The sequence below is a fragment of the Rhodovulum sp. YNF3179 genome (assembly GCF_050586465.1).
Taxonomy (GTDB): domain Bacteria; phylum Pseudomonadota; class Alphaproteobacteria; order Rhodobacterales; family Rhodobacteraceae; genus CAJXYS01.
Window position 1 is genome coordinate 1 of record NZ_JBOCEG010000005.1, and the last position, 53,437, is coordinate 53,437.

A 53,437-nucleotide genomic window follows, 5' to 3' on the forward strand; every position below is an offset into this window, starting at 1 on the left:
CCCCCCCCCCCCCCCCCCCCCCCCCCCCCCCCCCCCCCCCCCCCCCCCCCCCCCCCCCCCCCCCCCCCCCCCGCCCGGGCCTCAGGCCCGCACCAGCGTCTCGTAGCTCTCAGCGATGTCGCGGGTCAGCGCCCCGACCTCGAAAGCATAGTCCCCGATCTGGCCCACGGGCGTGACCTCGGCGGCCGTGCCGGTCAGCCAGCACTGCTCGAAGCCTTCCAGTTCCTCGGGCATGATGTGGCGCTCGTGGACGGCGACGCCGCGCTCGCGCAGCATGCCGATGACGGTCTGGCGGGTGATCCCGTTGAGGAAGCAGTCCGGCGTCGGCGTGTGCACCTCGCCATCCTTGACGAAGAAGATGTTGGCGCCGGTCGCCTCGGCCACGTAGCCGCGGTAGTCGAACATCATCGCGTCCGAGCAGCCCCTCGCCTCGGCGGCGTGCTTGGACATGGTGCAGATCATGTAGAGACCGGAGGCCTTGGCGTCGCTCGGGATGGTCTCGGGGCTCGGCCGCTTCCATTTCGAGATGTCGAGCTTGGCGCCCTTCATCTTGGCATCGCCGTAATAGGCGCCCCATTCCCAGACGGCGACGGCCAGGCGCACCGGGTTGCGGTGGCTGGCGACGCCCATGTCCTCGCCCGCGCCGCGCCAGGCGACCGCGCGCACATAGGCGTCCGACAGCCCGTTGGCCTGCATCGCCTCGGCCTTGGCGGCCTCGATCTGGTCGACGGTCCAGGGGATCGGCATGTCGAGCGCCGCGCCCGAGCGCAGCAGCCGCTCGGAGTGGTCGCGGCTCTTGAAGATCCGGCCGCCATAGGCGCGCTCGCCCTCGAAGACGGAAGAGGCGTAGTGCAGCGCGTGCGTCAGCACGTGCACGTTGGCCTCGCGCCACGGCACCAGCGTGCCGTCCATCCAGATGAACCCGTCGCGATCGTCGTAGGTTCCGGCCATGTTGCGTCCTCGTCTTGCTCGGCGGCCCGGCGGGCCACATCGTTTCCATTTATTGCGTCACTTAGGTCCGATCCGGACATAAAGTTTCGCCAAAGCGCAAATCCGCTAGCATTTGATTCTTGGAAAGTCAACAAGGCTGACTTAATATCCTTCGGCAATTCACATCGCGCGAAAGGATCGCCGGACCCATGCAGGACCAGCGCACATCGCCACACCCGGCCGGGGGCGAGAACCTCCTCTTCCTGACCGACGATCAGCTTCGCCGGGGCATCGAGGCGATGTTCTTCGCCTATCGCGGCTTCACCGCCGATCCGGACCGCATCCTCGAGAACTACGCCTATGGCCGGGCGCATCACCGGGCGATCCATTTCATCAATCGCAGTCCTGGCACCACCGTGTCGAACCTGCTGGACGTTCTCGGCGTGACCAAGCAGTCGCTCAACCGCGTGCTGCGAACCCTGATCGAGGACGGCCTCGTCGAAAGCCGCGTCGGCACCCGCGACAAGCGCGAGCGCCATCTCTACCTCACCGAGGAGGGCCGGGCGCTGGAACGCGACCTCTCGGAGGCGCAGCGGCGGCGGATGCGCGCCGCCTACCGCGCCGCCGGACCCGAGGCCGTGGCCGGCTTCCGGCTGGTGCTCGAGCAGATGATGGATCCCCAGATGCGCGCGTGGTTCAATGCCCTGAAGGACGGGGGAAGCTGATGCAGGACATCGCACCGGAGGCCCACCTGCTCATCGTCGACGACGACGAGCGGATCCGTGGGCTCCTGCAGAAATTCCTGATCCGCCACGGCTTCTGGGTCACCGCGGCCCGTGACGCGGCCCAGGCACGGCGCCTGCTGGCCGGGCTCGATTTCGACCTGATGGTGCTCGACGTGATGATGCCCGGCGAGGACGGGATCAGCCTGACCCGCGCCATCCGGGACACCCACACGACGCCGATCCTGCTGCTGACCGCCAAGGGCGATGCCGACGATCGCATCGCCGGGCTGGAAGCCGGTGCCGACGACTACCTGGCCAAGCCGTTCGAGCCGAAGGAACTCCTGCTGCGGATCAACGCGATCCTGCGCCGGGTGCCCGGCGCGGCCGACCAGGCGGCGGAGGTGCCGAAGATGCTGCACCTGGGCCCGGTGCGCTATGACATGGAACGCGGCGAACTCTGGCGCGGCACCGAGTCGGTGCGCCTGACCGCGACCGAGGCGCAGCTGATGCGGATCTTCGCGGCCTGCCCGGGCGAGCCGGTGAGCCGGGCAAAGCTGGTCGAGGACCTGGGCCGCGACCGCGGCCAGGCGCAGGAACGCGCCGTGGATGTCCAGATCACGCGCCTGCGCCGCAAGATCGAGGCCGACCCGAAACAGCCCCGCTACCTGCAAACCGTGCGCGGCGCGGGCTACATGCTGGCGCCGGACTGACGCGACGATGGCTTGCCGCCCTTGCGGGTGGCGCCTACCCTTGCCCGCATGACCACCGCGCTGTTCACCCATGATGACGGGCTCGCCCACGAGACGCCGCCCGGCCACCCCGAGCGGATCGACCGGCTGCACGCCGTCCGGCAGGCGCTGGGCGCCGAACGCTTCGCGCCGCTGCTTCGGGACGAGATGCCGCGCGCGACGGATGCGGATCTGCTGCTCTGCCACCCGCAGGCGCATCTCGACACGCTGGCCGCGGCCGCGCCCGAGACCGGCCTCGTGCCGCTGGACCCCGACACGTGGATGTCGCCGGGGACGCTGCACGCCGCCCGGCGCGCCGTCGGCGGCGCCTGCCGCGCGGTCGACGCGGTGCTGGCCGGCACCGCCGCCAATGCCTTCGTCGCGATGCGCCCGCCGGGCCATCACGCGGAACCCGCCCGCGCCATGGGCTTCTGCTATTTCGGCACCGCGGCCATCGCCGCCCGCCATGCGCTGGACCGTCACGGCCTCGCCCGCGTGGCGGTTCTGGACTTCGACGTCCATCACGGGAACGGCACGCAGGCGATCCTCTGGGACGAACCGCGCAGCTTCTACGGGTCGTCGCACCAGATGCCTCTGTTCCCGGGCACCGGCGCACCCGACGAGACCGGCGCGCACGACACCATCGTGAACGCACCGCTGCGGGCCGGCGCCGGCACCGGCGCCTTCCGGCGTGCCTGGGACGAGACGATCCTGCCGCGCCTCGACGCCTTCGCGCCGGACCTGATCATCGTCTCGGCCGGGTTCGACGCCCATCGCGCCGACCCGCTGGCGAGCCTCGAGCTTGGCATCGACGACTTCGCCTGGATCACCAGCCGGATCTGCGACCTGGCCGACGCGCATGCCGGCGGGCGGGTGGTCTCGACACTGGAGGGTGGTTATGATCTTTCTGCGCTGGCGGCCTCGGCCGCGGCGCATGTGGACGTTTTGATGGAGCGGGGCGAATGAGCGACGGCGACGAGAAACCGGTCGACAAGATGAGCTTCGAGGAAGCGATGCAGGAGCTTGAGCAGGTGGTCGGCCGGCTCGAGACCGGGCAGGTGCCGCTGGAGGACTCGATCAAGCTCTACGAGCGGGGCAATGCGCTGAAAGCCCATTGCGAGGCCAAGCTGAAGCAGGCCGAGGAAAAGGTCGCGCAGATCACGACCGATGCCGAGGGCAACGCCACCGGTACCACCCCGGTCGACGGATCCTGATGTTCGAGAATCGGCTGGCCGTCGCCGCCACCGAGATCCAGGCCGAACTCGACCGCGCCCTCGCGCCCCTCGGGCAGGACGCGCTTGGCGCGGCGATGCGCTATGCCGCGGGCGGCGGCAAGCGGCTTCGCGCCTTCCTCGTGATCGAAGGCGCACGGCTCCACGGCGTGCCGCGCGGCCAGGCGCTGCGCGCGGGCGCGGCGGTGGAATGCGTCCACGCCTATTCCCTCGTGCATGACGACCTGCCCTGCATGGATGACGACGATCTCCGCCGGGGCCAGCCCACCGTGCACGTGAAATGGGACGAGGCGATCGCCGTTCTCGCCGGCGACGCGCTGCAGACCCTGGCCTTCGAGATGCTCGGCGATCCGGCGACCGCGCCGGATCCGGCCCGCCGCATCGACCTGGTCGCCAGCCTTGCCCGGGCGGCCGGCGCCGCGGGCATGGTCGGCGGCCAGGCCAGGGACATCGCCGCCGAGAATGCGTCTGCCCCCCTGACGCTCGACCAGATCACCACGCTCCAGGCCGGCAAGACCGGCGCCCTCATCCGCTGGTCGGCCGAGGCCGGGCCGCGGCTTGCCGGGGCGGACCCGGCCGCGCTCGGCGCCTATGCCGAGGCGCTCGGGCTTGCCTTCCAGATCGCCGACGACATCCTGGACGTGGAGGGCGACGCCGAACGGACCGGCAAGCGCGTCGGAAAGGATGCCGCGGCAGGCAAGGCGACCTTCGTCTCGCTGCTCGGGCTCGACGGGGCAAGGGCCCGTGCCACGGAACTGGCGGAAACCGCATGCGCGGCGCTCGCCCCTTACGGGGCGGACGGCGAAACCTTGCGGCAGGCGGCGCGTTTCGTTATCTCCCGGCAGATGTAATCCGGGGTACAGTCACCGTGACAGATCAGGCCAGGCCCGATACGCCGCTTCTCGACACCATCTCGAGTCCCGCCGACATGAAACGGCTCGGCGACGGCGAGCTGCGCCGGCTGGCCGACGAACTGCGCGCCGAGACCATCTCGGCAGTCTCGGAGACCGGCGGCCACCTGGGCGCGGGGCTCGGCGTGGTGGAGCTGACCGTGGCGCTCCACGCCGTCTTCGACACGCCGCATGACCGGCTGATCTGGGACGTCAGTCACCAGACCTACCCCCACAAGATCCTGACCGGCCGGCGCGACCGCATCCGGACGCTTCGCCAGGGCGGCGGGCTCTCGGGATTCACCAAGCGCTCCGAAAGCCCCTATGACCCCTTCGGCGCGGCCCACAGCTCCACCTCGATCTCGGCCGCGCTGGGCTTCGCGGCCGCGCGCGATCTCGGCGGCGCCCCCGAACACGGCATCGGCGACTGCATCGCCGTGATCGGCGACGGCGCCATGAGCGCGGGCATGGCCTTCGAGGCGATGAACAATGCCGGGCACCTGAAAAAGCGCCTCTTCGTCGTCCTCAACGACAACGAGATGTCCATCGCGCCCCCGGTCGGCGCGATGTCGAACTATCTCTCGCGGCTCTATGCCGGGGCGCCGTTCCAGGAACTCAAGGCCGCCGCGAAGGGCGCGGTGAGCCTCCTGCCGCCGCCCTTCCAGCAGGGCGCCAAGCGCGCCCGGGACATGCTCAAGCACATGACCGTGGGCGGCACGCTTTTCGAAGAGCTGGGCTTTTCCTATGTCGGCCCGATCGACGGGCACGACATGGACCAGTTGCTGGCCGTGCTGCGCACGGTCCATGACAGGGCCGACGGACCGGTGCTGATCCACGCGATCACCCGCAAGGGCAAGGGCTACGCCCCGGCCGAGCAGGCCGCCGACCGCGGCCACGGCGTCGCGAAGTTCGACGTCGTCACCGGCGAGCAGAAGAAGAAACCGTCGAACGCGCCGAGCTATACCAAGGTCTTCGCCCGAACCCTGATCCAGGAAGCCGAGCGTGACCCGCGCATCGTCGCCGTGACCGCGGCCATGCCCGACGGCACCGGGCTCGACCTTTTCGGCGACCGGTTCCCGAACCGCGTCTTCGACGTCGGCATCGCCGAGCAACACGGCGTGACCTTCGCCGCCGGCCTCGCGGCGGGGGGGATGAAGCCCTTCGCGGCGATCTATTCGACCTTCCTGCAGCGTGGCTACGACCAGGTCGTGCACGACGTCGCGATCCAGCGCCTGCCGGTGCGATTCGCCATCGATCGCGCCGGGCTGGTCGGCGCCGACGGCCCGACCCATGCCGGCAGCTTCGACATCGCCTATCTCGCCAACCTGCCCGATTTCGTGGTCATGGCCGCGGCAGACGAGGCCGAACTGGTGCACATGGTCGCCACCGCCGCCGCCATCGACGATCGCCCCTCGGCCTTCCGCTATCCCCGCGGCGAGGGCGTCGGCGTCGAGATGCCGGAGCGCGGCGAGGTGCTGGAGATCGGCAAGGGCCGCATGATCCGCGAGGGCGGCCGGGTCGCCATCCTCTCCTTCGGGGCGCGCCTGGCCGCGGTGCTGGCCGCCTGCGAGAGGCTCGAGGCCCGCGGCATCAGCCCGACCGTGGCGGATGCCCGTTTCGCCAAGCCGCTCGACCGCGAGCTGATCCTGGATCTCGCCGCCGGTCACGAGGCGCTGATCACCATCGAGGAGGGCGCCATCGGCGGGTTCGGCAGCCATGTCGCGCAACTCCTGGCCGAGGCGGGCGTCTTCGACCACGGGCTCAAATACCGCTCGATGGTGCTGCCCGACACCTTCATCGACCAGGACGGCCCCGACGCGATGTACGCCGAAGCCAGGCTTAACGCTCCCGATATCGAGGCGAAGGTGCTCGAGACCCTCGGGATCGCGGAAATGTCCAGCCGACGGGCGTGATCTGCGCCAGGTGGGAACTGGCCTGCGGGTCGAGGATGCGCGACAGGCGTCACCCGTCCCTGGGGCGGCGGGCAATCCGCCCGGACGCGGCATCGTCCGGATCCCGCGCGGCCCGCGCCGGCGGCGGAAACGGGCCCCGCGGCCGCGCAGCGGGCGTGGGGTGACGAAGGGAATGGCGCCGCAGGCGCCGCCGCGCGGTCAGCGCTCGTCCCCGCGCTCCAGTTTCTTCTCGATGGCCTCGAGGCGGGCGAGCACCTGGTCGCGATAGGCGTCCGTGCGCTCGACGTCCTCGGCGTGGTGGGCGTCCTGCATCGAATTCACGATCAGGCCCACCAGCAGGTTCACCACGGCGAAGGTGGTGACCATGATGAAGGGCACGAAGAAGGCCCAGGCATATGGATAGGTCTCCATCACGGGCCGCACGATCCCCATCGACCAGCTTTCCAGCGTCATGATCTGGAAGAGCGAATAGGCCGACCGGCCCAGCGTTCCGAACCACTCGGGAAAGCTGTCGCCGAAGAGCTTGGTCGACATCACCGCGCCGATGTAGAAGATCAGCCCCATGAGCAGGAAGACCGAGCCCATGCCGGGCAGGGCCGTGATGAAACCCTCGACGACCCGGCGCAGCCGCGGCGCGACCGAGACGACGCGCAGCACCCGCAGGATGCGGAGCGCCCGCAGCACGGACATGCTCTGGCTGCCGGGCACCAGCGAGATGCCGACGATCACGAAGTCGAAGAAGCCCCAGCCGGTCTTCAGGTACCGGGGGCCGCGGGCGTAGAGCTTCGCGGCGATCTCGACCACGAAGACCGCGAGGCAGGCCCGGTCGAGCCCCACGATCAGCGGGCCGGCCATCGCCATCAGCGTGTCCGAGGTTTCCATGCCGAGCAGCACGGCGTTGAAGAGGATCACCGCGAAGATGGTGTTGGTCACCGCCGGGCGATCCAGCCAGTCGGCAAGCCTCTCGCGGGGGCTCGGGCGTTTGGGGCGCGTGTCACTCATTGCGGATCGATATGGGCGCGCGTGAACTGCGCTGCAAGCTCAACATGGGCCGACCAGCGGAACTGGTCCACCAGTTGCACCCAATCGAGGCGGAACCCCGCCTCGGTGAGGGTTTTCGCGTCGCGCGCGAAGGTGACGGGGTTGCAGGAGACCGCCGCGATCCGCGGCACGCCCGAGATCGCCAGCGCCTGCGTCTGGGCCGCCGCCCCGGCGCGCGGCGGGTCGATCACCGCCGCGCCGAAGCCGGCCAGCTCATCCGGCTGGAGCGGCCGGCGGAACAGGTCGCGGGTTTCCACCGTCACCGGTTTCAGCCCCTCGCCGTGACGCCAGCCGCGGTCGAGCGCGGCCGTCAGCGCCGCTGTGCCTTCCACGGCATGCACCTCCGCCCGCGCGGCGAGCGGCAGCGCGAAGGTGCCACAGCCCGCGAAGAGATCGACCACCCGCCCGGCGCCCGCCACGGCCTCGGCCACGGCCGAGACCAGCGCGGCCTCTCCCTCGGCGGTGGCCTGCAGGAAGGCGCCGGGTGGCGGTACCACGGCCACGCCCCCGAAACGCTGGATCGGCGGCCGGCGTTCGGCGATCTGCTCGCCGTTCCACGAGAGTCGCGCAAGATCGGCCCCTGCGCCCAGCGCCGCCAGCTCGGCGCGCAGCTCGAGATCGAGCGCCCTGGCCTCGCGCACCTCGAGATCGACGCCCGCCTCCGACCGGGTCATGGCGAAGGCAAGCGCGCCCTTGCGGCTGGCGCCGAGCCGGGTCAGCTTTTCGCAGAGGGGAACGATCGCCAGCAGATCCGGGTGCAGGACGCGGCAGTCCGGCACCGCGACGATGGTGTCCGAGGCGCGCGCGTGAAAGCCCACGATCGCCCCCTTCTTGGTGCGGCGCCCGGCCAGCGTCGCGCGCCGGCGCGCGCCCGGCGGCGACACGGCGGGGGGACGCATCGCGGTCTCCAGCCCCTGCGCGGCCAGCGCGGCCCGGATGACCTGCCGTTTCCAGTCCGTGACGAAATCTTCCGACGCGTGTTGCAGCGCGCAGGCCCCGCATGCGGCGTAATGCGGGCAGGGCGCGCGCACGCGGTCGGACGCGGGCGAGAGGATGCGCGGCGCGTCCATCCGGCCGGCCTCGACGGTGCCCTCGACGATCTCGCCCGGCAAGGCCCGCGGCACGTAAACCGGCCCCGGGGCGATCCCGTCGCCCAGGTGGCCCAGCCGCTCGATCGTCAGCCGCGTGCTCATGCGCCCGCCTTCGGCACCGCGGGGGAAAAGGCCTGGCCCTCGGGCGCGAGGATCGTCGCCTCGCGCAGCCCGTGCGGCTTGTCCGCCGGGGGTTCCAGCACGATGCCGCCCGCGGCCTCGGCCCGCATCGCCGCGGTATCCGGGTCGATCCCGAAGAGGTAGATCTGGATGCCCGCGCCGCGCAGGCCCGCCTCGGGCAGGAGCCCGTGCAGCGGGTGGGCGCCATAGGTCGCGTCCGCATGCACCTGGATCAGCGCATCGCCATGGCGCAGGATGGCGAAGTCGGCGCTGACGCGGTGGGCCGAAAGCCCGAAGACCGCGGTCATGAACCCGGCCAGCCCGGCGACGTCGCGGGTCAGGATGTTGATGCCGACGCCGGCCAGGCTCTGGCCGAATTCCTCGGCCGATACGGTTTCGAGATCCATGGAACGGGCTCCGCTGACGGCATGATCCCGGGGACGGTACGGGCCGGCGGCAGCGGCCGCAAGCGGCGCGGCGCACGGGGTCCCGCCCGGTCGCCTACTCCGCCGCAGCGTCGATCCCGATGAAGCCCCCGGACTGGCGGTTCCAGTACCCGGCATAGAGCCCGCCCTTCGCCAGCAGCTCGGCATGGGTGCCGTCCTCCACGATCCGGCCGGCATCGAGCACCACGATCCGGTCCATCTCGGCGATGGTCGAGAGCCGGTGCGCGATGGCGATCACGGTCTTGCCTTCCATCACCCGGTGAAGCGCCTGCTGGATCGTCGCCTCGACCTCCGAGTCCAGCGCCGACGTCGCCTCGTCCAGCACAAGGACGGGCGCATCCTTCAGGATCGCGCGGGCCAGCGCGATGCGCTGGCGCTGTCCGCCCGAGAGCTTGACCCCGCGCTCGCCCAGATGGGCGTCGTATCCGCTGCGCCCGCGGGTGTCGCGCAGGCCGAGGATGAACGCATGCGCCTCGGCCTGTTTCGCGGCGGCGATCATGTCGTCATCGGACGCGTCCGGCCGGCCGTACAGGATGTTCTCGCGCGCGGAGCGATTGAACATGGCGGTTTCCTGCGTGACCATCCCGATCTGCCGGCGCAGGCTTTCCTGGGTCACGTCCCGCAGGTCCCGGCCGTCCACGGTAACGCGCCCGGTCTCGGGATCGTAGAGGCGCAGCAAAAGCGCGACCAGCGTTGATTTCCCCGCCCCAGAGGCGCCGACCAGGCCCAGTTTCTCGCCCGGCGCCACCGTCAGCGTCACGTCGCGCAGCCCGCCGGTTTCGCGGCCATAGGTGAAGGTCACGCCCTCGAAGCCGATCCGCCCCGCGACATGGGGCAGGTCGGCCGCATCCGGCGCGTCGGTGAGCCCGTGGGGCGGGGTCAGCGTCCGCATCCCGTCCTCGGCCTCGCCGACATTCGAATAGATCGCCATCAGCGTGAAACTGACCCAGCCGGTCATCTGCGCGATGCGGATCGAAACGGCCCCCGCCGCGGCGATATCGCCCGGGCTCGCGATACCCTTCGTCCAGAGCCAGAGCGTCAACCCGACGAGCAGCACCGGCAGGATACCGGCCAGCGTCATCAGCGAGAAGCGGAAGGCGACGGCGACCCGCCCGAAGCCGAGCGCATGGTCGCGGAATTCCTCCATCGCGCCGAGCGCGGCGTGGTCCTCGTGCTCGGAATGGGCGAAGAGCTTGACCGTCTTGATGTTCGTGACCGTGTCCACCACCTGGCCGGACACCATCGCCCGCGCCCCCGCCCGCGCCTTCGACCGGGCGCGGATGCGCGGCAGAAAGAGCCGGATCAGCGCGATATAGGCCACGAGCCAGATCGCCAGCGTCACCGCGACCCGCCAGTCGATCGCCCCGAGCAGGGCCGCCGCGCCGACCAGCGAGGCCAGTGCGAAGGCGACCACGTTGATCACCTCGACCAGCACGTCCGTCACGGCGCGGGCCGTCTGCATCTGCTTCTGCGCGATGCGCCCGGCGAAATCCTCGTCGAAGAAACTGACCGCCTGGCCCAGCGTGTGCCGGTGCAGCCGCGACAGGACCAGCGGCAGGACATTGGGCTGCACGACGATCGAGGTGGTCGCGGAACTGGCCGCGAAGGTGATCGGGCGCAGGATCACGAAGAAGGCGAGAACCGCGAGCAGCATACCGCCGTTCTCGGCGAAGAAGGCCGCCGGCCCGCTGGCCAGCGCGGTGTCGATCACGTGCCCGAGGATCAGCGCGGTCACCACCTCGACGACCCCCGCCGCCATCGAGACCACGCCCCCCAGGATCAGCACAGGCCAGGCACCGGCGAGACACCAGCGGAAAAAGGCCGCCAGCGTCCGCGGCGGCGGCCCGACCGCCGGGCGGAACGCGTCGATGAGACCCGCGAGCCAGGTCATTCCGCGGCCTCGTCGGTGCCGATGAACCCGCCCGACTGCCGCGCCCAGAAGCTGGCATAGGCCCCGCCACGGGCCAGCAGCTCTTCGTGGGTGCCGTCCTCGGCCACGTGCCCGTCGTCCAGCACGATGATCCGGTCGAGCCGCGCGATGGTGGACAGCCGGTGCGCGATGGCGATCACCGTCTTGCCTTCCATGAGGCCGTAAAGCGTGGTCTGGATCGCGGCCTCGACCTCGGAGTCGAGCGCCGAGGTCGCCTCGTCCAGCACGAGGATCGGCGCGTTCTTGAGGATCACCCGGGCCAGCGCGATGCGCTGGCGCTGCCCGCCCGAGAGCTTGACCCCGCGCTCGCCGACATGGGCGTCATAGCCCCGGCGGCCGGCGGAATCCTCGAGATCGAGTATGAAATCATGTGCCTCGGCCCGCCTGGCGGCCTCGACCATCTCGGCCTCGCCGGCATCGGGGCGCCCATAGAGGATATTGTCCCGGACCGAGCGGTGCATCAGCGCGCTGTCCTGCGTGACCATCCCGATCTGGCGGCGCAGGCTGTCCTGCGTGACATGCGAGATGTCCTGCCCGTCGATCAACACGCGCCCCGCCTCGCTGTCGTAGAAGCGCAGCAGCAGCTTCACCAGCGTGGACTTTCCCGCCCCGGAACGCCCGACGATCCCGACCTTTTCGCCGGGCGCGACGGTCAGCGTCACATCCTGCAAGCCGCCCCGGCCGCGCCCGTAGTGATGGCTGACGCCCTCGAAGCGGATCTCGCCCCGCGCGACGTCGAGCGCCCCCGCCCCGGGCCTGTCCGTCAGCGCGATGGGCTGGGCGATGGTCTCCATCCCCTCGGCCACGACGCCGAGCTGGCGAAAGAAGCTCGACAGCGCCCACATGATCCAGCCGGTCATCGCGTTGAGCCGCAGCGTCAGCGCCGCCGCCGCGGCGACGATCCCGACCGACGCCGTGCCCTGCGCCCAGAGCAGGATCGCCCAGCCGACGACGCCCACGATCAGCACACCGTTGATCAGCGTCAGCGCGACATCCATCGTGGTGAAGATCCGCATCTCCCGGGCGAAGGTGCGGCGCGCGTCCTCGATCGCTTCCCTGGCATAGGCCATCTCGTTGTCGTGCTGGGCGAACAGCTTGACCGAGTCGATGTTGGTATAGGCGTCGACCACCCGGCCGGTGACGGCCGAGCGCGCGTCGGCCGCGGCTTTCGACGCCGGTCCGACCCGGCGCATCGTCCAGCGCACCAGCCAGGCATAAAGCCCGAGCCACAGCAGCAGCGGCAGCGCCAGACGCGGATCGGCATCGGTCAGCAGGATCAGCGAGCCGATCATGTAGGCGACCGAGAAGGTGATGGCGTCGAAGAGCTGGAACACCGCCTCGCCGGCGGCGGGCGGGGTCTGCATGATCCGGTTCGCGATCCGCCCCGCGAAATCGTTTTCGAACCAGCCCACCGACTGGCGCAGAACCTGCCCGTGCGCCCGCCAGCGGAAGAGCGTGCCGTAATTCGGCAGGATCGCGTTGTTGATCACCGCCACGTCGAGCCCCTGCAGCAGCGGGCGGATCACGAGAATGAACGCCGCGATCCCGATCAGCTCCCAGGCATGATCGGCCAGCACCACGGCCGGTTCGCCGGTGGACAGAAGATCGACCACCCGGCCCATGTAGAAGATGAGCCCCACCTCGACGAAGGCGACGATCACCGACAGCAGCGTGGCCAGCGCGAAGACCTTTCGGAAGGGCTGCGACCAGCCGCGCATGAACGGCCAGAGCCGGCGCGGCGGGGCGTCGGTCTGGGCATGGGCGGTATAGGGATCGACCAGGCTTTCGAAAAAGCGGAACATTCCGGCGCCTTTCTTCATCTCTCCGGATATAGCCCGGCGCCTAGAGGAAGACCATGACGGCCGATCCCGCCAGCGCCGCCGCCATCACGCCCATGAAGATCGACCAGGCGCGCGGCGTCGTCAGCAGGTAGGTCAAGAGAGATCCCGCCCAGCTCCAGAACAGGCAGACGAAGAGGTTGATCCCGGAGAAGGCCGCGGCAAGCCGCAGCGCCTCGACTTCCGGCGAGAGCCCGGCCGGGTACCCGGCCGAGGCCGCCAGGGCCACCGCCCAGACCTTGGGGTTAACCCATTGGAACAGCACCGCCTGCACCAGCGTGAAGGGCCGGTCGACCCGCGCGCTCCGCGGCCGGCGGGCGGCGGTCGCCAGGCGCCAGGCCATCCACAGGATCCAGCCCGCCGCCGCCAGTTGCAGCGCCAGCTTCAGGCCGGGCGCCGCAAGCAGAAGCGCCGCCACGCCCAGCCCGGCCACCGCGGCGATGACGCCCACGCCCAGCGCCACGCCCGCCACATGGGGCAGGGTGCGGCGAAAGCCGAAGCGCGCGCCGGACGCGGTCAGCAGGATGACGTTCGGGCCCGGCGAGAACAGCCCGGCGAAGACGAAGAGATAAAGCGGGTCGATCCCCATGTCAGCCGCGGAAGAGCAGCACGACCGAGACGACGATCAGCCCGGCCATGACCCGGTTGAACCACGTCAGCCGGTCGTCGGTCGTCAGCCACCGCGTCAGGATCCGGCCCGCGCCCGCCCAGGTGGAGGCCGACAGCAACCCGACCGCCACAAAGGTCGCCGCGACAATCCCGGCGGTGACCAGCGGCGCCGCGCCGCTGATGAACTGCGCGGTGACGCCGACCGCCATGGCCCAGGCCTTGGGATTGATCCATTGGAACCCCGCGGCCTCGACGAAGGTGAAGGGCCGCGGCGCCGCGCCCCGCGCGCCAAGCCCGCCGGAGCGTGCGATCTGCCAGGCCACCCAGAGCATCAGCGCCGCCCCGCCCCAGCGCAGGGTCTCGCGCAGAAGCGCGCTGGCCTGGAACAGCTCGCCGAGGAACAGCCCGACGAGAAAGATCATCAGCGGGAACCCGAGCGCGATCCCGAGCACGTGCGGCACGGTCCGGCGCAGCCCGAAGGTCGCGCCGGAACTGGCCACCAGCGCGTTGTTCGGGCCCGGCGTCCAGGCCGCCGCAACGGCAAGGCCCAACAGGCTGAGAAAGGTATCGAACGGCATCGCGGCCCCGATAGGTCGGAATTACTGACCCAGTCTGCGGCGCCCCCCGCGGGGCGTCAAGCGAGAAGCTCCGCCCTGGTCAGCGCGAAGTCGGAGGCGATCCATCTCGCCTCCAGGTCCTGCAGCTTCCGGCCCAGCGCGGCGCCCTGGTGATCGGGCATCAGGTCACGGGGCTTGACCGGGAAGACGGCCGCCGCGCCGCGGGCGGCCTCTGTCTCGAGATCCCGCGGAAGCGGCTGGCCGGAAAGCGCGGCCCGGACGAGTCCCACGTCGCGCGCGATCCCGTGCCCGTGGCGATAGCCCAGGACGGCGATCGGATCGCCGGAGTCGAGACCGGCGCGCAGGCGCTCCAGGTGCCGCTGGTCGGCCTTGGAGAGCCGCAGCCGTTCGGCCGGTTCCGCGCCGCCGATCACGGCGATGCGCCGGCGCCAGTCCGGGGGGACCCCGGCCGCGCGTTCCAGGTGGACCAGGACGGGCAGGGCCCGCGGATCGGCGCCCGGCAACACGTGGATCAGCACGCCCGCCTGCGCCATCGCCGCGACCGCGGGCGCCGGGTCCGGCGCGCCCAGCAGCTTGCGCGTCTCCGCCCCGATCCGCTCGCGCGAGAGGCGGTCCATACCGCCGGCCAGCTCGGCACAGGCGGCCAGGCCGTCGGGGTCGAGCCCGGCCGCCGGGTCGCCGTACCAGGCGTGAAAGCGGAAAAACCGCAGGATGCGGAGATAATCCTCGCGGATCCGGTCATGCGGGTCGTCGATGAACCGCACCCGCCGCGCCCGCAGGTCCGGCAGACCGCCCAGCGGATCGAGCACCGTGCCGTCGGCGCGCGCGTAAAGCGCGTTCATGGTGAAGTCGCGGCGATGCGCGTCTTCCTCCACCCGGTCGGCATAGGCGATCGTCGCGCGACGGCCGTCGGTTTCCACGTCCCGGCGGAAGGTCGTGACCTCGTGCCCCACCTTGTTGGCCACCACCGTGACGGTCCCGTGCTCGATGCCCGTGGGCACCGCCTTCAGGCCGGCGGCTGCGGCGATCTCCATGACCCGTTCGGGCCGGGCGTCGGTGGCGATGTCGACGTCGGAGACCGCGACGCCGAGAAGCGCGTTGCGCACGCAGCCGCCCACCGCCAGGGCCTGGTGGCCGGCCGCTTCCAGAACGGCCATCACCGCCTGCGTATCGTCGCTGTCGAGCCAGGAGCCCGTCACACGGGTCATTCTGCCATTCCCTCGGCCAGGCCGCGCAGGATGCGCGCGGTCGCGCCCCAGATATAATAGGGGCCCCAGGGCACCGTATAGTAGTGTCGCCACTGTCCCCGCCAGCGCCGGCGCTGCACCGAGTAGCGGCCGGGATCGCAGAGATGGGCGAAGGGCAGGTCGAAGACCTCCTCGACCTCGCCGGCCTCCGGGACCGGGCGGAACGGCGCCCGGATCCTCGCCACGAAGGGCGTCACGGTGAAGCCGGTAACGGTCTCGTGCGGGGCGAGCGCGCCGAGGAGGGCGACATTGTCCGGGTCGAGGCCGATCTCCTCGCGCGCCTCGCGCAGCGCGGTCGCCGCGAGATCGGCGTCGCCCTCGTCGCGCTTGCCCCCCGGAAAGGCGATCTGGCCCGGATGATGCTTGAGATGCGAGGCACGCTTGGTCAGGTAAAGCCGGAGATCCCCGCGGTCCGTGCAGTGCAGGGGCACGAGCACGGCCGCCGGGCGCAGGCGCCGCCCCTCTGGCAGGACGACCGAGGGGTTGAGGTCGAAATCCGACGACTCGCCGCCCGCCCGGTCGAGCGCGGCCCGGACCGGCGCGAAGGGATCAGCCCCGCCGGTCACCGTCGTCCTCCGGACGGCGGGTGGCCTCGAAGCCGAGCGTGGCCGGATCGAGCTCGTAATGCGCGCCGCAGAACTGGCAGTCGGCCGTGACCACGCCCGCCTCCGTCGTCATGGTGGCGATGTCCTTGGCCGAATAGATCGACAGGCTCTGGCGCACCTTGTCGGCATTGCAGGTGCAGCCGAAGGCGACCGGCTGGGCGTCGAAGACGCGCGGCACCTCCTCGTGGAAAAGCCGCACCAGAAGCTCGTGCGGCGCCACGTGCGGGCCGATCAGCTCGGTGTCCTCGACGGTGTCGAGCAGCTTGTTGGCGCGGTTCCAGTTCTCGCCCTCGCGCCCCGAGACGAGATCGTCCGCCGTCAGCAGGCCGGACTCGCCCGAGCCGCCCTCGCCGGTCGCATGGGGCGACGCCTTCGGCATGTGCTGAAGCATCACGCCCCCCGCGCGCCAATGCTCGCCCGATCCCGGCTCGGCAGCGCGGCCCATCGACAGCGCGAAACGGGTCGGCAGCTGTTCGGACTGGGCAAAATAGGTTTCCGCGCACGCCCGCAGCGACCCGCCTGCCAGCGGCGTGATCCCCTGGTAGGGGGCCATGCCCTTGCCCTGGTCGATCAGGATGGCGAAATAGCCTTGCCCGATCAGGTCGAACGGCGCCGCGTCGCTCGCCGCGAGCCGCGCCTCGTCGAAGCTGGCCCAGGCGCGGATCTGCGCCGGTTCGCCCTCGGCCTTGGGGGCGAAATAGTCGGTGGCGATCAGGCGCAGCGGGCCGTCGCCCCGAATCTGCAGCGACAGTTTCCAGCGCAGCTTGATGGTCTGCCCGATCATCACCGTCAGCATCGCCGCCTCGGCGACCATCGCCTCGACCCGCGCCGGATAGGCGTGCTGCGCGAGCACGCGGTCGAGCACCCCGTCCAGCCGCGCGACCCGGCCGCGGATATCCGACCGGTCGAGCTGGAAGGGCAGGACGGTGTCGTCCCAGGCGATTTTCTGCGTCAGGGTCATGTGATGGGGTTTCCTCGGCTCGGGGGCGTTGGCATACCGCGTCTATATAGTCAGGACAACAGGTGCACCAAGGGCGGAGGACGGAGGATGCGGCGCTTCGGGGAACGGGTCAGGCCCGGCAAACGCTACCGTCAACGGCCCGGCGCCTACGCCGTGCTGCTGCAGGGGCACCGGATGCTGGTCACCCACCAGGCCGAGCCGGTGCCGGAATACCAGCTGCCGGGCGGCGGGATCGATCCCGGCGAATCACCGCTGCGGGCGCTGCACCGCGAAGTCTTCGAGGAAACCGGCTGGACGATCCGCGTCGGCCACCGGCTCGGCGCCTTCCAGCGCCTGACCTACATGCCCGAATACGATCTCTGGGCGCGGAAGGTCTGCCACATCTATCTTGCCCGCCCTGTGCTGCGACGCGGCCCCCCGCTCGAGCCGGGCCACAGCGCGGTATGGATGGACGCGGCCCGCGCCGCCGAGACACTCGGCAATTCGGGCGACCGGCACTTCGTGGCGGGGCTGCTGTCGCGGCTATGACCGGCTGCCCCCCGGTCCGTCGTATTCCAGCAGCAAGGCCGACATGTCGTCGGGCAGCACCGCGCCGGCATCGCGGCAGAGATCCCCGGCAAGCGCACCGAGAAACGCGGGGCCGGACAAGCCGGCATGCCGCGCGATAAGCCGAGCGAGGCCGTCCTCGCCCACCATCCGCCCCCCCGGCGCCGGGCACTCGGTCATGCCGTCGGAATAGACCAGAAGCCGGTCGCCCGGAGAGAGACACAGCTCCACCGTGCGGAACGCGGCATCCGCGACGAGCCCGATGGGCAGGCCGCCCTCGCCGAGAAACCGGATCGCGCCGTCCGGGCGGATCAGGGCCGGGTGCGGGTGGCCGGCCTGGACCAGGCTCAGACGCCCCGCGGCAAGATCGAGATCGCCGAGCAGAAGCGTCATGTAGTGATCGGCACCCAGCCCCTCGATCAGTTGGCGGTTCAGCCGCGCGGCGGCCTCGTGCGGCCGGCGCGGCAGGATTTCCCCGCCCGGACCGCGGCGCAGCGCGACGTTCTGCTCTGGGACCGCGCCGGACAGGAGACCGTGAAGCCGCGCGGTCAGCATCGCCGCGCTGACCCCGTGACCCGAAACGTCGAGCGCGTAGAGCCCGATCCGCCCCCGGCCGATCGGGTAATGGCCCACCAGGTCGCCGCCCACCTCGGAACAGGAGCGCAGCAGCAGCGACACCCTTGCCGCGCCGAAGTCGCAGAATCGCTTCGGCAGCAGCGCCTGCTGCAACCGCCCCGCCGCCCGCAGGTCGCGCGCCCGCGCCGCGCGGAGCGCACGCAGATCGCCCATCGCCGCCCGAACGGCACGGCGGGAGTCTATCCTGGCCTTTGCACCCACGTCTGTCCCCGCTTCCCCATGGCAGGCAGTGAGCCCGCCACGGGATTAAGATGCGGTGAAGCCGCCAATTTTCAGCGAAACCGCCGGGCCGTCAGATCAGGAACTGGGCCAGCACCTCGTCGTCGGTGATGTCCTGGTAGACGAAGCCGGCCGCGTCCATCCGCGCGAAGAGATGCGGGAAATCGTCGGCATCCTTGGTCTCGATCCCGATCAGGACCGAGCCGAAGTTCCGCGCCGACTTCTTGAGATACTCGAAACGGGCGATGTCGTCGCCGGGTCCGAGCAGGCTCAGAAACTCCTTCAGCGCGCCGGGGCGCTGCGGCAGGCGCAGGATGAAATATTTCTTCAGCCCGGTGTAGCGCAGCGCGCGTTCCTTGACCTCCGGCAGCCGCTCGAAGTCGAAATTCCCGCCCGAGGTGACGCAGACAACGCGCTTGCCGCGGATATCGTCGGCCATGTCGACCAGCGCATCGACCGACAGCGCCCCGGCGGGTTCCAGCACGATGCCCTCGACGTTGAGCATCTCGATGATCGTGGCGCAGATCCGGTCCTCGGGCGCGGCGTAGACATGGGCCGGGTCGGCGGCGCCCAGGACCGCGAAGGTCTCGGCGCCGACCTGCGCCACCGCTGCGCCATCGACGAAGCTGTCGATCTTTGGCAGGCGCACGGGCCTGCCCGCGGCCAGCGCGGCAGCCAGGCTGGCGCCGCCGCACGGCTCGACGAAGCGCAGCGCCACCCCGGGCGCGGCGTCCGCGAGGTAGGACATCACCCCGGCCGACAGCCCCCCGCCGCCGACCGGCAGCACGACGATGTCGGGCGGCGTCTCCATCTGGGCGAGCATTTCCACCGCGACGCTGGCCTGCCCCTCGATCACGTCGGCATCGTCGAAGGGTGACAGGAAATGCGCGCCGATCTCGCGACAATGGGCCTGGGCGGCGGCCAGCGTCTGGTCGAAATAGTCGCCCGTCAGCTCGATCCGCACCTTGTCGCCGCCGAACTTTCGGGTCTTGTCGATCTTCTGCTGCGGCGTGGTCACCGGCATGAAGATCGCGCCCTCGACGCCGAAATGGCGGCAGACATAGGCCACGCCCTGGGCGTGGTTCCCGGCACTGGCGCAGACGAAGCGGTCGGCCATGCCCCCGGCGAGAACCTTGGAGATCGCGTTGAAGGCCCCGCGCAGCTTGTAGCTGCGCACGGGCGTCAGATCCTCGCGCTTGAGGAATATGTCGGCGCCGAAACGATCCGACAAATGGTCATTGCGGCCGAGCGACGTCGGCTCGAAAAGCTGGCGCAGCGCCTGTTCGGCCTTCTCGGCGCGGTCCATGAATGCGGTCACGGTCGATTGTCCCTCGCACGGCCCCGATGGTCCGTCCGCGATAGCACGGCCGCGACCGCCCCGCCAGTTCGCCGGTTGCGCCCGCGCCGGTCTGACACACGGGCCGGCGCCGGCGCGGGCTTGCCGCGCCCCCGGAAAGGCAATAGACCCGGCGACGGTCTTCAATCCGGAGGTTCCCTCATGTCCGCGCCCAAGAAAGTCGTCCTCGCCTATTCCGGCGGTCTCGACACCTCGATCATCCTGAAATGGCTTCAGACCGAATATGGCTGCGAGGTGGTGACCTTCACCGCCGATCTCGGCCAGGGCGAAGAGCTGGAACCTGCCCGCAAGAAGGCCGAGATGCTGGGCGTCAGCGAGATCTACATCGAGGACCTGCGCGAGGAATTCGTGCGCGACTTCGTCTTCCCGATGTTCCGCGCCAACGCGGTCTACGAGGGGCTCTACCTGCTTGGCACCTCCATCGCGCGGCCGCTGATCTCCAAGCGGCTGGTGGAGATCGCCGCCGAGACCGGCGCCGACGCGGTCGCCCACGGCGCCACCGGCAAGGGCAACGACCAGGTCCGCTTCGAACTGGCCGCCTATGCGCTCGATCCCGACATCAAGGTGATCGCGCCCTGGCGCGAATGGGACCTGACGAGCCGCACCCGGCTGATCGACTTCGCCGAGAAGCACCAGATCCCGATCGCCAAGGACAAGCGCGGCGAGGCGCCGTTCAGCGTGGACGCGAACCTTCTGCACACCTCGTCGGAGGGCAAGGTTCTGGAAGACCCGGCAGAGGACGCGCCCGACTACGTCTACCAGCGCACCGTGAACCCCGAGGACGCGCCGGACACCCCCGAATACGTCGAAATCAGCTTCGAGAAGGGCGACGCCGTGTCGATCGACGGCCAGCCAATGAGCCCGGCCGAGATCCTGACGAAACTGAACGAGCTCGGCGGCAAGCACGGCATCGGCCGGCTGGACCTCGTGGAGGGACGCTTCGTCGGCATGAAATCGCGCGGCATCTACGAGACCCCTGGCGGCACGGTGCTGCTGGAAGCGCATCGCGGGATCGAGCAGATCACGCTGGACCGCGGCGCGGCGCATCTCAAGGACGAGATCATGCCGCGCTATGCCGAGCTGATCTACAACGGCTTCTGGTTCTCGCCCGAGCGCGAGATGCTGCAGGCGCTGATCGACAAGAGCCAGGAGCACGTCACCGGCACGGTTCGGCTGAAACTTTACAAGGGCCTCGCCCGCACCGTCGGCCGCTGGTCCGCGCACAGCCTCTATTCCGAGGAGCACGTCACCTTCGAAGAGGACGCCGGCGCCTACGACCAGAAGGACGCGGCCGGTTTCATCAAGCTGAACGCGCTGCGGCTCCGGCTGCTCGCGATGCGGGACCGGCGGCTGCGCTGATGGCCGCCCTGCCCGATCGCCGGGCGCGCGCGTTCCTCGCCGCGCAGGACCGGGTCTGGGCCGAGGTGCGACGCGAGCTGGCGGCGGGGCGCAAGACGAGCCACTGGATCTGGTTCGTCTTCCCGCAGCTGGCGTCGCTCGGTCGGTCCGAGCGCGCGAAGTTCTACGGGATCGCCGATTTCGCCGAGGCCGAAGCGTATCTCGCGCATCCCACCCTGCGCGCCCGGCTGGTCGAGGCATCCGGGCTGATGCTGGATCATGCCGGTGCCGACCCCGCGGCAATCCTGGGCGGGATCGACGCCGCCAAGCTGCGCTCCTCCATGACGCTCTTCGCGGCGGTGCCCGGGGCGCCGGACGTGTTCGCACGGGTGCTGGAGGCTTTCTACGGCGGGGTGCCTTGCCCGCGCACCGCGGCCGAGATCTCAACCTGACGGGGCGAGTTTGACCGCGGCAAGCCGCTCATAGGCCGGCAGCGCGGCGTCCGCGATGCGGGCGTAATCGCCGTCAAGCTCCGGCAGCGGCCCCTCGGGGCCGGCGAAGCCGGTGCTGCGATGCACCGCCCCGTACCAGACCGGCGCCCAGACCCCGTCATCAGGATGACCGCCGGCAGGCCAGGACAGCATCCGGTCCGTGTAGTCGAGCCCGATCGCCGCACAGAGCGCACGCAGCATCGTCTCCGGGGCGCGTCGGATATCGGCGGAATCGATGACAACGGGGGGCTGTCCGCTTGCCTCGGCCAGCTGGTCGAACAGCTCCGCCTGCTGCAGGAAGCCGATATCGCCCAGTGTCGCCGCCTCGTACTTGGCGGCGAAACTGGCCAGTACCCGGGCGGGATGGCGGATCAGGAAGACATTCGTGACCTGCATCATCCAGTCCCGCGGCATGGCCGGGATCATGTGCTGGCACATATGCTTCTGGTAAAAGACCGCCTGACCACCGGGCGCCGGCCCGGCAAGCCGTTGTGCAACCCGGGCCGGGTCGGTCTCGCCCGCCGCGATGATCTCCGCGCGCATGGGATGCGCAAGTCCGGTCACGGAAAGATACGCGGCGTAGAAGGGCTCGTCCCATACGGCGGTGTCGCCGCGCGCGGCGAAGGCATACATCAGCGCGGTCGAGAGATTCCGCGGCCCCGACCACATGGCGATGTTCATGCGCCGTCCCCCGGGGAAAGCGGCGCCCGCCGTCCGGCGGTGCCCCCGCCCGAGGCTTCAGACCCGGCCGCGCGGGGGCTCATCGCGCCACGAGGTCCTTGTAGGCCTGCCGGATCCGCGCCGTGACAGGCCCCATCCTTCCGTCGCCGATCGGGCGACCGTCGATTTCCGACACCGGCGTCTGCGCGCCGAAGGTGCCGGTCAGGAAGGCCTCGTCGGCGCCATAGGCTTCGACCAGGGAGAAGTTCTTCTCGAAGACGGGGATGCCCGCGGCGCGGCAGATCTCGATCACCTTGCCCCGCGTGATGCCCTTCATGCAGTAATCGCCCGTCGAGGTCCAAACCTCGCCGCCGCGGACGATGAAGAAGTTGCAGGCATTCGTCGTGTTCACGAAGCCGTGGACGTCGAGCATCAGCGCCTCGTCCGCGCCCGCCTTCTCGGCGGCGATGCAGGCCAGCACGCAGTTGAGCTTGGAATGGCTGTTCAGCTTGGGGTCCTGGCTCATGGGCAGGCCCCGGATATGGGGCACGGTCGCCAGCCGGACCGGGCGCGGCAGCGAGGGTCGGGAATGCTCCATGATGATGACGAAGGTGGGCCCCGACCGCGACAGGGACGGGTGCTGGAACGGCCGGACCTTGACGCCGCGGGTGACCATCAGCCGGGCATGGGCATCGGTTTCCATCCTGTTGGCGCGGCGCGTTTCCTCCAGCGCGGTCACGATCTCGTCGCGGCTGCGCCCGATCTCGAGGTCGAGCGCCTTCGCCGCCTCGAACAGCCGGTCGAGATGTTCATCCAGGAAGCTCCAGCGCCCGTCATGGAGCCGCAGCCCCTCCCACACGCCGTCGCCCAGCATGAAGCCCGAATCATAGACGGAGACGACCGCCTCCGCCCGCGGCACCAGCCGCCCGTCCACATGGATCAGGATCGCCGCGTTGCGCGGATCGTCCTCGGCCTGGTGCGTGGTGATACGCTCTGTCATGCGATCCTCCTCGTGGCGAGGGTAGGCATCCGGGCCGGCGGGGCCAAGCTGAAACAAAGCTCAATGCCCCGTGACCTCACGGCGTTGTCAGTTGAGTGTGCGGTCCGGACTGCCCCACCCTCGCCTTCGGAGGACGAAACCATGCAGATCACCCCGCATCTCAACACCCTGAAAAGCGCCGCGCTGGTCGCGGCCATGACCCTCGCGGTGCTGCTCAACTGCGAGCGGGCACGGGCGGACGATATCCAGACCGCGATCTTCGCCGGCGGCTGTTTCTGGTGCGTCGAGGCCGATTTCGACAAGGTCGACGGCGTGAAGGAAACGGTTTCCGGCTATACCGGCGGCGACGTGAAGAACCCCAGCTACAAGCAGGTGACCCGCGGCGGCACAGGCCATTACGAGGCGGTCCGGATCACCTTCGACGCCGACACGGTGTCCTATCGCCGACTGGTCGATCTCTTCTTCCGGTCGGTCGATCCGACCGATGCCGGGGGCCAGTTCTGCGACCGCGGCGAGAGCTATCGCACGGCGGTCTTCGCGCTCGACCCGGCACAGGCACAGGCCGCGAAGGCCGCCAAGGCAGAGGCCCGCGCCGAACTCGGCCAGGAGATCGTGACGCCCATCCTGGACGCCGGCACCTTCTGGAAGGCCGAGGACTATCACCAGAACTACTACCAGCGGGACGATCGCGTGCTCACGCGCTTCGGCTGGATCCCGATGTCCAAGGCCTATGACCGCTACCGCGATGCCTGCGGGCGCGACCAGCGGGTGCGCCAGCTCTGGGGTGCGGACGCCCCCTTCGTCAAGACGGGGTCCTGAGCCGGCCGGGGCTCAGGTAAACCGGTTGTCGCGGGGGAAGCCGCGCGGCGCCATGCGCCCGGCACTGGCACGCTTGCCCATCCATTCATCGAGCGCGGTCTCGGTGCGGCGGCGCCCGGCCGGATCGTGCCAGGACAGCCCGTCGGCCATATCGAAGGTGGTGGCGTCCGACAGGCCGCCATCCTTGAATTTCTGCAGCCGGACGCCCTTGCCGCGCGCCATGTCGGGCAGCTCGGAAATCGGGAAGATCAGGACCTTGCGGTTCTCGCCGACACAGGCGACGTGATCGCCCGCCACGGGCTTGCAGACCTGCGCCTTGACGCCGGCGCGCAGGTTCAGCACCTGCTTTCCCGCCCGCGTCTGCGCGGCGATCTCGTCCTCGGTCACCAGGAACCCGTCGCCCGCATCCGAGGCGACCAGCAGCTTGCGCCCCGGGCGGTGGATCAGCAGCGTGACGATATCGGCCTCGTTGGGCAGGTCCACCATCAGCCGCACCGGCTCGCCCATGCCGCGCCCGCCGGGAAGGTTGGCGCAGGAAATCGTGTAGGCGCGCCCGTTCGTGCCGAAGAGCAGAAGCCGGTCGGTGGTTTCGGCGTGGAAGATGAAGCGGCCCTCGTCGCCATCTTTGAACTTGAGGTTGCCGTCGAGCGCCACATGCCCCTTCATTGCCCGGATCCAGCCCATCCTGGAGCAGACGACCGTGATCGGTTCGCGCTCGATCATGGCCTCGATCGGGACCTCCTCGGCCTCGGTCGCCTCGGCGAAGCTGCTCCGCCGCGCGCCGCCCGGCGCGTCGCGGCCGAACTGCTTGCGGGTCTCGCGCAATTCCTCGGCGATGCGGGCCCATTGCCGATCCTCGACCTCGAGCAGATCCTCGAGCTCGGCGCGTTCCTCCATCAGGCGGTCGCGTTCGGCGCGCAGTTCCATTTCCTCGAGCTTGCGCAGGCTCCGGAGGCGCATGTTCAGGATGGCCTCGGCCTGGACCTCGGTCAGCGAGGGTTCCTCGTCCTCGGGGATCTCGCGGCCGTCGAGCGGCGAGACGTAGTCGGCCTCCGAGGCGGCCTTGACGTGATCGCCGCCCCAGTCCTCGAACATCAGCGCGCGCTTCACCTGGTCGTCATAGCGGATGATGTCGATCACGCGGTCGAGGTTGAGGAAGGCCACGATCAGGCCCTCGAGCACCTCGAGCCGATGGTCGATCCTGTCCATCCGGTGCTGCGACCGGCGCAGGAGCACGTCGCGGCGGTGATCGAGGAAGGCGCGCAGCACCTCCTTGAGCGAACAGACCTTCGGCGTGCGCCCATCGATCAGCACGTTCATGTTCAGCGACACCCGCACCTCCAGATCGGAGTTGCGGAACAGCGTGTTCATCAACACGTCCGGGTCCACGTTGCGCGAGCGCGGCTCGAGGATCATGCGGATCTCGTCGGTGCTCTCGTCCCGGATATCGGCCAGGATCGGCACCTTTCGGGTCTGGATCAGCTCGGCCAGCTTCTCGATCAGTTTCGACTTCTGGACCTGGTAGGGGATCTCGGTGACGACGATCTGCCACTGCCCGCGCGGCAGCTCCTCGACCTGCCAGCGGGCGCGCAGGCGGAAGCCGCCGCGCCCCGTTCGATAGGCCTCGAGAATGGTTTCGCGCGGCTCGACGATGACACCGCCGGTCGGAAAGTCGGGGCCGGGGATGTGCTCGATCAGCGTTTCGTCGCGGGCGTTCGGCGCCTTGATCAGATGCAGGCAGGCGTCGATCAGCTCGTGGATGTTGTGCGGCGGGATGTTGGTGGCCATGCCCACCGCGATCCCGCTTGCGCCGTTGGCCAGCAGGTTCGGGAACCGCGCCGGCAGGACGACCGGCTCGGTCAGGGTGCCGTCGTAGTTCGGGCGGAAATCGACCGCGTTCTCGTCCAGCCCTTCCATCAGGGCCTCGGCGGCGGCGGTCAGGCGGGCCTCCGTGTAGCGGCTGGCCGCCGGGTTGTCGCCGTCGATGTTGCCGAAATTGCCCTGCCCGTCCACCAGCGGGTAGCGGACGTTGAAATCCTGCGCCAGCCGCGCCATCGCGTCGTAGATCGCGGCGTCGCCGTGGGGGTGGTAATTCCCCATCACGTCGCCCGAGATCTTGGCCGACTTGCGGAAGCCCCCCGTCGAGGACAGCTTGAGCTCGCGCATGGCGTAGAGAATGCGCCGATGCACCGGCTTCAGCCCGTCGCGCGCATCCGGAAGCGCCCGGTCCATGATGGTCGAGAGCGCATATTGCAGGTAGCGCGCGCCGATGGCCCGGCGCAGCGGCTCGGCCAGTTCGGCGGGCTGGTCGCCCGCCACGATGTCGTCGGTCCCGTCACTCATGGCAACGGGTGTAAATCCATGCGCCCCGCCGGTCCAGCGCCAAACGCGGCGCGGGCCGCGGTTGCCCCCGACGGCCGGCGCGGCTAGGTCTTGCACAGCGCTTGAAAGGCCCGTTATGACCCAGCGATCCGTTCTCATTACCGGCTGTTCCTCGGGGATCGGGCTCGATGCGGCCCGGGGGCTGCAGGCCCGCGGCTGGCGCGTTTTCGCGACCTGTCGCCAGGAAGCCGACTGCGCCCGTCTCCGCGAGACCGGGCTCGAGAGTTTCCGCCTCGACTACGAGGATCCCGACAGCATCGCCGCGGCGGTCGAGGAGACGCGCGCGCGCACCGGCGACAGGCTCGATGCGCTTTTCAACAACGGCGCCTACGCGCTGCCGGCGGCGGTCGAGGACCTGCCAACCGACGGGCTGCGCGCGATTTTCGAGGCCAATTTCTTCGGCTGGCACGAGCTGACCCGCCGGGTCATCCCGGTGATGCGCGCCCAGGGCCACGGGCGGATCGTGCAGTGTTCCTCGGTGCTCGGCTTCTCGGCCATCAAGTGGCGCGGGGCCTACGTGGCCACGAAATACGCCCTGGAAGGCCTGACCGACACGCTGCGGCTCGAGATGCGCGACACGCCCATCGCCGTCATCCTGATCGAGCCCGGCCCCGTGACCTCGAGGATCCGCGTGAACTCGCAGCCACATTTCGAACGCTGGATCGACTGGGAAAACTCGCCCCGCGCGGACCAGTACCGCGCCAGCCTGCTGAAACGGCTCTACCGCGACGCCGGCACGCCCGACCGGTTCGAGCTGCCGCCATCAGCGGTAACGCGGAAACTGGTCCACGCGCTGGAAAGCCCGCACCCGCGGCCGCGATACTACGTGACGACGCCAACCTATCTGGTCGGGACCCTGCGCCGGCTGCTGCCGACCCGCGCGCTTGACCGGGTGCTGGCCCGCGGCTGAGCCCCGCGCGGAATTTTCGCGTTCGCTTTTCGCGCGGGGCCCGCTACATCGGGCCCAAGACCGAAAGGAGCCCTCATGGCCAACGATCCCCTGTTCTACGTCGTCGCCGCGGCGGTGCTGCTGGTGCTGGTCATCCTGATGATCGGCATCGCCGGCTTCGCCAAGGGCGGCGAGTTCAACCGCAAGCATTCCAACCGGATCATGCGCTACCGAATCGTGGCCCAGGCCGTCGCGATCGTGGTGATCCTCATCTTCGTCTTCATCCGCCGCATGGGAGGCTGATCACATGGTCGTTCTGAACAAGATCTACACCAAGACGGGCGACGCCGGGGAAACGGCGCTCGGCAATGGTGCGCGGGTCGCCAAGCATTCGATGCGGGTGATCGCCTACGGCACGGTGGACGAGACCAACGCGGCCGTGGGGCTGGCACGGATCCATGCCGAGGGCCTGCTGGACGAGCAACTCGCCCGCATCCAGAACGACCTCTTCGACCTGGGGGCCGATCTCTGCCGTCCGGACATGGCGCGCGACCACGAGGCCGAGTACCCGCCGCTGCGCATGGTCGAAAGCCAGGTGAAACGGCTCGAGGCCGAGATCGACGAGATGAACGCCCGCCTCGAGCCGCTGCGCAGTTTCATCCTGCCGGGCGGTTCTGCCCTGGCGGCGCATCTGCATCACTGCCGCACCGTGTCGCGCCGGGCCGAACGCCTCTCGGTGGAGCTGGCGACCATGGAGGATATCAACGCGCATGCGGTCACCTATCTGAACCGGCTGAGCGACTGGTTCTTCGTGGCCAGCCGCATCGCAAACGACGAGGGCCGTGCCGACGTGCTCTGGGTGCCGGGTGCGAACCGCTGAGCCGCCGCGAGGCCGCCGCAACCCGTCCCGCGGCGCTGGCGGCCCACCGCGCGTCGATTTTGCCCTGTTTTCCCCCCGGCGATTTCAGTAAACGGGTGCGGACGATTGCAGGACGGCCCCGCCTGCCGGCAGGGCGACACATCCAAGGGAGAGACGCGGAATGAAGGTTCTGGTGCCTGTCAAACGCGTGATCGACTACAACGTGAAGGTCCGCGTGAAGGCGGACGGCTCGGGTGTCGATCTCGCCAATGTGAAAATGTCGATGAACCCCTTCGACGAGATCGCCGTCGAAGAGGCGATCCGCCTGAAGGAAGCCGGCAAGGCCGACGAGGTCGTGGCCGTGTCCATCGGCGTCAAGCAGGCGCAGGAGACGCTGCGCACGGCGCTCGCCATGGGCGCGGACCGCGCGATCCTGGTCGTCGCCGCCGACGACGTGCATACCGACATCGAGCCGCTCGCCGTCGCCAAGATCCTCAAGGGCGTGATCGACGAGGAACAGCCCGGGCTGGTGCTGGCCGGCAAGCAGGCGATCGACAACGACATGAACGCCACCGGCCAGATGCTGGCGGCGCTGCTGGGCTGGTCGCAGGCCACCTATGCAAACGACGTCGAGATCGAGGGCGACCATGCCGTCGTCACCCGCGAGGTCGATGGCGGCCTGCAGACCGTGAAGGTGAAGATGCCCGCCATCATCACCACCGACCTGCGCCTCAACGAGCCGCGCTACGCGTCGCTGCCGAACATCATGAAGGCCAAGAAGAAGCCGCTCGACGAGAAGACACCCGGGGATTACGGCGTCGACGTCGCGCCGCGGCTCGAAATCGTCACGACCACGGAACCCGCGGCCCGCAAGGCCGGCGAGATGGTCGGCTCGGTCGACGAACTGCTCGAGAAGCTGAAGAACGAAGCGGGGGTGATCTGATGGCTGTCCTTCTTCTCGCAGAACTGAACGGCACCGACCTGGCCACCGACGCCACCGCCAAGGCGGTGACCGCGGCCAGGGACCTGGGCGAGGTCACCATCCTCTGCGCCAGCGAGGGCTGCGGCGGCGCGGCCGAGGCCGCGGCCAAGCTCGACGGCGTGGCCAAGGTCCTTTGCGCCGATGACGCGCTCTACGGGCACGGCCTGGCCGAGCCGGTCGCGGATCTCGTGGTCAGCCTCGCGGACGACTACGAACATATCGTCGCGCCCGCCACCGTCTCGGCCAAGAACATCATGCCGCGCGTCGCCGCGCTGCTGGACGTCATGGTGATCACGGACATCACCGCGGTCGTCGACGGCGCCACCTTCGAGCGGCCGGTCTATGCCGGCAACGCGATGCAGACGGTCAAGAGCTCGGACGCCAAGAAGGTCGTCACGATCCGGACCTCGACCTTCGACGCCGCCGGCGAGGGCGGCAGCGCCGCGGTCGAGAAGATCGGCGCGGCCGGCGATCCGGGCCTGTCGGAATGGGTCGAGGACAAGGTCGCCGAGAGCGACCGTCCGGAACTCACCTCGGCCAAGATCGTGGTCTCGGGCGGCCGCGGCGTCGGCTCGGAGGAGAATTTCGATATCGTCAAGCAACTCGCCGACAAGCTCGGCGCGGCGGTCGGCGCCTCCCGCGCGGCGGTCGATTCGGGCTACGCGCCGAACGACTGGCAGGTGGGCCAGACCGGCAAGGTCGTGGCCCCGGATCTCTACATTGCCTGCGGCATCTCGGGCGCGATCCAGCACCTGGCCGGCATGAAGGACGCCAAGGTGATCGTGGCGATCAACAAGGACGAGGAGGCGCCGATCTTCCAGGTCGCCGATTACGGCCTGGTCGCCGATCTCTTCGACGCCGTGCCGGAACTGACCGGCAAGCTCTGAGGCCTGCGCTTCGGAACGGCAATTCGAAAGGCCCGCCCCCGGCGGGCCTTTCCCGTTTCAGACCGCGAGGCGGCGCAGCGGGCCGACAAGCGCCTCGGCGGCGACCCGGTGGGCCTCGGGGGGAAGGACCTGCATCGCGGCGGTGCGCTCGGCGTCGGCGAAGACCATGCCCGCGGGCACCCGGTCCGCCGGCATGCGCGGCACGACGCATTCGACATAGTCCGAGACCAGGGGGCGCATCTCGTCCACCATTGCCCGCGTGATGAACAGCGGATCGCCGCCCAGGCCCTGCCGCGGCATCACCGCATCCGGCCAGCGGGTCGAGAGCCAGAGCAGAACCGTCGGCGTCTCGATCCGCCCGAGCAGCACCCGCATCCGGGCGATCCAGGCGGTGCGCAACTCGGCCAGGACGGTCACGAACTGATCCGGGTCACGCCCGCGCAGCACCCCGAGCAAATGCCGGGTGAAGTGGAAATCCGCGAAATCGACCCGCGGGTAAAGCGACTGGAGCCCGGCCCCCGCCCGGATGAACCGGTCATTCCGTCGGGGATGGACGGTATAGTACCTGTTCGACTGGTTATGCGCGCCCATCACGGCGACCACGGTCACCACCGCCCGCCCCGCCACGCGCTGGACCTCGGGATCGTTGAGGAACCGGTCGAGACCCGCATTGACGCAGCCGAGATTCACGCAGCCGATCCCCAGGGAGTTGCGCAGCAACGCCGGATAGGGCCGCCTGATGAACTTGCCATGTGTCTCCGTCGCGCCGATGAAGGCGCAGTAAGGCCCGTCGCGCGACAGGCGCCCGCCAGGCCCGGTCAGGGACCGCTCCGTGGCCGCGCCGCCGGAAAACCGGTTGAACATCGATTCCACCCCTTTCTCACCCGGGGAGGAGCATTCCCCACGCGTCTTTCCGAAGCCTTAAGACCTGTATTTGCGTCAAATCCCGGGTAGTCTTCCGACTTGAACCCGCTTGGCCGCACTGCATATGGTGCGGCTCAGATCAGCGCTGCGGAGAACAGGATGGAAATCAAGAAGGTCGGCGTCGTCGGGGCGGGACAGATGGGCAACGGGATCGCCCATGTCTTTGCCGCGGCAGGGTATGACGTGCTGATGCATGACATTTCCGAGGACGCGCTCGACAAGGCCATGGGCATCATCAGGAAGAATCTCTCCCGACAGGTTCAGCGCGAGAAGCTGTCCGAGGCGGATATGAACGCCGCGCTCGAGCACATCGCGACAACCACGACCCTGTCGGATCTCGGGCCGAGCGACCTGATCATCGAGGCCGCGACAGAACGCGAATCGGTCAAGACCGCGATCTTCGAGGATCTTCTGCCGCATCTGAAGCCCGACACGATCCTGACCTCGAACACGTCCTCGATCTCGATCACCCGGCTTGCCAGCCGCACGGATCGCCCCGGCAAGTTCATGGGCTTCCATTTCATGAACCCGGTGCCGGTGATGCAGCTGGTCGAACTGATCCGCGGCATCGCGACGGACCGCGAGACCTACGACGTCCTTCTCGGCGTGGTCGAGAAGCTCGGCAAGACCGCCGCGAGCGCCGAGGACTTCCCCGCCTTCATCGTCAACCGCATCCTGATGCCGATGATCAACGAGGCGGTCTACACGCTCTACGAGGGCGTGGGCAGCGTGGAGTCGATCGACCAGTCGATGAAGCTGGGGGCCAACCACCCGATGGGGCCGCTGGAGCTGGCCGATTTCATCGGGCTCGACACCTGCCTCGCGATCATGAACGTCCTGCATGACGGCCTGGCCGACACGAAGTACCGGCCCTGCCCGCTCTTGACGAAATACGTCGAGGCCGGCTGGCTCGGCCGCAAGACCGAGCGCGGCTTCTACGACTATCGCGGCGAGACGCCGGTGCCGACGCGCTGAGGATCAGTCCTCGCGCAGCGCCAGCGTGAGGTCGCGCAAATGCGCCATGAACCCGCGCGGGTTCCCGGCCCAGGGCGCGATCTCGTCGCGCCCGATCGGCCGTCCGATCACCGGTTTCTGCGGCTTTCGGCGCGCATGGGCGATCTCGTGCAGAAGCAGCCCCTGCCGCAGGGTAAGCGACACCTGGTGCGCCATCTGGAACCAGCGGCTGTTCTGGCCCGGGAAATAGATCGGCAGAACCTGCGCATCGCTCTTCAGGATCATCTTCGCGGTGAAGGGCAGCCAGTCCGATTCCAAGGCATCCTCGAACCAGCCCGGCGCGGTGGCGACGCCGCCGGCCGGGAACAGGATGATGACGCCGCCCTCGGCCAGATGTTCCATCGCGCGCTTGCGCATCTCGATATTCATGCGGGCGGCATCGGGTTCGTGCGGGAAGCTGACCGGCAGCATGTGGTACTGGATCTCGGGCACGTTGGTCAGCAGAGAGCGGGTCAGGATCTTGAAATCGCTGCGCACGCGGCCGACGAGTTCGGCCAGCACCATGCCGTCTACCAGACCATGCGGATGGTTGGCGACCACGACCAGCGGCCCGGTTTCGGGGATCTGCGCGATCTGCGCATCGGGGGTCTGCAGGTCGATCTCGAGCAGGTCCAGCGCCTTGCCCCAGAAGCTCTGCCCCGGCTTGCGGCCCGTCCTCTCGAACTTCCGCACCAGCCGCAGCAGCGTCAGCTTGCCGGTCATCCATTCGACCGCGCGGATCGTGTTGGCCTTCAGCGGGTTCGTGAAGGTTCCGGCATAGGAGAGGTTGCGCCCGTCGTAAGGCTCGTAATTGGCCGCCTCAAGGGCGGGCTCGGGGGCCCATTCGGCGGTGTCGGGCTCGGTGTCGGGCTTCATGCGGTTCCGCCTAGGGTTCAGAAATCCTCGCCGAAGCGATCCGCCACGAGGGTTTCGAGGGCATCGGCCAGCGCGGCGGCCTCGGGGCCATGGGTCCGGACCTCAATAATGCTTCCCTTGTCGGCTGCCAACATCAAAAGGCCCATGATGGAATCCCCCGAGGCCGACATGCCGTCCTTGGCCACCTCGGCACCGGCATCGAAGCGCTCGACGGTTTCGACGAACTTGGCCGAGGCACGCGCGTGCAGGCCCTTCTCGTTCACGATTTTCAGCTGGCGCGTCACCGTTCCCATTCCTATCCCGGCAGCCCGTCGAAGCTGTCGATGTATTTCCGGCCCGCCTCCATCGCCGTGGCGACCGCGTCGGTCACGGACATGCCCCGCGACTTGGCCAGCTTGATGAGCATGGGAAGGTTCGCACCGTAGAGAATCTTGCGGTCGTCCGGGGCGCAGGCCCGGAGCGACAGGTTCGACGGCGAGCCGCCGAACATGTCGGTCACCACGATGACGCCGTCGCCGGTATCCACCGCGTCGGCCGCGTCGCAGATCTCCGCCTGCTTCGTCAGGCGGTCATGATCTTCCTCTATGGAGATCGCCCTGATGCCGGGCTGCTGGCCCACGACGTGCTCGACCGCGGAAAGATACTCCTTGGCCAGGCCCCCATGCGCCACGATGACGATCCCGATCAACCGCTGTCACCTTGTACCTTGATGCTGCGCGCCCCCCGCACGCCGTTCGAGTTCACGGTGCCTTATAGACACTTGCCACCCCGCCTGTGCAAGCGTATTTGCCAGCTTTTCAGCGATGGCGACCGATCTGTGTTGCCCGCCGGTGCACCCCAGCGCGACCGTGAGATGGCTTTTTCCCTCGTCGCGATAGGCCGGCAGCAGCGACGCGACGAGCCCGGACATCCGTTCGAAGAAGTCGGCGAATCTCGTGTCCTTCTCGATATAGGCGGCGACCGGGGCGTCGCGCCCGTCGAGGCCGCGCAGGTCCTCTTCCCAGTGCGGGTTGTTCAGGAACCGGCAGTCGAAGACCAGGTCGGCCCCGCGCGGCACGCCCCGCTTGTAGGAAAAGGACTGCACCGACACGGCCAGCCGCTGCCCGCGTTCGGCACCGAACCAGCGGCCCATTTCCGCGCGCAGGTCATGGGGCGACATCTCGGTCGTGTCGACCAGCAGATCCGCCCTGTCGCGCACCGGGCGCAGGATCTCGAACTCGCGCTCGATACCGACGCCCGGCGCCTCGGCCGGGGCAAGCGGGTGGCGCCGCCGGGTTTCCGAGAACCGGCGCAGCAGCGTATCGGCGTCGCAGTCGACATAGATGAGCTGGGCCAGAACCGCGGGGTTCCGGGCAAGCCGATCCATGGTCTCGACCAGCCGGGCGGTTTCGAAATCGCGGTTCCGGGCATCGACGCCCAGCGCCAGCGGGCGATCGAGCGGCGGCCCGGCGAGAAGGCGCGGCAGCAGGGAAAGCGGCAGGTTGTCGATGGCCTCGAACCCGAGATCCTCGAGCGCCCGGATCGCGGTGGTCCGGCCCGCACCGGACGGGCCGGTGACGATGACCAGTTCCTGTTCCACCTGCGCATTGGTCCGGTCCGGGCCGGTCATGGTCAGTCGCTCCTTCCGTACAGGAGATAATGTCGAAGAGCGGCCGGGAAATGACCCCCCTGCTGCCCGGATATCACTTCGACGTGATGGCCGAATACCGGAATCGTCTCGGGTTCCGGCAGGCGGGCCGGCGGCCCGCGATCCATGTCGACCACCAGCGCGAGCGGCGCCTCGGTGATCGCACCGGCGTTGAGAATGCCGATGCCGCGCGCTTCGATGCGCCCGCGGATGGTGTCGGGCGCGCTCAGCCAGGGCCGCCCATCGCGAAGCGCGACCACGGTCCGGTCGTCGGCGATCAGCACGCCCCCGAGCGCCAGCAGGGCAAGCGCGAGCGTGGATTTTCCGCTGCCCGCCGCACCGCGGATCAGGACGCCGCGGCCGTCGACGGCCACGGAACTGGCATGCAGGATATCGCGCGGGGCGTCCGGACTCACACCGGCAGGCCGACGACGAAGCGCGCGCCCAGCGGCTCCGAGGTCGGATCGGCATCGGTGGGTCTGATGTTCTCGGCCCAGATCACGCCGCCATGCGCCTCGACGATCTGCTTGGAGATCGCCAGACCCAGCCCGGAATGATTCCCGAACTGGGTCTCCGGGCGTTCCGAGTAGAACCGGGTGAAGATCTTGGTCAGCGCGCTTTCGGGGATACCCGGACCGGTATCCTCGACCACGACGAGCACGCGGTTCTCGCGGCGCCGTGCCCAGACCCGAACCGCGTCGCCTTCTTCGCAGAAGGAAATGGCATTCGTCAGCAGGTTGACGAAGACCTGCGCCAGCCGCGCCTCGAGCCCCTGGATCACGATGGGTCGGTCCGGCAGGTCCGCGATGAACTCGACGCCTTCCTGCGCCGCCTCGGTCGCGTGGTAGCTTGCCAGCGAGCGGAGCAGTTTCAGCAGGTCGAAGGAGTCCATCTCTTCCTTGACCAGCTCGCTGTCGAGCCGCGAGGCCGCCGAGATGTCGGAAACCAGCCGGTCGAGGCGGCGCACGTCATGCTCGATCACGTCGAGGAGGCGGCCGCGCTGGGATTCGTTGCGCGCGACCCGCATCGTGTCGACGGCAGAGCGCAGCGAGGACAGCGGGTTCTTGAGCTCGTGGCTGACATCGGCCGCGAACTGCTCGTTGGCCTCGATCCGGTCATAGAGGGCGGTGACCATGCCGCGCAGCGCGCTCGAGAGCCGGCCGATCTCGTCCGGGCGGGCCGACAGATCGGGGATGCGCACCCGGTGCGGGCTCATCTTGCGGGCGTTCTTGTCGCGCCCAAGCTCGGCGGCGGCGGCCAGGTCGCTCAGCGGGTTGGCGATGGTCGAGGCGAGAACCAGCGACAGCCCGATCGAGACCATGATCGCGATCACGAACATCTGCAGGACCTGCTCGCGCTCGAGCCGGACGAGGTGGTCGATCTCTCCGGCGGCGGTGGTCAGCGCCACAGCGCCCACGACGCGGTCGCCCTGCTGGATCGGGGCGGCCACGGCGAAGACGCTGTTGCCTTCGGTGTCGCGGGCGTTCCGGACCTCGGTCCGGCCACCGAGGGCCGCGTCGATCAGCGTCCGGGCCATGTCCTCGGAATTGACCTCGGACCCGGTGGGGCCGTCCGCCGAGACAAGGCGCGCCAGCGCCTCCCATACGGTATTGAGGAAATCGGTGATGACGGTGCTGCCATCCCCCGGCAGCGTGTCGCCCAGCAGGTCCGGCGGGGGGCGGTTCGGCAGCTCGGCCGAGGCGGCGACCAGCGTCTCGTTCGTGTCGAAGACGAAAACCTCGACCCCGTGCAAAAGGGGCAGGTTCCCGAGCGTCTGGGTGGGCGAGATCCCGTCGGCGGCCTGGAAGGAAACCGGACCGAAGCGGGGCAGCTGGGCCTCGAAGATATCGGAGATCAGCCGCGCCTCGGTGACGAGCGCACGCTCGCGCTGAAGCACGAGGCTGTCGCGGAACGGGTTGAGATAGAGCACCCCCACCACCAGGATGATGAGGGCCAGGACGTTGAAGGTGACGATCTTGCGCGCCAGCGGCGAGCGGTTGAGCGCGACCCAGGTCCGCTTCGCGCGCTTCTCGCGCATCTCGTCCTCGACGCGCTCACCGGAGCCTTCCCAATCCTCGCCGAGGACGATGTCGGCATCCTCGAGCGTCTCGGTCTCGTCAACGTCGAAGCGCGAGGATACGCTCATTCCTCGTTATACCTGTATCCGATGCCGTAGAGCGTCTCGATCGCCGAGAAGTCGTCGTCGACCGACCGCATCTTCTTGCGGAGCCGCTTGATGTGGCTGTCGATGGTGCGGTCGTCGACATAGACCTGGTCGTCATAGGCGACGTCCATCAGCTGATCGCGGCTCTTGACGAAGCCGGGGCGCTGCGCAAGCGCCTGCAGCAGGAGAAACTCGGTCACCGTCAGCGACACGTTCCGTCCCTTCCAGGTCACGGTGTGGCGCAGCGGGTCCATGACCAGGTGGCCGCGGGTCATGACCTTCGCCTCCTCGGGGGGCTCGCCGCCATCGTTGGCGATCGCCTCCTGGCGGCGCAGCAGCGCGCGGATTCGTTCCACGAGCAGCCGCTGCGAGAAGGGCTTGCGCACGTAGTCGTCGGCCCCCATCCGAAGGCCCAGCACCTCGTCGATCTCGTCGTCCTTCGACGTCAGGAAGATCACCGGCATCGAGGTTTTCTGCCGCAGACGCTGCAGCAGGTCCATTCCGTCCATCCGGGGCATCTTGATGTCGAGGACGGCCATGTCGGGCAGCTTGCGGTTGAACGCGTCCAGCGCCGACTGCCCGTCGTTGTAGGTCTCCACCTCGAAGCCTTCGGCCTCGAGCGTGATGGCGACCGATGTCAGGATGTTCCGATCATCGTCGACCAATGCGATCGTTGACATGAAGCCATTCCTTGTTCTGCTCGCTCTGCCTCATTTTTTCCTTATTTTCCGTCTTACGCGGCGAGGAATCAATAATTTAGTTGCGAATCAGGGTAGGAACGCGGGGTGAATACACCCGATTCGGGTTAACCTATGACTAATTTGCCGCAGGCAGAGCTTCGCCAGCGCGAAAGAAATGGAAAGATGCGCCCTGTTTCCCTTTTGCCCGGGCATGCTATACGGGCGATGTTCCAGTCATTCGGAACAGCAGAGCGGCGCGGAATTGGCCCTTCGCGTCAAGACGTCAGTTGAAAGCCGGCGCAACGGATGCCGGCTGTCAGGAGCTTGCAGATGACAGAAGGACGCGTGAATCCAACCCAGTCGTTGGAAGCCCAGGGCATGTCGGAGCTGGGCACCGTCTATTACAACCTCATCGAGCCAGATCTCGTCTCCGAAGCGGTCCGCCGCGGCGAGGGAACGCTTGGCCAGGGCGGCACCCTTCTCGTGACCACCGGCAAGCACACCGGGCGCTCGCCAAGGGACAAGTTCGTGGTCGAGACCGCGAACGTCGCCGGCGACATCTGGTGGGAGAACAACGCGCCCATGGCGCCGGACGCCTTCGACCGGCTGCATGACGACATGATCGCGCACATGAAGGGCCGCGACTATTTCGTACAGGATCTCTATGCCGGCGCCGACCCGACGCACCGTCTCGACGTGCGCGTGGTGACGGAACTCGCCTGGCACGGGCTCTTCATCCGCCACCTGCTGCGCCGTCCCGAACGCGCCGAACTCGACGGGTTCGTGCCGGAATTCACCATCATCAACTGCCCGTCCTTCTCGGCCGATCCCGACCGCCATGGCTGCCGCAGCGAGACCGTGATCGCGCTGAACTTCGAGAAGAACATGATCCTGATCGGCGGGAGCCAATACGCCGGCGAGAACAAGAAATCGGTCTTCTCGGCGCTGAACTACCTGCTGCCGGAAAAGGGCGTCATGCCGATGCACTGCTCGGCCAATCACGCCCCGGACAACCCGGCCGACACGGCGGTGTTCTTCGGCCTGTCCGGCACCGGCAAGACGACGCTTTCGGCCGATCCGGCGCGCGTCCTGATCGGCGACGACGAGCACGGCTGGTCGGAGCGCGGCACGTTCAACTTCGAGGGCGGCTGCTACGCCAAGACCATCAGCCTCAGCGCCGAGGCCGAGCCCGAGATCTATGCCACGACGCAGAAATTCGCGACCGTGATCGAGAACATGGTCTACGATCCCGAGACCAAGGATCTCGACTTCGAGGATGACTCGCTGACGGCGAACATGCGCTGCGCCTACCCGCTGCACTACATCTCGAACGCCTCCGACACGGCGCTTGGCGGGCATCCGCGCAACATCATCATGCTGACCTGCGACGCCTTCGGCGTGCTGCCCCCGATCGCGCGGTTGACCCCGGCGCAGGCGATGTATCACTTCCTGTCGGGCTTCACCTCGAAGGTGGCCGGCACCGAGCGCGGCGTGACCGAACCCGAGCCGACCTTCTCCACCTGTTTCGGCGCTCCCTTCATGCCGCGCCGGCCCGAGGTCTACGGCAAGCTTCTGCGCGACAAGATCGCCCGCCACGGCGCGACCTGCTGGCTGGTCAATACCGGCTGGACCGGCGGCGCCTACGGCACCGGCTCGCGGATGCCGATCAAGGCCACCCGCGCGCTGCTGTCGGCGGCGCTCGACGGCTCTCTGGCCGATGCCACGTTCCGCAAGGATCCGAATTTCGGGTTCGAGGTTCCGATCGAGGTCGAGGACGTGGCCGATATCCTGCTCGACCCGCGCCGGACCTGGGAAGACCAGGGCGCCTATGACGCGCAGGCCCGTAAGCTGGTGCAGATGTTCGCCGACAACTTCGCGCAGTACGAGGCCCATATCGACGACGACGTGAAGGCCGTGGCGATCGGCTGACGGCCGGCGCCCCCGCAGCCCGGCGGGGGCCCTCTAGCCGAGGAAGGCGCGGCGGATCAGGTTCAGCCCGGCGACCGCCAGGACGATCAGCATGACCCGGCGGAACACCACGATGTCGATCCGGTCATGCAGCCGGAACCCGACCCATAGCCCCGCCAGCCCCGGCAGGATCAGCAGCGCCGAAAACGGGATTGTGGCTGCATTCAGGATGCCGGAGTTCAGATGGGCGACGGCCAGGAAAAACGACCCCAGCAGGTAGCACACGCCCTGTGCCCGCACCAGTTCGGCCTTCGGCATGTCGAGCGACAGGAAATAGGCGACGACCGCCGGCCCCCAGCTGCCCGACACCCCGCCGAAGAATCCCGCGATCAAGGCCGCGGCAATTTCGCTCAGCCGGCGGTACCGCACCGGGAAGACGAGCTTGCGGCCCGAAAGCTCGATCAGCGCGTAGCTGAGCACCGGGATCCCCATCAATGCGTAGAACAGCTCTTTCGGCAACGCGGTCACGGTCTGGGCCACGACGAGGATCGTCGCCACCAGGATCAGGTTCAGGCGCCAGAAATCCCGGAAGGTCGACAGCGCCGCCGCCAGGCCACCCTTCAGAGACTGCGCGACATTGGTCACCAGGGTCGGCAGGATCAGCCCCGCCAGCGCCAGTTCCGGCGACAGGAAGGAGCCGAGTCCGCTGAGGATGATCATCGGCATCGCGAAACCGACGACCCCCTTCACCACGCCGGCCAGAACGGCCACGAGCAGCGCCAGGCCGAGCATCGAGGGGTCCGTGACGGCCAGTCCGCTCATGCGGCGGTCCGACCATTGACGGCGACAGCTGCAGGGACATATTTGTGCGCTGGAAAATCAGGAACGGCAGTTTTATTGCGCTGCATGTGCGAAACCGATATAGGCGGTGCAGCATAACCGAGACAGGAGGGCCGACTCGTGCCGCATGATGGACAGGACAAGCAGATGACTGCCGGGAAGGCAAGCGAGGGGGCGCTTCTGCCCGACCTGCTGAAACTGACCGGTGCGGCCATCGCCCCCGCCGAAACGCTGCTGGACCGCGCCACCGAAGGGCTGCGCGCGGAGGTGAGCGAGGGTGACCGGGTCTCGGGCCGGCTGCTGGAGGAAAACCAGGTCGCGGCGCACGGGCTGGCCTGGCTGGCCACCTACGTGGAATCGCTGCGCCAGATGCAGGGCTGGGCCGAACGGCTGGAGGCCGAGGGCCGGTTCGGCGAGATCGAGCAGCTGATCCACCAGATCGCCTTCGGCGAGTATCTCTGGCAGATCTATGGCGGCATCCCGATGAGCCAGGGCGAGATCCTGCGCCCGCAGGACATCGGCCTGACCCAGGATGACCAGCGCCTGCTGACGACGCCCGAGGTGATGGCCCTCACCCAGGCGGGCAACACCGCGGCCGCGCGCGCCCGGCTCGTCGCACTGATGCAGGACCAGACGGCGAATGCGACCTTCGGCGCCTCGGGACTCGACGAGGAACTCGAGATGATCCGCGAGCAGTTCCGCCGCTTCTCCGATGACCGGATCGCCCCGCATGCCCATGAGTGGCACCTGAAGGACGAGCTGATCCCGATGGAGATCATCACCGAGATGGCCGAACTCGGCGTCTTCGGGCTGACGATCCCGGAAGAATACGGCGGGCTGGGCCTGTCCAAGGCGTCGATGTGCGTCGTCTCCGAGGAACTGTCGCGCGGCTATATCGGCGTGGGCTCGCTCGGGACCCGCTCCGAGATCGCGGCGGAGCTTATCCTGTGCGGCGGCACCGAAGAGCAGAAGACGCGGTGGCTGCCGGGGATTGCCAGCGCGGAAATCCTGCCGACGGCGGTCTTCACCGAACCCAATACCGGCTCGGACCTCGGCAGCCTGCGCACCCGCGCGGTCAAGGACGGCGACGATTACCTCGTGACCGGCAACAAGACCTGGATCACGCATGCCGCGCGGACCCATGTCATGACGCTTCTGGCGCGGACCGATCCGCAGACCAGCGATTACAAGGGACTCAGCATGTTCCTGGCCGAGAAGACGCCGGGCGACGACGCGCACCCCTTCCCCGATGACGGGATCAGCGGCGGCGAGATCGAAGTGCTCGGCTATCGCGGGATGAAGGAATACGAGCTCGGCTTCGACGGGTTCCGCGTGAAGGGCGACAACCTGCTCGGCGGCGCGGAGGGCCAGGGCTTCAAGCAGCTGATGCAGACCTTCGAGTCGGCGCGCATCCAGACCGCCGCGCGCGCCGTCGGCGTGGCGCAGTCGGCGCTCGACGTGGGCCTGCGCTACGCGCTCGACCGCAAGCAGTTCGGCAAGCCGCTGATCGCTTTCCCGCGTGTCGCGGGCAAGCTGGCAATGATGGCCGTCGAGATCATGGTGGCGCGCCAGCTCACCTATTTCTCGGCCCGCGAGAAGGACGAGGAGCGGCGCTGCGACCTCGAGGCCGGGATGGCCAAGCTCCTGGGCGCCCGCGTGGCCTGGGCGGCGGCCGACAACGCCCTCCAGATCCATGGCGGCAACGGCTTCGCGCTGGAATACCCGGTCAGCCGGATCCTGGCGGACTCGCGCATCCTCAACATCTTCGAGGGTGCGGCAGAGATCCAGGCACAGGTCATCGCGCGCCGCCTGCTCGGCTGAGGCCCCTAGCGCGCGCCGCCCGCGGCGCGTCGTTCCATCAGTCGGGCGAAGCGGTGGCGTGCCTCGGGCAGCGGGCGCTCGCCCAGCGCCGGCGCAAGCCACGTGTCGAGGAAATGCCCCGTCATCCGCAGCCCCGCCGCGACATCGCCCGTGCGCGCGGGCGCCCCGAAGAGACAGCCGGGCAGGGGCAGGAGCTTCTCCGCCCAGTCCCCGGCCCCGGCGGCGCTGACCGCGCGGCCGGATTTCGGCGACACGTAGATCAGGCCCTCCGTCGCCCCGGTGACCGCGCAGGCCGTCAGGTCGGGGCCGAAGCCCATCTCCTCCAGCAGCGCCAGTTCCCAGCGCAGGTAGTCCACCGTCCAGTCCCGCGTCTCACCAAGCGCGTCGAGGAGTGCGCAGCTGCGCAGGTAGAGCGCCGGATGCGGCGCGCGTTCGGGCAGGGTGAAGGCCAGCAGCGCACAGACCGACGCCAGCGCCGAGAGCGCGGCGCGGTCGCCCATGACCCGCCCGGCGCGCATCTTGACCGGCTCGGCCCGGTAGCTGCCGATATGGTCCTCCAGCCGGGCGCGCCAGTCGAGCGCGAGCTGTGTGCCCGGCTGCAGGGCCGGCGCCATCCTGCGCGAGGTCGCGCCGCGCAGCAGCCCCGCGTGGCGGCCGTGCCCGGCGGTGAAGACCTCCAGGATCGCGGAGGTCTCGCCATGCTTCCGGGTCGTCAGCAGGATGCCTTCGTCACGCCATTCCATGGATCAGCGCTAGCCGGAAAGGCCCGGCTCGTCCAGAAGGTGGCGCCCGGCGCGGTCCTCGATCTCGACGACCCAGAGATCGGGGTCGAACCCCTTCTGCCGGGCGACGGCCGCATCGACGCCGGCCTCGTCCCCCTCGGCCAGCACCACCCAGGCACGGTCGCCGGTCATCAGGTCGAAACTGCGCTGATAGGCGGTTGCCCGCCCGTCCAGCGTGGCGAGTTTCACCAGCACCGCGCCCGCCGTCGGGTCGCCCTTCTCGGCGATGAAGGCGGGGATACCCGCCTGCTGCAGCCGCGCGAGATAGGCGCGGACCCAGAAATCGGCGGTGAGCCGGGCGCTCATGCGCCCCCGTCGTTGAAATCGAGGCCCATCTCGGCGTAGCGCTCGGCCTCTTCCAGCCAGCCGGGCCGAACCTTGACCTGCAGGAAAAGATGGACCTTGCGTCCGAGGAATTCCTCGAGTTCGGCCCGGGCCGCCTGGCCGACGGCCTTGATCGTCTCGCCACGGTGGCCAAGGACGATGCCCTTGTGGCCGTCACGCGCGACGTAGACGACCTGGTCGATACGGGTCGAGCCGTCCTTGCGGTCTTCCCAACTCTCGGTCTCGACGGTCAGCTGGTAGGGCAGTTCCTGGTGCAGCCGGAGCGTCAGTTTCTCGCGCGTGATCTCGGCCGCGATCATCCGCATCGGCAGATCGGCGATCTGGTCCTCGGGATAGAGCCACGGGCCTTCCGGCATCTCCTGGGCCAGCCAGCGGCGCAGGTCGTCGACCCCGTGGCCTTTCTCGGCCGAAATCATGAAGGTCTCGGCGAAGTCGAACCGCGCGTTGAGCGCCTGTGTCAGCTCCAGCAGCGCCGGCGCCTTCACCCGGTCGATCTTGTTGATCGCGAGCGCCACGCTGCGCCCCTGCCCGATCTCCTGCAGCCGCTCGAGGATCGCCTCGACGCCCGGCGTGATGCCACGATGCGCCTCGATCATGAGCACGACCACGTCGGCATCCGCCGCCCCGCCCCAGGCGGCGGCGACCATGGCCCGATCGAGCCGCCGGCGCGGCGCGAACAGGCCCGGCGTGTCCACGAAAACGATCTGGCTGTCCCCCTCGATCGCAACGCCCCGGATGCGCGCGCGGGTCGTTTGCACCTTGTGGGTCACGATGGACACCTTGGCGCCGACCATGCGGTTGAGCAGCGTGGATTTGCCGGCGTTCGGCTCGCCGATCAGGGCGACGAAGCCCGCGCGTGTCGTCTCAGCCATGCGTGGCCTCCATACGGTCCAGAAGCGCGCGGGCGGCGGCCTGCTGCGCCTGGCGCTTCGAAGGGGCGGCGGCGCTTTCGGCCTCGCCGGTGTCGAGCCGGGCCTCGATCGTGAACACCGGCGCATGGTCGGGGCCGCTGCGCTCCAGCTCGGTATAGACCGGCGGCTTCTGGCCGCGCGCCTGCGCCCATTCCTGCAACGCGGTCTTGGGGTCGCGCGCATCGGCCTCGACCCGCGCGATCCGGTCGCCCCACAGCCGCAGCACCAGAGCCTTGGCCGCGGCGAAGCCACCGTCGAGGTAGACCGCGGCGATCACCGCCTCCATCGCGTCGGCCAGCAGCGCCTCCTTGCGGCGGCCACCGGACATCATCTCGGACCGGCCGAGTTTCAGCACCGCGCCCAGCTCGAAGGCCTGGGCCACCTCGGCACAGGTCTCCTTGCGCACGAGGGTGTTGAAGCGCGGCGCAAGCAGCCCCTCGGGCGCCTCCGGGTCATGTTCCAGCAGCGCCTCGGCCATGACCAGCCCCAGCACCCGGTCGCCGAGGAATTCCAGCCGCTGGTTGTCGGGCCGCGCCGGCGTCGAGATCGAGGCATGCGTCACCGCCTCGGCCAGCAGTTCCGGCCTGTGAAAGTCATGCCCGATCCGGCGGGCGAAGGCCTGGAGTTCGGCGGAAAGCTTCACTCGATCCCCTCGAAGAACCGGTCCGCGCGCCAGGTCCAGAAGGCCAGCATCGAGCTGCCCGCCGAAGAGAACATGACCCGGTCGGCCCGGCCGATCAGGTTCTCGAAGGGCACCATGCCGACGCCCCCCACGGCCTGCGCGAAGCGGCTGTCCTGGCTGTTGTCGCGGTTGTCGCCCATGAAGAAGTAATGCCCCTCGGGCACCTCGAAGACCGGCGTGTCGTCGCCGAAGCCGCCCGTCTCGATATTCAGCACCGCGTGTTCGGCGCCGTTGGGAAGCGTCTCGATGAAACGCGGCTTCACGCATTCCCCACCCAGGCCCACCGGCGCGTTGGCGCAGCGCGGCATGTGGCCCACGGGACCCTGGCGCTCGAAGGTTTCCACGAACTCGCCGGCCGGGGTCAGCGGCACCTGCGCGTCATTGAGGAACAGGACCCCGTTGCGCATCTGCACGGTATCGCCGGGCAGCCCGATCAGCCGCTTGATGAAATCGCTTCCGTTGACCGGGTGGCGAAACACCACCACGTCGCCGCGCTCGGGCTCGGAGGCGAGGATACGGCCCGGGATCGGGCAGAGCGACCAGGGGCAGGAATGCTGCGAATAGCCGTAGGCCATCTTGTTGACGAAGAGGAAATCGCCGATCAGCAGCGTGTCCTTCATCGAACCCGACGGAATCCAGAACGGCTGGAAGAACAGCGTCCGGATCACCCCCGCCAGGAGCAGCGCGTAGACCACGGTCTTGACCGTCTCCATCAGCCCGCCCTGGGCCTTTTCCTTGGTCGTCATGGGGTATCCTGCCTGTTCATGTCCCGGGCTTCATGATCGCTGGGCGGGGGGGAGTCAAGTTTCCGCGGCACGGGGTGTGCCGGACGGGCGGCGGCCCTCCGACGGGCGCGCCTCGATCACCACGAAGGCCTGCGCCCAGGGATGATCGTCGGTCAGCGTGACGTGGATGATCGCCTCGTGGCCGGGCGGCGTCATCTCGGCCAGCCGATCGGCGGCCCAGCCGGTCACATGCATCACGGGCTGGCCCGTCTCGAGGTTGCTGACCGCCATGTCCTTCCAGGCGATCCCCATCCGCAACCCGGTGCCGAGCGCCTTGGAACACGCTTCCTTGGCGGCCCAGCGCTTGGCGTAGGTTCCGGGCGTGTCGGCGCGGCGCTCCGCCTTGCGCTGCTCGGTCTCGGTGAAGACCCGCCTGCGGAAGCGGTCGCCGAAACGGTCGAGCGTGCGCTCGATCCGCTCGATATTGGCGAGGTCGGTGCCGATGCCGAGGATCATCGCCGCCCCCTCAGCCAGACGCGGGGCCGGGCATCACCGGCCCTCCGGGAAGGCCTCGGCGCGGGCCGAGTCCATCAGCCGGCGCATCTCGCCGATCGCGTCGGGAAGCCCCCGGAATATCGCCTCGCCGATCAGGAAATGCCCGATATTGAGCTCCATCACCTCGGGCAGGGCCGCGACCGGCGTCACGGTATCGTAGGTCAGACCATGCCCGGCATGAACCTCGAGCCCCAGCTCGTGGGCAAAGGCCGACATCGCGCGCAGCCGTTCAAGCTCCGCGTCGCGGTCGTCGAACCGGCCCTCGGCATGGGCGTCGCAATAGGCGCCGGTATGCAGTTCGATCACCGCGGCGCCGATCCGGGCGGCGGCCTCGATCTGCGCGGGGTCGGCGGCGATGAAGATCGACACCCGGCAGCCGGCCTCTGCCAGCGGGGCGATGAAATGCGCCAGGCGGTTCTCGTCCTGCGCCACTTCGAGCCCGCCCTCGGTGGTGCGTTCCTCGCGGCGCTCCGGCACGATGCAGACCGCGTGCGGGCGGTGGCGCAGGGCGATGGCCTGCATCTCGTCGGTCGCGGCCATCTCGAAATTGAGCGGCACGGTCAGCCCGGCCGTCAGCGACTCGATATCGGCATCGCCGATATGGCGCCGGTCCTCGCGCAGATGCGCGGTGATGCCGTCAGCGCCGGCCTCCTCGGCGAGGAGCGCGGCGCGCAGCGGGTCGGGATAGGCCCCGCCGCGCGCGTTGCGCACCGTGGCCACATGGTCGATGTTCACGCCGAGGCGCAGCCGTCCGAGGGGTTTGTCCAGGGGCATTCCGTTTCGTCCGTCCGTTTGCATTCGCGCCGGAGACTACGCCGCGCCGTCCGGGCCGTCAGCCTTTTTCGGCGCGGTGATGGCGCGCATCTCTTCCCATTTCTTGCGCAGCTTCTTGCGGCGGTGCGCCTGGTAGGCCGCGATCACCGGCTGGCTGAGGAAATACGCCGCGATGCCCGCGGCCAGCCCCGGCAGCAGCCCCCCCAGGAGATAGGGCAGGAAGACGCTGTCGAAGAACCCGCCGAGGCTTTCCCAGTGAGGCGTGTCCATGGTGAAGAGCGCCTTGAGATTGCGCCAGAGTTCCACCGAGGCATCGCCGAAGGCACGCACCGTGTCGCGCACCGGCAGAACCGCCGTGCGACCCATGAGCGTGTTGCCGACCTCGAGGCTGACCGTCGCGATCACCGGGAAGGTCAGCGGGTTGCCGAAAAACGTGGCGAGGAGCGAGGCCAGGATGTTTCCGCGCAGCGCCGCGGCAACCATCGCGGCGAGGACGAAATGAAAGCCGAAAAAGGGCGTGAAACTCACGAAGACGCCGGCCGCGATCCCGCGCGAGATCTTGTGCGGCGAGTCGGGCAGCCGCCGCAGCCGATGGGCCACGTAGCTTGCCGCGCGTGTCCAGCCGCCGCGCGGATAAAAGAAATCCGCTACGATCTTGAGCCAGTTCCGGCTGTCGCGCCGCTTGAACACGCTGTCGTCCTCTTTTCGCGACCGTCACACGGCCAGGGCGTGCCTAGGGTTTCCGGTTCTCGTCGCGCAGCCGTTCGAGGGCGGCGACGTCGCTGTCGGCCTCCACCGCCGTCATCACGTTGTGCAGATGCTCGGCGTCACGCACCTCGATATCTATGTGCATCCGGTAGAAGTCGGGCTTCCGGTCGGTGAAGTACATGTCGGAGATATTCGCGTTCTGCTCGCCGATCAACGTGCAGATTCGTCCCAGCACCCCCGGGTCGTTCAACAGTGTGACATCGAGCGTTACCGAATAGATCGGGGCATGCGGGCCGGTGTGCCAGTGCAGGTCGATCCAGCGGTCGGGTTGCTTGTCGAAATCCACCAGCGCCGGGCAGTCGATGGCGTGGACCACGACGCCGCGCCCGCGATAGGTGATGCCGACGATCCGCTCGCCGGGCACGGGCTGGCAGCAGGGCGCCAGGCTCGGCAGCTGGTCCTCGGCCAGGCCGATCACGGCGCGGTTGGGTTCGACCTCTTCGCGAACCTTGGTATTGACCAGTTCGGGGTAAAGCGCCTCGATCACCGTCTGCCCGGCAAGTTCAGCGCTGCCCAGGCGGGCCAGCAACTCGTCGGCATCCTTCAGGCCCAGCGTCTTGGCCGCGGTGGAGAGCGCCTTGTCGGTCGCCTTCTTGCCCACATGCTCGAAGGCGACGCGCGCCAGTTCGCGCCCCAGCTTCACGTAGCGGTCGCGGTGTTCGTCGCGCAGCGATTTGCGGATCGCCGAACGCGCCCGCCCGGTCACCGCGATATCCATCCAGGTCGCCTGCGGGCGCTGGCCCTCGGCGGTGGTGACCTCCACCGACTGGCCGTTGCGCAGCCGCGTCCAGAGCGGCACCCGCAGCCCGTCCACCTTGGCGCCGACGCAGCTGTCGCCGATCCGGGTGTGGATCGCGTAGGCGAAGTCGATCGGGGTCGCCCCGCGCGGCAGCTTGACCACGTCGCCCTTGGGCGTGAAGCAGAACACCTGGTCCGAGAACATCTCGAGCTTCACGTGTTCCATGAACTCGTCGTGGTCCTCGGCCTGCTGGAAGCGCTCCGTCAGGCTGGCGAGCCATTTCGCCGGATCGACGGCAAACGGGTTTTCCACCCGTTCCCCGTCGCGGTAGGACCAGTGCGCGGCGACGCCGGCCTCGGCCACCTCGTGCATCTCGCGGGTGCGGATCTGCACCTCGACACGCTTGCCGTCCCGCCCCGAGACCGTCGTGTGAATGGACCGGTAGCCGTTCGACTTGGGCTGGCTGATATAGTCCTTGAACCGGCCGGGCACCGCCCGCCAGCGCCGGTGGATCGCGCCGAGAACCTTGTAGCAGTCATCCTCGGACCCGGTGATGACGCGGAACCCGTAGATGTCCGACAGCCGCGAGAAGCTGAGTTCCTTCTCCTGCATCTTGCGCCAGACCGAATAGGGCTTCTTGGCGCGGCCGAAGACCTCGGCCTCGATACCGGCGCGTTCCAGCACGTCGCGGATGTCGTTGGTGATCCGCGGGATCACGTCGCCGGTGTCTTTCTGCAGCGTCAGGAAGCGCCGCATGATGGAGTTGCGCGCCTCGGGGTTCAGGACTCGGAAGGCGAGATCCTCGAGTTCGTCGCGCATCCACTGCATGCCCATGCGGCCCGCGAGCGGTGCGTAGATCTCCATCGTCTCGCGTGCCTTCTGGACCTGCTTTTCCGGGCGCATGTGCTTGATGGTGCGCATGTTGTGAAGCCGGTCGGCCAGCTTCACCAGCAGGACCCGCAGGTCCTTGGACATCGCCATCAGCAGCTTGCGGAAATTCTCGGCCTGCTTGGTCTCGGCCGAGGACAGCTCAAGATTGGTCAGCTTGGTCACCCCGTCCACCAGCTCGGCGATCTCGGCGCCGAAGCGGTCGGCGATCTCGCCATAGGTGGACTTGGTGTCCTCGATCGTGTCGTGGAGCAGGGCGGTCACGACGGTCGCGTCGTCCATCTGCTGCTCGGTCAGCAGCGCCGCGACCTCGACCGGGTGGCTAAAATAGGGTTCGCCCGAATACCGTGTCTGGCCCTCGTGCATCGCCCGCGCATAGCCGTAGGCGTCGCGGATCAGTCGGGCGTTGGAATGCGGATTGTAGTTGCGGACCAGTTCAATGAGGTCTTCGACGTCGATCATCCGGGCCGCATCCTGACCGGGCCCCGGTGGGGCCCGTTACCTGGATTCCTGCGCTTCCATGAGCTGGCGCAGGAGGTTTTCCTCGGACATGTCGTCCTCGGGCTTGTCCTGCTCCTGCCCCATGAGCAGCGCCATCGAATCCTCTTCGGGCTCGTCGACCTCGATCTGGGTCTGGTTGCTCTCGATCATGCGCTCGCGCAGGCCCTCGGCCGGCTGCGTTTCCTCGGCGATCTCGCGCAGGGCGACGACCGGGTTCTTGTCGTTGTCGCGGTCGACCGTCAGCTCGGCGCCGGCGGAAATCTCGCGCGCCCGGTGGGCGGCCAGCATCACCAGATCGAACCGGTTCGGGACCTTGTCAACGCAATCTTCAACGGTCACACGCGCCATGGGAAAACTCCAATCGGACTAAGGGGCGGAGGAACCGCCTGTGTATTGTGATTCAAAAGGCTTGACAAGGGTGGATTCAGTCGCAAGCGGCGTCCGCGGGACGCACTTCCGCGCGGGCCTCGGGCGAGAGCGCCGCGACCATCTCGGCCACGGTCCGGCCCAGCACGGGATGGCGCCAGTCCGGCGCGACATCGGCCAGCGGCACGAGCACGAACGCCCGTTCCTGCAGACGCGGATGCGGCAGGATCAGTTCGTCCGGCGCCTTGCGCATCTGCACGTCGAGCGGCAGGGCGCGCCAGCGTTCGAAGGTCGCGCGGTCGGGCAGGACCGCGTCGCCCCAGGCCAGCAGGTCGAGATCCGCAGAGCGTTCCGCCCAGCGCACCCGCCGCTCGCGGCCGAGACCGGCCTCGATCCGGTGCAGAAGCGCCAGCAGCGCATCGGGGGCCAGCGTCGTTTCCAGCAGGGCCGCCGCGTTCACGAAATCGGGACCGGAGCCGGGCGGGAAAGCCGGAGTGTGATAGTATCGGCTTTCACGGGCGACCCGGACGGCTGATTCTCTGTCCAGCAACCTCAACGCGCATTCCAGGGTTGCCCTGGACCCCCCCACGGTTGAAGCACGGTTCGCACCCAACGCCACAAGGGCTTTTGTAACGTTTCCGTGGCCTGATTGGTCTTGCAGCGTCGGTGGATACATCTATTTTCGCTGATCACTCCGCCAGTCGTTGCAGCCGAAACGACCACTCACCGGCGATTTTGGAACCTGGTGGATAAACGCATTATTGGAAGGACAATTAATGTTCTACAAGGACGAACGGCTGGCGCTGTTCATCGACGGCTCCAACCTTTATGCCGCGGCGAAGGCGCTTGGCTTCGATATCGATTACAAGCTGCTGCGCGCCGAGTTCATGCGCCGGGGCAAGCTGCTCAGGGCCTTTTACTATACCGCCCTGCTCGAGAGCGACGACTACTCGCCGATCCGCCCGCTGGTCGACTGGCTGAACTACAACGGCTTCACCATGGTCACCAAGCCCGCCAAGGAGTTCACCGACTCCATGGGCCGGCGCAAGGTGAAGGGGAACATGGATATCGAGCTGGCCGTCGACGCGATGGAACTGGCGCCGCATGTCGATCACATCGTGATCTTCTCGGGCGACGGCGATTTCAAGCCGCTCGTGGAATCGCTGCAGCGCCAGGGCGTGCGGATCTCGGTCGTCTCGACGATCCGCAGCCAGCCGCCGATGATCGCCGACGAACTGCGCCGGCAGGCCGACAATTTCATCGAGCTCGACGAGCTGAAGGAAGTGATCGGCCGTCCGCCGCGCGAGGAACGCGAGAGCCAGCGCCAGTCCGAGAACGGCGACGACTGAGCCGGGCCCGGCCGACCACGTCGATCCGATGGCAGAGCTGCTCTCGCTCCTGACGCTCTTCGCGGCCGCCTTCGGGGCGGCCACGATCCTGCCGTTCCAGTCCGAGGTCGTCTTCGCGGCACTGCAGATTGCCGGCGATATCGACGTCGTGCTGCTCGTCGCCGTGGCCAGCCTCGGCAACGTGCTCGGGGCGGTGGTCAATTACGTGATGGGACGCTGGGTGGAACATTTCCGCCACCGGCGCTGGTTTCCCGTCTCCGAGGCGCAGCTCGACCGGGCGCAGCGCGGCTTCGCGCGCTGGGGGGTCTGGACCCTGCTGCTGAGCTGGGCGCCCTTCGGCGACGCCTTCACCGTGGTCGCCGGGCTGATGCGCACGCGCCTGTGGGTTTTCCTGCTCCTCGTCACCGTCGCCAAGACCGGCCGCTACATGGTCCTGGCCTGGGCGACCGCGGCGGCGACCTAGCCGCCCGCGTTGATCCTGTTATGAGTGTTGATCACGCGCGGGGGCCATGTGCTCTTGATATAGGCGAGCACGGCCAGGATCTCTGCGTCGGACAGGATCTCGCCGAACCCCATCATGTCGCTTTCGTAATCCCCACCGACCAGCTGCGCCGTCCCGCGTTTGGTGATCTCCACGAGCTGCGCGTCCGGATGGTGCCAGGTGTGGCCGTTCTCGTCATGGGGCGGGGCCGGCATGCGCCCGTTTGGCTTGGGTTCACGCCAGTTCGGCTCGCCCTCCAGCGCGGCGCCATGGCAGGCGGCACAATGGGCGGCATAGAGCTCCTCGCCCTGCGCGATGGCCGCGGGGTCCGTGTAGGGCAGGACGCCCGTCGTCCCCGCCGCGCTGTTCCAGACCAGGAAACCGGCCAGCGCGGCACCCGTCGCCGCCACAAGCGCAATCGAGATTTTGCCCGCCGTCATGCCCACACCTTCCGGAACCCTCGGCGCGCAGTGCCGCCTTCCAGCGCCGGAAGGTCAAATCACACGGCCGTGAACCGACACCGCTCTGGACCCGGGACGGTTGAGAAGATATCTCGGGCCCAAAGGATGATGCCGATGACCAAGCCTGCCCTCACCCTCTACCTCGCCGCGCCGCGCGGCTTCTGCGCCGGCGTGGACCGGGCGATCAAGATCGTCGAAATGGCGCTCGAGAAATGGGGCGCCCCGGTCTATGTCCGCCACGAGATCGTGCATAATCGCTTCGTCGTGGACGACCTGCGCGCCAAGGGCGCGGTCTTCGTCGACGAACTGGAGGAATGCCCGGACGACCGGCCGGTGATCTTCTCGGCCCACGGCGTGCCCAAGGCCGTGCCCGCCGAGGCCGAGCGGCGCGAAATGGTCTATGTGGACGCCACCTGTCCCCTGGTCAGCAAGGTCCATATCGAGGCCGAGCGGCACCACCGAAACGGGCTTCAGATGGTGATGATCGGCCATGCCGGGCATCCGGAAACGATCGGGACGATGGGCCAGCTGCCCGATGGCGAGGTGCTGCTGGTGGAAACCCCCGAGGACGTCGCCACGCTGGCGCCGCGCGATCCCGGGAAATTGGCCTTCATCACCCAGACGACGCTTTCGGTCGACGACACCGCCGACATCGTCGCGGCGCTGAAGGCCCGCTTCCCGGCGATCATCGGGCCGCACAAGGAAGATATCTGCTACGCGACGACCAATCGGCAGGCGGCCGTCAAGGCCGTCGCGCCGGCGGTCGATGCGCTGCTGGTGATCGGGGCGCCGAACTCGTCCAATTCCCGCCGCCTGGTAGAGGTCGCCACGGCCGCGGGCTGTTCCTACGCGCAACTTGTCCAGCGGGCCGCCGATATCGACTGGCGGGCGCTGCAGGGCGTCGGCGCGGTCGGGCTGACCGCGGGGGCCAGCGCCCCCGAGGTTCTGGTCGAAGAAGTGATCGACGCCTTCCGCGACCGCTTCGAGCTCAAGACCGAGATGGTCGAGACCGCGACCGAGGACGTGGAATTCAAGGTCCCGCGCGTTCTGCGCGAACCGGCGTGACCCGCCCGGCGCGCGGCGTGGCGGAAACCGTCGACAACCCGGCGCGGCCGGGCTAGGACAGGCCCGATCCGCAACGACCGCCGGGACAGTGACGACCATGACCCACCCCCGACCGAATGCCGCCGGAGCCGCCGCATGAGAGGCGTTCCCGCGACCGCTCTGATCCTCGCGCTGGCCGGGTTGCTGCCGTTTCTCTGGGGCGCGGCCATGGCCGTGGTGCCGAACCCGGCGGCGCTGCCGCTCTACCGTGACATGCCGGCCGC

Annotated in this window: 59 protein-coding genes (1 of these 59 cut by a window edge); 22 read left to right on the top strand and 37 right to left on the bottom strand. The window is 68.6% G+C overall.

Going from position 1 to position 53,437, the window contains the following annotated elements; translation table 11 throughout:
- Positions 1-81 precede the first annotated feature (81 nt).
- Complete coding sequence (locus ACQ5SP_RS09730; protein WP_430938171.1) at positions 82-951, bottom strand: branched-chain amino acid aminotransferase; 870 nt, start codon at positions 949-951, stop codon at positions 82-84.
- Positions 952-1,139: 188 nt separating this feature from the next.
- Between ACQ5SP_RS09730 and ACQ5SP_RS09735 the strand changes: the two genes are divergently transcribed.
- The 6 genes from ACQ5SP_RS09735 to dxs are packed head-to-tail and all read left to right on the top strand — an operon-like array spanning position 1,140 to position 6,418.
- The gene (locus ACQ5SP_RS09735) at positions 1,140-1,655 is read left to right on the top strand and encodes a MarR family winged helix-turn-helix transcriptional regulator (RefSeq protein WP_430938172.1); all 516 of its coding nucleotides are present in this window, start codon (positions 1,140-1,142) and stop codon (positions 1,653-1,655) included.
- Complete coding sequence (locus ACQ5SP_RS09740; protein WP_430938173.1) at positions 1,655-2,365, top strand: response regulator; 711 nt, start codon at positions 1,655-1,657, stop codon at positions 2,363-2,365. The genes ACQ5SP_RS09735 and ACQ5SP_RS09740 overlap by 1 nt, the downstream gene beginning before the upstream one ends.
- 48 nt (positions 2,366-2,413) lie before the next feature.
- The gene (locus ACQ5SP_RS09745) at positions 2,414-3,349 is read left to right on the top strand and encodes a histone deacetylase family protein (RefSeq protein ID WP_430938174.1); all 936 of its coding nucleotides are present in this window, start codon (positions 2,414-2,416) and stop codon (positions 3,347-3,349) included.
- A complete protein-coding gene (locus ACQ5SP_RS09750; protein ID WP_430938175.1) occupies positions 3,346-3,597 on the top strand; it encodes an exodeoxyribonuclease VII small subunit in 252 nt (83 codons plus the stop codon). Before ACQ5SP_RS09745 ends, ACQ5SP_RS09750 begins: the two co-directional genes overlap by 4 nt.
- Positions 3,597-4,466 carry a polyprenyl synthetase family protein gene (locus tag ACQ5SP_RS09755; RefSeq protein WP_430938176.1) on the top strand — a complete coding sequence of 290 codons (870 nt, stop codon included), beginning with the start codon at positions 3,597-3,599 and terminating at the stop codon, positions 4,464-4,466. Before ACQ5SP_RS09750 ends, ACQ5SP_RS09755 begins: the two co-directional genes overlap by 1 nt.
- 17 nt (positions 4,467-4,483) lie before the next feature.
- Entirely contained in the window at positions 4,484-6,418 is a 1,935-nt protein-coding gene (gene dxs / locus ACQ5SP_RS09760; protein ID WP_430938177.1) for a 1-deoxy-D-xylulose-5-phosphate synthase, read from the top strand.
- A gap of 198 nt (positions 6,419-6,616) precedes the next feature.
- On the opposite strand, the gene ACQ5SP_RS09765 is transcribed toward dxs, so the two are convergent.
- The 10 genes from ACQ5SP_RS09765 to ACQ5SP_RS09810 all read right to left on the bottom strand — a co-directional run bounded on the left by ACQ5SP_RS09765 (position 6,617) and on the right by ACQ5SP_RS09810 (position 16,884).
- Positions 6,617-7,420 carry an ion transporter gene (locus ACQ5SP_RS09765; RefSeq protein WP_430938178.1) on the bottom strand — a complete coding sequence of 268 codons (804 nt, stop codon included), beginning with the start codon at positions 7,418-7,420 and terminating at the stop codon, positions 6,617-6,619.
- Positions 7,417-8,652 carry a class I SAM-dependent RNA methyltransferase gene (locus ACQ5SP_RS09770; protein WP_430938179.1) on the bottom strand — a complete coding sequence of 412 codons (1,236 nt, stop codon included), beginning with the start codon at positions 8,650-8,652 and terminating at the stop codon, positions 7,417-7,419. Before ACQ5SP_RS09770 ends, ACQ5SP_RS09765 begins: the two co-directional genes overlap by 4 nt.
- A complete protein-coding gene (locus ACQ5SP_RS09775; protein ID WP_430938180.1) occupies positions 8,649-9,077 on the bottom strand; it encodes a glyoxalase in 429 nt (142 codons plus the stop codon). The genes ACQ5SP_RS09770 and ACQ5SP_RS09775 overlap by 4 nt, the downstream gene beginning before the upstream one ends.
- Positions 9,078-9,171: 94 nt before the next feature.
- Positions 9,172-11,007 carry an ABC transporter ATP-binding protein gene (locus ACQ5SP_RS09780; protein ID WP_430938181.1) on the bottom strand — a complete coding sequence of 612 codons (1,836 nt, stop codon included), beginning with the start codon at positions 11,005-11,007 and terminating at the stop codon, positions 9,172-9,174.
- Positions 11,004-12,848, bottom strand: a complete 1,845-nt coding sequence (locus ACQ5SP_RS09785) for an ABC transporter ATP-binding protein (RefSeq protein ID WP_430938182.1) — start codon at positions 12,846-12,848, stop codon at positions 11,004-11,006. Before ACQ5SP_RS09785 ends, ACQ5SP_RS09780 begins: the two co-directional genes overlap by 4 nt.
- 40 nt (positions 12,849-12,888) lie before the next feature.
- Positions 12,889-13,473 (bottom strand): LysE family translocator, encoded by a 585-nt coding sequence (locus ACQ5SP_RS09790; protein ID WP_430938183.1) that lies wholly within the window; start codon positions 13,471-13,473, stop codon positions 12,889-12,891.
- Position 13,474: 1 nt separating this feature from the next.
- Positions 13,475-14,071 carry a LysE family translocator gene (locus ACQ5SP_RS09795; protein ID WP_430938184.1) on the bottom strand — a complete coding sequence of 199 codons (597 nt, stop codon included), beginning with the start codon at positions 14,069-14,071 and terminating at the stop codon, positions 13,475-13,477.
- Positions 14,072-14,127: 56 nt separating this feature from the next.
- The gene (locus tag ACQ5SP_RS09800; RefSeq protein ID WP_430938185.1) at positions 14,128-15,279 is read right to left on the bottom strand and encodes a CCA tRNA nucleotidyltransferase; all 1,152 of its coding nucleotides are present in this window, start codon (positions 15,277-15,279) and stop codon (positions 14,128-14,130) included.
- Positions 15,276-15,884: a CoA pyrophosphatase gene (locus tag ACQ5SP_RS09805; RefSeq protein ID WP_430938186.1), complete on the bottom strand. Its 609-nt coding sequence runs from the start codon at positions 15,882-15,884 to the stop codon at positions 15,276-15,278. The genes ACQ5SP_RS09800 and ACQ5SP_RS09805 overlap by 4 nt, the downstream gene beginning before the upstream one ends.
- Positions 15,868-16,884, bottom strand: coding sequence for an Hsp33 family molecular chaperone HslO (locus tag ACQ5SP_RS09810; RefSeq protein ID WP_430938187.1), 1,017 nt, complete (start codon positions 16,882-16,884; stop codon positions 15,868-15,870). The genes ACQ5SP_RS09805 and ACQ5SP_RS09810 overlap by 17 nt, the downstream gene beginning before the upstream one ends.
- 87 nt (positions 16,885-16,971) lie before the next feature.
- Here ACQ5SP_RS09810 and ACQ5SP_RS09815 point away from each other — a divergent pair, with 87 nt between their 5' ends.
- Positions 16,972-17,412: an NUDIX hydrolase gene (locus ACQ5SP_RS09815; RefSeq protein WP_430938188.1), complete on the top strand. Its 441-nt coding sequence runs from the start codon at positions 16,972-16,974 to the stop codon at positions 17,410-17,412.
- On the opposite strand, the gene ACQ5SP_RS09820 is transcribed toward ACQ5SP_RS09815, so the two are convergent.
- Both ACQ5SP_RS09820 and ilvA read right to left on the bottom strand, forming a co-directional pair.
- The gene (locus tag ACQ5SP_RS09820) at positions 17,407-18,219 is read right to left on the bottom strand and encodes a PP2C family protein-serine/threonine phosphatase (RefSeq protein WP_430938189.1); all 813 of its coding nucleotides are present in this window, start codon (positions 18,217-18,219) and stop codon (positions 17,407-17,409) included. The genes ACQ5SP_RS09815 and ACQ5SP_RS09820 overlap by 6 nt on opposite strands.
- A gap of 139 nt (positions 18,220-18,358) precedes the next feature.
- Complete coding sequence (gene ilvA, locus ACQ5SP_RS09825) at positions 18,359-19,603, bottom strand: threonine ammonia-lyase IlvA (RefSeq protein ID WP_430938190.1); 1,245 nt, start codon at positions 19,601-19,603, stop codon at positions 18,359-18,361.
- Between the two features lie 180 nt (positions 19,604-19,783).
- Between ilvA and ACQ5SP_RS09830 the strand changes: the two genes are divergently transcribed.
- Positions 19,784-21,001, top strand: coding sequence for an argininosuccinate synthase (locus ACQ5SP_RS09830; RefSeq protein ID WP_430938191.1), 1,218 nt, complete (start codon positions 19,784-19,786; stop codon positions 20,999-21,001).
- Entirely contained in the window at positions 21,001-21,432 is a 432-nt protein-coding gene (locus tag ACQ5SP_RS09835; RefSeq protein ID WP_430938192.1) for a DUF1810 domain-containing protein, read from the top strand. The genes ACQ5SP_RS09830 and ACQ5SP_RS09835 overlap by 1 nt, the downstream gene beginning before the upstream one ends.
- On the opposite strand, the gene ACQ5SP_RS09840 is transcribed toward ACQ5SP_RS09835, so the two are convergent.
- Both ACQ5SP_RS09840 and ACQ5SP_RS09845 read right to left on the bottom strand, forming a co-directional pair.
- The gene (locus ACQ5SP_RS09840; protein ID WP_430938193.1) at positions 21,424-22,152 is read right to left on the bottom strand and encodes an HAD family hydrolase; all 729 of its coding nucleotides are present in this window, start codon (positions 22,150-22,152) and stop codon (positions 21,424-21,426) included. The two genes, ACQ5SP_RS09835 and ACQ5SP_RS09840, sit on opposite strands and share 9 nt — an antisense overlap.
- Positions 22,153-22,231: 79 nt before the next feature.
- Positions 22,232-23,131, bottom strand: a complete 900-nt coding sequence (locus ACQ5SP_RS09845) for a D-amino acid aminotransferase (RefSeq protein WP_430938194.1) — start codon at positions 23,129-23,131, stop codon at positions 22,232-22,234.
- 141 nt (positions 23,132-23,272) lie between these two features.
- Between ACQ5SP_RS09845 and msrA the strand changes: the two genes are divergently transcribed.
- Entirely contained in the window at positions 23,273-23,950 is a 678-nt protein-coding gene (msrA, locus tag ACQ5SP_RS09850) for a peptide-methionine (S)-S-oxide reductase MsrA (RefSeq protein ID WP_430938195.1), read from the top strand.
- 12 nt (positions 23,951-23,962) lie between these two features.
- Here msrA and ACQ5SP_RS09855 read toward each other — a convergent pair whose 3' ends face one another.
- A complete protein-coding gene (locus tag ACQ5SP_RS09855; protein WP_430938196.1) occupies positions 23,963-26,293 on the bottom strand; it encodes a DNA topoisomerase IV subunit A in 2,331 nt (776 codons plus the stop codon).
- 115 nt (positions 26,294-26,408) lie between these two features.
- Between ACQ5SP_RS09855 and ACQ5SP_RS09860 the strand changes: the two genes are divergently transcribed.
- The 5 genes from ACQ5SP_RS09860 to ACQ5SP_RS09880 all read left to right on the top strand — a co-directional run bounded on the left by ACQ5SP_RS09860 (position 26,409) and on the right by ACQ5SP_RS09880 (position 29,949).
- Positions 26,409-27,242, top strand: coding sequence for an SDR family oxidoreductase (locus ACQ5SP_RS09860; protein ID WP_430938197.1), 834 nt, complete (start codon positions 26,409-26,411; stop codon positions 27,240-27,242).
- Positions 27,243-27,317: 75 nt separating this feature from the next.
- Entirely contained in the window at positions 27,318-27,524 is a 207-nt protein-coding gene (locus ACQ5SP_RS09865; protein ID WP_430938198.1) for a twin transmembrane helix small protein, read from the top strand.
- A 4-nt stretch (positions 27,525-27,528) separates the two neighbouring features.
- Positions 27,529-28,101, top strand: a complete 573-nt coding sequence (locus tag ACQ5SP_RS09870) for a cob(I)yrinic acid a,c-diamide adenosyltransferase (protein WP_430938199.1) — start codon at positions 27,529-27,531, stop codon at positions 28,099-28,101.
- Positions 28,102-28,261: 160 nt separating this feature from the next.
- Positions 28,262-29,023, top strand: coding sequence for an electron transfer flavoprotein subunit beta/FixA family protein (locus ACQ5SP_RS09875; RefSeq protein ID WP_430938200.1), 762 nt, complete (start codon positions 28,262-28,264; stop codon positions 29,021-29,023).
- Positions 29,023-29,949 (top strand): electron transfer flavoprotein subunit alpha/FixB family protein, encoded by a 927-nt coding sequence (locus ACQ5SP_RS09880; RefSeq protein ID WP_430938201.1) that lies wholly within the window; start codon positions 29,023-29,025, stop codon positions 29,947-29,949. The genes ACQ5SP_RS09875 and ACQ5SP_RS09880 overlap by 1 nt, the downstream gene beginning before the upstream one ends.
- Before the next feature lie 57 nt (positions 29,950-30,006).
- On the opposite strand, the gene ACQ5SP_RS09885 is transcribed toward ACQ5SP_RS09880, so the two are convergent.
- On the bottom strand, positions 30,007-30,813 hold the full coding sequence (locus ACQ5SP_RS09885) for a DUF6473 family protein (RefSeq protein WP_430938202.1): 807 nt from the start codon (positions 30,811-30,813) through the stop codon (positions 30,007-30,009).
- Positions 30,814-30,972: 159 nt separating this feature from the next.
- On the opposite strand from ACQ5SP_RS09885, the gene ACQ5SP_RS09890 reads away from it, so the two are divergent.
- Entirely contained in the window at positions 30,973-31,848 is an 876-nt protein-coding gene (locus ACQ5SP_RS09890; RefSeq protein ID WP_430938203.1) for a 3-hydroxybutyryl-CoA dehydrogenase, read from the top strand.
- A 3-nt stretch (positions 31,849-31,851) separates the two neighbouring features.
- Here ACQ5SP_RS09890 and ACQ5SP_RS09895 read toward each other — a convergent pair whose 3' ends face one another.
- Genes ACQ5SP_RS09895 through ACQ5SP_RS09925 form a run of 7 tightly spaced genes read right to left on the bottom strand, consistent with a single transcriptional unit; the run spans position 31,852 to position 37,213 of the window.
- On the bottom strand, positions 31,852-32,742 hold the full coding sequence (locus tag ACQ5SP_RS09895) for a lysophospholipid acyltransferase family protein (protein WP_430938204.1): 891 nt from the start codon (positions 32,740-32,742) through the stop codon (positions 31,852-31,854).
- A gap of 17 nt (positions 32,743-32,759) precedes the next feature.
- Positions 32,760-33,035, bottom strand: coding sequence for an HPr family phosphocarrier protein (locus ACQ5SP_RS09900; RefSeq protein WP_430938205.1), 276 nt, complete (start codon positions 33,033-33,035; stop codon positions 32,760-32,762).
- A gap of 2 nt (positions 33,036-33,037) precedes the next feature.
- Entirely contained in the window at positions 33,038-33,430 is a 393-nt protein-coding gene (locus ACQ5SP_RS09905; RefSeq protein ID WP_430938206.1) for a PTS sugar transporter subunit IIA, read from the bottom strand.
- 6 nt (positions 33,431-33,436) lie between these two features.
- Positions 33,437-34,351 (bottom strand): RNase adapter RapZ, encoded by a 915-nt coding sequence (rapZ, locus tag ACQ5SP_RS09910; protein ID WP_430938207.1) that lies wholly within the window; start codon positions 34,349-34,351, stop codon positions 33,437-33,439.
- Positions 34,352-34,353: 2 nt separating this feature from the next.
- Complete coding sequence (locus ACQ5SP_RS09915) at positions 34,354-34,785, bottom strand: HPr kinase/phosphorylase (RefSeq protein WP_430938208.1); 432 nt, start codon at positions 34,783-34,785, stop codon at positions 34,354-34,356.
- Positions 34,782-36,515, bottom strand: a complete 1,734-nt coding sequence (locus tag ACQ5SP_RS09920) for a sensor N-terminal transmembrane domain-containing protein (protein ID WP_430938209.1) — start codon at positions 36,513-36,515, stop codon at positions 34,782-34,784. Before ACQ5SP_RS09920 ends, ACQ5SP_RS09915 begins: the two co-directional genes overlap by 4 nt.
- A complete protein-coding gene (locus tag ACQ5SP_RS09925) occupies positions 36,512-37,213 on the bottom strand; it encodes a response regulator transcription factor (protein WP_430938210.1) in 702 nt (233 codons plus the stop codon). Before ACQ5SP_RS09925 ends, ACQ5SP_RS09920 begins: the two co-directional genes overlap by 4 nt.
- 330 nt (positions 37,214-37,543) lie before the next feature.
- On the opposite strand from ACQ5SP_RS09925, the gene ACQ5SP_RS09930 reads away from it, so the two are divergent.
- A complete protein-coding gene (locus ACQ5SP_RS09930) occupies positions 37,544-39,142 on the top strand; it encodes a phosphoenolpyruvate carboxykinase (RefSeq protein WP_430938211.1) in 1,599 nt (532 codons plus the stop codon).
- A gap of 33 nt (positions 39,143-39,175) precedes the next feature.
- Here ACQ5SP_RS09930 and ACQ5SP_RS09935 read toward each other — a convergent pair whose 3' ends face one another.
- Positions 39,176-39,943: a sulfite exporter TauE/SafE family protein gene (locus tag ACQ5SP_RS09935; RefSeq protein WP_430938212.1), complete on the bottom strand. Its 768-nt coding sequence runs from the start codon at positions 39,941-39,943 to the stop codon at positions 39,176-39,178.
- A gap of 138 nt (positions 39,944-40,081) precedes the next feature.
- On the opposite strand from ACQ5SP_RS09935, the gene ACQ5SP_RS09940 reads away from it, so the two are divergent.
- Positions 40,082-41,782 carry an acyl-CoA dehydrogenase family protein gene (locus ACQ5SP_RS09940; RefSeq protein ID WP_430938213.1) on the top strand — a complete coding sequence of 567 codons (1,701 nt, stop codon included), beginning with the start codon at positions 40,082-40,084 and terminating at the stop codon, positions 41,780-41,782.
- A 5-nt stretch (positions 41,783-41,787) separates the two neighbouring features.
- Here ACQ5SP_RS09940 and recO read toward each other — a convergent pair whose 3' ends face one another.
- From recO to folK, 11 genes are all read right to left on the bottom strand, one after another.
- Positions 41,788-42,525, bottom strand: a complete 738-nt coding sequence (recO, locus tag ACQ5SP_RS09945) for a DNA repair protein RecO (RefSeq protein ID WP_430938214.1) — start codon at positions 42,523-42,525, stop codon at positions 41,788-41,790.
- A gap of 9 nt (positions 42,526-42,534) precedes the next feature.
- A complete protein-coding gene (locus ACQ5SP_RS09950) occupies positions 42,535-42,870 on the bottom strand; it encodes a DUF1491 family protein (RefSeq protein ID WP_430938215.1) in 336 nt (111 codons plus the stop codon).
- A complete protein-coding gene (gene era / locus ACQ5SP_RS09955) occupies positions 42,867-43,781 on the bottom strand; it encodes a GTPase Era (protein ID WP_430938216.1) in 915 nt (304 codons plus the stop codon). Before era ends, ACQ5SP_RS09950 begins: the two co-directional genes overlap by 4 nt.
- The gene (gene rnc / locus ACQ5SP_RS09960; RefSeq protein ID WP_430938217.1) at positions 43,774-44,463 is read right to left on the bottom strand and encodes a ribonuclease III; all 690 of its coding nucleotides are present in this window, start codon (positions 44,461-44,463) and stop codon (positions 43,774-43,776) included. The genes era and rnc overlap by 8 nt, the downstream gene beginning before the upstream one ends.
- Entirely contained in the window at positions 44,460-45,248 is a 789-nt protein-coding gene (gene lepB, locus ACQ5SP_RS09965) for a signal peptidase I (protein WP_430938218.1), read from the bottom strand. Before lepB ends, rnc begins: the two co-directional genes overlap by 4 nt.
- A 54-nt stretch (positions 45,249-45,302) precedes the next feature.
- Positions 45,303-45,743: a holo-ACP synthase gene (gene acpS / locus ACQ5SP_RS09970; RefSeq protein WP_430938219.1), complete on the bottom strand. Its 441-nt coding sequence runs from the start codon at positions 45,741-45,743 to the stop codon at positions 45,303-45,305.
- A gap of 33 nt (positions 45,744-45,776) precedes the next feature.
- Complete coding sequence (locus ACQ5SP_RS09975; RefSeq protein WP_430938220.1) at positions 45,777-46,556, bottom strand: pyridoxine 5'-phosphate synthase; 780 nt, start codon at positions 46,554-46,556, stop codon at positions 45,777-45,779.
- Between the two features lie 36 nt (positions 46,557-46,592).
- Positions 46,593-47,246 (bottom strand): DUF2062 domain-containing protein, encoded by a 654-nt coding sequence (locus ACQ5SP_RS09980; protein WP_430938221.1) that lies wholly within the window; start codon positions 47,244-47,246, stop codon positions 46,593-46,595.
- A 43-nt stretch (positions 47,247-47,289) separates the two neighbouring features.
- The gene (locus ACQ5SP_RS09985; protein WP_430938222.1) at positions 47,290-49,413 is read right to left on the bottom strand and encodes a RelA/SpoT family protein; all 2,124 of its coding nucleotides are present in this window, start codon (positions 49,411-49,413) and stop codon (positions 47,290-47,292) included.
- A 36-nt stretch (positions 49,414-49,449) separates the two neighbouring features.
- Positions 49,450-49,800: a DNA-directed RNA polymerase subunit omega gene (gene rpoZ / locus ACQ5SP_RS09990; RefSeq protein ID WP_430938223.1), complete on the bottom strand. Its 351-nt coding sequence runs from the start codon at positions 49,798-49,800 to the stop codon at positions 49,450-49,452.
- A gap of 76 nt (positions 49,801-49,876) precedes the next feature.
- Positions 49,877-50,494 (bottom strand): 2-amino-4-hydroxy-6-hydroxymethyldihydropteridine diphosphokinase, encoded by a 618-nt coding sequence (folK, locus tag ACQ5SP_RS09995; protein WP_430938224.1) that lies wholly within the window; start codon positions 50,492-50,494, stop codon positions 49,877-49,879.
- A 100-nt stretch (positions 50,495-50,594) separates the two neighbouring features.
- On the opposite strand from folK, the gene ACQ5SP_RS10000 reads away from it, so the two are divergent.
- Positions 50,595-51,167 carry an NYN domain-containing protein gene (locus tag ACQ5SP_RS10000; protein ID WP_430938225.1) on the top strand — a complete coding sequence of 191 codons (573 nt, stop codon included), beginning with the start codon at positions 50,595-50,597 and terminating at the stop codon, positions 51,165-51,167.
- A 28-nt stretch (positions 51,168-51,195) separates the two neighbouring features.
- Complete coding sequence (locus ACQ5SP_RS10005; protein ID WP_430938226.1) at positions 51,196-51,630, top strand: YqaA family protein; 435 nt, start codon at positions 51,196-51,198, stop codon at positions 51,628-51,630.
- Here ACQ5SP_RS10005 and ACQ5SP_RS10010 read toward each other — a convergent pair.
- A complete protein-coding gene (locus ACQ5SP_RS10010; protein WP_430938227.1) occupies positions 51,627-52,088 on the bottom strand; it encodes a c-type cytochrome in 462 nt (153 codons plus the stop codon). The genes ACQ5SP_RS10005 and ACQ5SP_RS10010 overlap by 4 nt on opposite strands.
- A gap of 135 nt (positions 52,089-52,223) precedes the next feature.
- Here ACQ5SP_RS10010 and ispH point away from each other — a divergent pair, with 135 nt between their 5' ends.
- Both ispH and ACQ5SP_RS10020 read left to right on the top strand, forming a co-directional pair.
- Complete coding sequence (gene ispH, locus ACQ5SP_RS10015) at positions 52,224-53,174, top strand: 4-hydroxy-3-methylbut-2-enyl diphosphate reductase (protein WP_430938228.1); 951 nt, start codon at positions 52,224-52,226, stop codon at positions 53,172-53,174.
- Positions 53,175-53,309: 135 nt separating this feature from the next.
- Positions 53,310-53,437, top strand: the 5' end (the start) of a protein-coding gene (locus ACQ5SP_RS10020; protein WP_430938229.1) for a DUF3429 domain-containing protein. The gene runs 328 nt beyond the window's last position; 128 of the gene's 456 nt are visible here — the first part of the coding sequence; it begins with the start codon at positions 53,310-53,312; the stop codon falls past the right edge of the window.

Coding starts and splice junctions, on each gene's coding strand:
- ACQ5SP_RS09730 (WP_430938171.1), bottom strand. CDS start 951: ATGGCCGGAACCTACGACGATCGCGACGGGTTCATCTGGATGGACGGC.
- ACQ5SP_RS09735 (WP_430938172.1), top strand. CDS start 1,140: ATGCAGGACCAGCGCACATCGCCACACCCGGCCGGGGGCGAGAACCTC.
- ACQ5SP_RS09740 (WP_430938173.1), top strand. CDS start 1,655: ATGCAGGACATCGCACCGGAGGCCCACCTGCTCATCGTCGACGACGAC.
- ACQ5SP_RS09745 (WP_430938174.1), top strand. CDS start 2,414: ATGACCACCGCGCTGTTCACCCATGATGACGGGCTCGCCCACGAGACG.
- ACQ5SP_RS09750 (WP_430938175.1), top strand. CDS start 3,346: ATGAGCGACGGCGACGAGAAACCGGTCGACAAGATGAGCTTCGAGGAA.
- ACQ5SP_RS09755 (WP_430938176.1), top strand. CDS start 3,597: ATGTTCGAGAATCGGCTGGCCGTCGCCGCCACCGAGATCCAGGCCGAA.
- ACQ5SP_RS09765 (WP_430938178.1), bottom strand. CDS start 7,420: ATGAGTGACACGCGCCCCAAACGCCCGAGCCCCCGCGAGAGGCTTGCC.
- ACQ5SP_RS09770 (WP_430938179.1), bottom strand. CDS start 8,652: ATGAGCACGCGGCTGACGATCGAGCGGCTGGGCCACCTGGGCGACGGG.
- ACQ5SP_RS09775 (WP_430938180.1), bottom strand. CDS start 9,077: ATGGATCTCGAAACCGTATCGGCCGAGGAATTCGGCCAGAGCCTGGCC.
- ACQ5SP_RS09780 (WP_430938181.1), bottom strand. CDS start 11,007: ATGACCTGGCTCGCGGGTCTCATCGACGCGTTCCGCCCGGCGGTCGGG.
- ACQ5SP_RS09785 (WP_430938182.1), bottom strand. CDS start 12,848: ATGTTCCGCTTTTTCGAAAGCCTGGTCGATCCCTATACCGCCCATGCC.
- ACQ5SP_RS09790 (WP_430938183.1), bottom strand. CDS start 13,473: ATGGGGATCGACCCGCTTTATCTCTTCGTCTTCGCCGGGCTGTTCTCG.
- ACQ5SP_RS09795 (WP_430938184.1), bottom strand. CDS start 14,071: ATGCCGTTCGATACCTTTCTCAGCCTGTTGGGCCTTGCCGTTGCGGCG.
- ACQ5SP_RS09800 (WP_430938185.1), bottom strand. CDS start 15,279: ATGACCCGTGTGACGGGCTCCTGGCTCGACAGCGACGATACGCAGGCG.
- ACQ5SP_RS09810 (WP_430938187.1), bottom strand. CDS start 16,884: ATGACCCTGACGCAGAAAATCGCCTGGGACGACACCGTCCTGCCCTTC.
- ACQ5SP_RS09815 (WP_430938188.1), top strand. CDS start 16,972: ATGCGGCGCTTCGGGGAACGGGTCAGGCCCGGCAAACGCTACCGTCAA.
- ACQ5SP_RS09820 (WP_430938189.1), bottom strand. CDS start 18,219: ATGGGCGATCTGCGTGCGCTCCGCGCGGCGCGGGCGCGCGACCTGCGG.
- ACQ5SP_RS09830 (WP_430938191.1), top strand. CDS start 19,784: ATGTCCGCGCCCAAGAAAGTCGTCCTCGCCTATTCCGGCGGTCTCGAC.
- ACQ5SP_RS09835 (WP_430938192.1), top strand. CDS start 21,001: ATGGCCGCCCTGCCCGATCGCCGGGCGCGCGCGTTCCTCGCCGCGCAG.
- ACQ5SP_RS09840 (WP_430938193.1), bottom strand. CDS start 22,152: ATGAACATCGCCATGTGGTCGGGGCCGCGGAATCTCTCGACCGCGCTG.
- ACQ5SP_RS09845 (WP_430938194.1), bottom strand. CDS start 23,131: ATGACAGAGCGTATCACCACGCACCAGGCCGAGGACGATCCGCGCAAC.
- msrA (WP_430938195.1), top strand. CDS start 23,273: ATGCAGATCACCCCGCATCTCAACACCCTGAAAAGCGCCGCGCTGGTC.
- ACQ5SP_RS09855 (WP_430938196.1), bottom strand. CDS start 26,293: ATGAGTGACGGGACCGACGACATCGTGGCGGGCGACCAGCCCGCCGAA.
- ACQ5SP_RS09860 (WP_430938197.1), top strand. CDS start 26,409: ATGACCCAGCGATCCGTTCTCATTACCGGCTGTTCCTCGGGGATCGGG.
- ACQ5SP_RS09865 (WP_430938198.1), top strand. CDS start 27,318: ATGGCCAACGATCCCCTGTTCTACGTCGTCGCCGCGGCGGTGCTGCTG.
- ACQ5SP_RS09870 (WP_430938199.1), top strand. CDS start 27,529: ATGGTCGTTCTGAACAAGATCTACACCAAGACGGGCGACGCCGGGGAA.
- ACQ5SP_RS09875 (WP_430938200.1), top strand. CDS start 28,262: ATGAAGGTTCTGGTGCCTGTCAAACGCGTGATCGACTACAACGTGAAG.
- ACQ5SP_RS09880 (WP_430938201.1), top strand. CDS start 29,023: ATGGCTGTCCTTCTTCTCGCAGAACTGAACGGCACCGACCTGGCCACC.
- ACQ5SP_RS09885 (WP_430938202.1), bottom strand. CDS start 30,813: ATGTTCAACCGGTTTTCCGGCGGCGCGGCCACGGAGCGGTCCCTGACC.
- ACQ5SP_RS09890 (WP_430938203.1), top strand. CDS start 30,973: ATGGAAATCAAGAAGGTCGGCGTCGTCGGGGCGGGACAGATGGGCAAC.
- ACQ5SP_RS09895 (WP_430938204.1), bottom strand. CDS start 32,742: ATGAAGCCCGACACCGAGCCCGACACCGCCGAATGGGCCCCCGAGCCC.
- ACQ5SP_RS09900 (WP_430938205.1), bottom strand. CDS start 33,035: ATGGGAACGGTGACGCGCCAGCTGAAAATCGTGAACGAGAAGGGCCTG.
- rapZ (WP_430938207.1), bottom strand. CDS start 34,351: ATGACCGGCCCGGACCGGACCAATGCGCAGGTGGAACAGGAACTGGTC.
- ACQ5SP_RS09920 (WP_430938209.1), bottom strand. CDS start 36,515: ATGAGCGTATCCTCGCGCTTCGACGTTGACGAGACCGAGACGCTCGAG.
- ACQ5SP_RS09925 (WP_430938210.1), bottom strand. CDS start 37,213: ATGTCAACGATCGCATTGGTCGACGATGATCGGAACATCCTGACATCG.
- ACQ5SP_RS09930 (WP_430938211.1), top strand. CDS start 37,544: ATGACAGAAGGACGCGTGAATCCAACCCAGTCGTTGGAAGCCCAGGGC.
- ACQ5SP_RS09935 (WP_430938212.1), bottom strand. CDS start 39,943: ATGAGCGGACTGGCCGTCACGGACCCCTCGATGCTCGGCCTGGCGCTG.
- recO (WP_430938214.1), bottom strand. CDS start 42,525: ATGGAATGGCGTGACGAAGGCATCCTGCTGACGACCCGGAAGCATGGC.
- ACQ5SP_RS09950 (WP_430938215.1), bottom strand. CDS start 42,870: ATGAGCGCCCGGCTCACCGCCGATTTCTGGGTCCGCGCCTATCTCGCG.
- era (WP_430938216.1), bottom strand. CDS start 43,781: ATGGCTGAGACGACACGCGCGGGCTTCGTCGCCCTGATCGGCGAGCCG.
- lepB (WP_430938218.1), bottom strand. CDS start 45,248: ATGACGACCAAGGAAAAGGCCCAGGGCGGGCTGATGGAGACGGTCAAG.
- acpS (WP_430938219.1), bottom strand. CDS start 45,743: ATGATCCTCGGCATCGGCACCGACCTCGCCAATATCGAGCGGATCGAG.
- ACQ5SP_RS09975 (WP_430938220.1), bottom strand. CDS start 46,556: ATGCCCCTGGACAAACCCCTCGGACGGCTGCGCCTCGGCGTGAACATC.
- ACQ5SP_RS09985 (WP_430938222.1), bottom strand. CDS start 49,413: ATGATCGACGTCGAAGACCTCATTGAACTGGTCCGCAACTACAATCCG.
- rpoZ (WP_430938223.1), bottom strand. CDS start 49,800: ATGGCGCGTGTGACCGTTGAAGATTGCGTTGACAAGGTCCCGAACCGG.
- folK (WP_430938224.1), bottom strand. CDS start 50,494: ATGTATCCACCGACGCTGCAAGACCAATCAGGCCACGGAAACGTTACA.
- ACQ5SP_RS10000 (WP_430938225.1), top strand. CDS start 50,595: ATGTTCTACAAGGACGAACGGCTGGCGCTGTTCATCGACGGCTCCAAC.
- ACQ5SP_RS10005 (WP_430938226.1), top strand. CDS start 51,196: ATGGCAGAGCTGCTCTCGCTCCTGACGCTCTTCGCGGCCGCCTTCGGG.
- ACQ5SP_RS10010 (WP_430938227.1), bottom strand. CDS start 52,088: ATGACGGCGGGCAAAATCTCGATTGCGCTTGTGGCGGCGACGGGTGCC.
- ispH (WP_430938228.1), top strand. CDS start 52,224: ATGACCAAGCCTGCCCTCACCCTCTACCTCGCCGCGCCGCGCGGCTTC.